Source organism: Paenibacillus nanchangensis, assembly GCF_046543445.1.
Classification (GTDB): Bacteria; Bacillota; Bacilli; order Paenibacillales; family Paenibacillaceae; genus Paenibacillus_AQ; species Paenibacillus_AQ nanchangensis.
On sequence record NZ_JBHOFD010000016.1, the window covers coordinates 1 to 57,671 of the forward strand.

The 57,671-nt window shown below is 51.2% G+C and carries 46 protein-coding genes; 27 read left to right on the forward strand and 19 right to left on the reverse strand.

Annotated features, from left to right (window positions below; genetic code table 11):
- The coding region (locus ACE6ED_RS14280; protein WP_410827853.1) for an exosporium glycoprotein BclB-related protein at positions 1–757 on the forward strand (757 nt) is incomplete at its 5' end.
- Positions 758–925: 168 nt separating this feature from the next.
- The gene (locus ACE6ED_RS14285; RefSeq protein WP_410827854.1) at positions 926–2,038 is read left to right on the forward strand and encodes a glycosyltransferase; all 1,113 of its coding nucleotides are present in this window, start codon (positions 926–928) and stop codon (positions 2,036–2,038) included.
- A gap of 273 nt (positions 2,039–2,311) precedes the next feature.
- Here the strand turns inward: ACE6ED_RS14285 and ACE6ED_RS14290 are convergent, their stop codons facing one another.
- Positions 2,312–3,478, reverse strand: a complete 1,167-nt coding sequence (locus tag ACE6ED_RS14290; RefSeq protein ID WP_410827855.1) for a trans-sulfuration enzyme family protein — start codon at positions 3,476–3,478, stop codon at positions 2,312–2,314.
- Between the two features lie 142 nt (positions 3,479–3,620).
- Here ACE6ED_RS14290 and ACE6ED_RS14295 point away from each other — a divergent pair, with 142 nt between their 5' ends.
- Positions 3,621–3,998 carry a hypothetical protein gene (locus ACE6ED_RS14295; RefSeq protein ID WP_410827856.1) on the forward strand — a complete coding sequence of 126 codons (378 nt, stop codon included), beginning with the start codon at positions 3,621–3,623 and terminating at the stop codon, positions 3,996–3,998.
- A 171-nt stretch (positions 3,999–4,169) separates the two neighbouring features.
- Positions 4,170–5,336 carry an MGDG synthase family glycosyltransferase gene (locus ACE6ED_RS14300; protein WP_410827857.1) on the forward strand — a complete coding sequence of 389 codons (1,167 nt, stop codon included), beginning with the start codon at positions 4,170–4,172 and terminating at the stop codon, positions 5,334–5,336.
- A 179-nt stretch (positions 5,337–5,515) separates the two neighbouring features.
- Here ACE6ED_RS14300 and ACE6ED_RS14305 read toward each other — a convergent pair whose 3' ends face one another.
- The 4 genes from ACE6ED_RS14305 to ACE6ED_RS14320 form a co-directional block, all read right to left on the reverse strand.
- Positions 5,516–9,550, reverse strand: coding sequence for an RCC1 domain-containing protein (locus ACE6ED_RS14305; protein WP_410827858.1), 4,035 nt, complete (start codon positions 9,548–9,550; stop codon positions 5,516–5,518).
- A gap of 196 nt (positions 9,551–9,746) precedes the next feature.
- Positions 9,747–10,424, reverse strand: coding sequence for a PspA/IM30 family protein (locus ACE6ED_RS14310; protein WP_410827859.1), 678 nt, complete (start codon positions 10,422–10,424; stop codon positions 9,747–9,749).
- A gap of 197 nt (positions 10,425–10,621) precedes the next feature.
- Positions 10,622–10,840 (reverse strand): PspC domain-containing protein, encoded by a 219-nt coding sequence (locus ACE6ED_RS14315; RefSeq protein WP_410827860.1) that lies wholly within the window; start codon positions 10,838–10,840, stop codon positions 10,622–10,624.
- A gap of 337 nt (positions 10,841–11,177) precedes the next feature.
- Positions 11,178–12,080 (reverse strand): copper amine oxidase N-terminal domain-containing protein, encoded by a 903-nt coding sequence (locus ACE6ED_RS14320; RefSeq protein ID WP_410827861.1) that lies wholly within the window; start codon positions 12,078–12,080, stop codon positions 11,178–11,180.
- A gap of 248 nt (positions 12,081–12,328) precedes the next feature.
- Here ACE6ED_RS14320 and ACE6ED_RS14325 point away from each other — a divergent pair, with 248 nt between their 5' ends.
- The gene (locus tag ACE6ED_RS14325; RefSeq protein ID WP_410827862.1) at positions 12,329–13,303 is read left to right on the forward strand and encodes a bile acid:sodium symporter family protein; all 975 of its coding nucleotides are present in this window, start codon (positions 12,329–12,331) and stop codon (positions 13,301–13,303) included.
- Positions 13,304–13,686: 383 nt separating this feature from the next.
- On the opposite strand, the gene ACE6ED_RS14330 is transcribed toward ACE6ED_RS14325, so the two are convergent.
- Both ACE6ED_RS14330 and ACE6ED_RS14335 read right to left on the reverse strand, forming a co-directional pair.
- Positions 13,687–13,989, reverse strand: a complete 303-nt coding sequence (locus ACE6ED_RS14330) for a putative quinol monooxygenase (RefSeq protein WP_410827863.1) — start codon at positions 13,987–13,989, stop codon at positions 13,687–13,689.
- Positions 13,990–14,428: 439 nt separating this feature from the next.
- Positions 14,429–16,720: a serine hydrolase gene (locus ACE6ED_RS14335; protein ID WP_410827864.1), complete on the reverse strand. Its 2,292-nt coding sequence runs from the start codon at positions 16,718–16,720 to the stop codon at positions 14,429–14,431.
- A gap of 321 nt (positions 16,721–17,041) precedes the next feature.
- Here ACE6ED_RS14335 and ACE6ED_RS14340 point away from each other — a divergent pair, with 321 nt between their 5' ends.
- The 7 genes from ACE6ED_RS14340 (at position 17,042) to ACE6ED_RS14370 (ending at position 24,954) form a co-directional block, all read left to right on the forward strand.
- On the forward strand, positions 17,042–18,262 hold the full coding sequence (locus ACE6ED_RS14340) for a copper amine oxidase N-terminal domain-containing protein (RefSeq protein ID WP_410827865.1): 1,221 nt from the start codon (positions 17,042–17,044) through the stop codon (positions 18,260–18,262).
- 114 nt (positions 18,263–18,376) lie between these two features.
- Positions 18,377–19,108, forward strand: coding sequence for an ATP-grasp domain-containing protein (locus tag ACE6ED_RS14345; protein ID WP_410827866.1), 732 nt, complete (start codon positions 18,377–18,379; stop codon positions 19,106–19,108).
- A gap of 401 nt (positions 19,109–19,509) precedes the next feature.
- Positions 19,510–20,649, forward strand: a complete 1,140-nt coding sequence (locus tag ACE6ED_RS14350) for a glycoside hydrolase family 88 protein (RefSeq protein WP_410827867.1) — start codon at positions 19,510–19,512, stop codon at positions 20,647–20,649.
- A gap of 68 nt (positions 20,650–20,717) precedes the next feature.
- Positions 20,718–22,001: a BNR-4 repeat-containing protein gene (locus tag ACE6ED_RS14355; RefSeq protein ID WP_410827868.1), complete on the forward strand. Its 1,284-nt coding sequence runs from the start codon at positions 20,718–20,720 to the stop codon at positions 21,999–22,001.
- A gap of 290 nt (positions 22,002–22,291) precedes the next feature.
- Positions 22,292–22,765: a hypothetical protein gene (locus ACE6ED_RS14360; RefSeq protein WP_410827869.1), complete on the forward strand. Its 474-nt coding sequence runs from the start codon at positions 22,292–22,294 to the stop codon at positions 22,763–22,765.
- A gap of 141 nt (positions 22,766–22,906) precedes the next feature.
- Positions 22,907–23,719: a hypothetical protein gene (locus ACE6ED_RS14365; protein ID WP_410827870.1), complete on the forward strand. Its 813-nt coding sequence runs from the start codon at positions 22,907–22,909 to the stop codon at positions 23,717–23,719.
- A gap of 569 nt (positions 23,720–24,288) precedes the next feature.
- Positions 24,289–24,954: a transcriptional regulator gene (locus ACE6ED_RS14370; RefSeq protein ID WP_410827871.1), complete on the forward strand. Its 666-nt coding sequence runs from the start codon at positions 24,289–24,291 to the stop codon at positions 24,952–24,954.
- A 726-nt stretch (positions 24,955–25,680) separates the two neighbouring features.
- Here ACE6ED_RS14370 and ACE6ED_RS14375 read toward each other — a convergent pair.
- Both ACE6ED_RS14375 and ACE6ED_RS14380 read right to left on the reverse strand, forming a co-directional pair.
- Positions 25,681–26,751, reverse strand: a complete 1,071-nt coding sequence (locus ACE6ED_RS14375) for a hypothetical protein (protein WP_410827872.1) — start codon at positions 26,749–26,751, stop codon at positions 25,681–25,683.
- A 216-nt stretch (positions 26,752–26,967) separates the two neighbouring features.
- A complete protein-coding gene (locus tag ACE6ED_RS14380) occupies positions 26,968–27,783 on the reverse strand; it encodes an AAA family ATPase (protein ID WP_410827873.1) in 816 nt (271 codons plus the stop codon).
- Between the two features lie 250 nt (positions 27,784–28,033).
- Here ACE6ED_RS14380 and sigK point away from each other — a divergent pair, with 250 nt between their 5' ends.
- On the forward strand, positions 28,034–28,735 hold the full coding sequence (gene sigK / locus ACE6ED_RS14385; RefSeq protein ID WP_410827874.1) for an RNA polymerase sporulation sigma factor SigK: 702 nt from the start codon (positions 28,034–28,036) through the stop codon (positions 28,733–28,735).
- A 132-nt stretch (positions 28,736–28,867) separates the two neighbouring features.
- On the opposite strand, the gene ACE6ED_RS14390 is transcribed toward sigK, so the two are convergent.
- The 6 genes from ACE6ED_RS14390 to ACE6ED_RS14415 form a co-directional block, all read right to left on the reverse strand.
- Positions 28,868–31,981, reverse strand: coding sequence for an amidase family protein (locus tag ACE6ED_RS14390; protein WP_410827875.1), 3,114 nt, complete (start codon positions 31,979–31,981; stop codon positions 28,868–28,870).
- Between the two features lie 389 nt (positions 31,982–32,370).
- On the reverse strand, positions 32,371–33,381 hold the full coding sequence (locus tag ACE6ED_RS14395; RefSeq protein WP_410827876.1) for a glycoside hydrolase family 130 protein: 1,011 nt from the start codon (positions 33,379–33,381) through the stop codon (positions 32,371–32,373).
- 33 nt (positions 33,382–33,414) lie between these two features.
- On the reverse strand, positions 33,415–34,365 hold the full coding sequence (locus ACE6ED_RS14400; protein ID WP_410827877.1) for an MTP-1 family protein: 951 nt from the start codon (positions 34,363–34,365) through the stop codon (positions 33,415–33,417).
- Positions 34,366–34,398: 33 nt separating this feature from the next.
- Positions 34,399–35,964, reverse strand: a complete 1,566-nt coding sequence (locus tag ACE6ED_RS14405; protein ID WP_410827878.1) for an extracellular solute-binding protein — start codon at positions 35,962–35,964, stop codon at positions 34,399–34,401.
- A gap of 53 nt (positions 35,965–36,017) precedes the next feature.
- Positions 36,018–36,890 carry a carbohydrate ABC transporter permease gene (locus ACE6ED_RS14410; RefSeq protein ID WP_410827879.1) on the reverse strand — a complete coding sequence of 291 codons (873 nt, stop codon included), beginning with the start codon at positions 36,888–36,890 and terminating at the stop codon, positions 36,018–36,020.
- 42 nt (positions 36,891–36,932) lie between these two features.
- Positions 36,933–37,784 (reverse strand): ABC transporter permease, encoded by an 852-nt coding sequence (locus ACE6ED_RS14415; protein ID WP_410827880.1) that lies wholly within the window; start codon positions 37,782–37,784, stop codon positions 36,933–36,935.
- Positions 37,785–38,111: 327 nt separating this feature from the next.
- Here ACE6ED_RS14415 and ACE6ED_RS14420 point away from each other — a divergent pair, with 327 nt between their 5' ends.
- From ACE6ED_RS14420 to ACE6ED_RS14435, 4 genes are all read left to right on the forward strand, one after another.
- Complete coding sequence (locus ACE6ED_RS14420; RefSeq protein ID WP_410827881.1) at positions 38,112–40,439, forward strand: helix-turn-helix domain-containing protein; 2,328 nt, start codon at positions 38,112–38,114, stop codon at positions 40,437–40,439.
- Between the two features lie 4 nt (positions 40,440–40,443).
- Positions 40,444–40,812 carry a DUF3221 domain-containing protein gene (locus tag ACE6ED_RS14425; RefSeq protein ID WP_410827882.1) on the forward strand — a complete coding sequence of 123 codons (369 nt, stop codon included), beginning with the start codon at positions 40,444–40,446 and terminating at the stop codon, positions 40,810–40,812.
- A gap of 310 nt (positions 40,813–41,122) precedes the next feature.
- Complete coding sequence (locus ACE6ED_RS14430; RefSeq protein WP_410827883.1) at positions 41,123–41,746, forward strand: nitrite reductase; 624 nt, start codon at positions 41,123–41,125, stop codon at positions 41,744–41,746.
- 35 nt (positions 41,747–41,781) lie between these two features.
- Complete coding sequence (locus tag ACE6ED_RS14435) at positions 41,782–42,123, forward strand: thioredoxin family protein (RefSeq protein WP_410827884.1); 342 nt, start codon at positions 41,782–41,784, stop codon at positions 42,121–42,123.
- A gap of 194 nt (positions 42,124–42,317) precedes the next feature.
- Here ACE6ED_RS14435 and ACE6ED_RS14440 read toward each other — a convergent pair whose 3' ends face one another.
- Positions 42,318–43,169 carry an aldo/keto reductase gene (locus ACE6ED_RS14440; protein ID WP_410827885.1) on the reverse strand — a complete coding sequence of 284 codons (852 nt, stop codon included), beginning with the start codon at positions 43,167–43,169 and terminating at the stop codon, positions 42,318–42,320.
- 170 nt (positions 43,170–43,339) lie between these two features.
- Between ACE6ED_RS14440 and ACE6ED_RS14445 the strand changes: the two genes are divergently transcribed.
- From ACE6ED_RS14445 to ACE6ED_RS14475, 7 genes are all read left to right on the forward strand, one after another.
- Complete coding sequence (locus tag ACE6ED_RS14445; protein WP_410827886.1) at positions 43,340–43,789, forward strand: MerR family transcriptional regulator; 450 nt, start codon at positions 43,340–43,342, stop codon at positions 43,787–43,789.
- A 25-nt stretch (positions 43,790–43,814) separates the two neighbouring features.
- Positions 43,815–44,510: an AraC family transcriptional regulator gene (locus tag ACE6ED_RS14450; RefSeq protein ID WP_410827887.1), complete on the forward strand. Its 696-nt coding sequence runs from the start codon at positions 43,815–43,817 to the stop codon at positions 44,508–44,510.
- A gap of 141 nt (positions 44,511–44,651) precedes the next feature.
- Positions 44,652–44,984, forward strand: coding sequence for a chaperone CsaA (csaA, locus tag ACE6ED_RS14455; RefSeq protein ID WP_410827888.1), 333 nt, complete (start codon positions 44,652–44,654; stop codon positions 44,982–44,984).
- A gap of 339 nt (positions 44,985–45,323) precedes the next feature.
- Entirely contained in the window at positions 45,324–45,986 is a 663-nt protein-coding gene (locus tag ACE6ED_RS14460) for a response regulator transcription factor (protein ID WP_410827889.1), read from the forward strand.
- Positions 45,983–46,993, forward strand: coding sequence for a sensor histidine kinase (locus ACE6ED_RS14465; RefSeq protein ID WP_410827890.1), 1,011 nt, complete (start codon positions 45,983–45,985; stop codon positions 46,991–46,993). Before ACE6ED_RS14460 ends, ACE6ED_RS14465 begins: the two co-directional genes overlap by 4 nt.
- Positions 46,994–47,093: 100 nt before the next feature.
- Entirely contained in the window at positions 47,094–47,861 is a 768-nt protein-coding gene (locus ACE6ED_RS14470; protein ID WP_410827891.1) for an ABC transporter ATP-binding protein, read from the forward strand.
- Positions 47,851–50,058 (forward strand): FtsX-like permease family protein, encoded by a 2,208-nt coding sequence (locus tag ACE6ED_RS14475; RefSeq protein ID WP_410827892.1) that lies wholly within the window; start codon positions 47,851–47,853, stop codon positions 50,056–50,058. Before ACE6ED_RS14470 ends, ACE6ED_RS14475 begins: the two co-directional genes overlap by 11 nt.
- Positions 50,059–50,174: 116 nt before the next feature.
- On the opposite strand, the gene ACE6ED_RS14480 is transcribed toward ACE6ED_RS14475, so the two are convergent.
- Positions 50,175–50,612, reverse strand: a complete 438-nt coding sequence (locus tag ACE6ED_RS14480; protein ID WP_410827893.1) for a MerR family transcriptional regulator — start codon at positions 50,610–50,612, stop codon at positions 50,175–50,177.
- A 191-nt stretch (positions 50,613–50,803) separates the two neighbouring features.
- Here ACE6ED_RS14480 and ACE6ED_RS14485 point away from each other — a divergent pair, with 191 nt between their 5' ends.
- On the forward strand, positions 50,804–51,667 hold the full coding sequence (locus ACE6ED_RS14485; RefSeq protein ID WP_410827894.1) for an SDR family NAD(P)-dependent oxidoreductase: 864 nt from the start codon (positions 50,804–50,806) through the stop codon (positions 51,665–51,667).
- A 61-nt stretch (positions 51,668–51,728) separates the two neighbouring features.
- Here ACE6ED_RS14485 and ACE6ED_RS14490 read toward each other — a convergent pair whose 3' ends face one another.
- On the reverse strand, positions 51,729–53,963 hold the full coding sequence (locus ACE6ED_RS14490) for an alpha-galactosidase (protein ID WP_410827967.1): 2,235 nt from the start codon (positions 53,961–53,963) through the stop codon (positions 51,729–51,731).
- Positions 53,964–54,005: 42 nt separating this feature from the next.
- Positions 54,006–55,436, reverse strand: a complete 1,431-nt coding sequence (locus ACE6ED_RS14495) for an MFS transporter (RefSeq protein WP_410827895.1) — start codon at positions 55,434–55,436, stop codon at positions 54,006–54,008.
- A 232-nt stretch (positions 55,437–55,668) separates the two neighbouring features.
- Between ACE6ED_RS14495 and ACE6ED_RS14500 the strand changes: the two genes are divergently transcribed.
- Positions 55,669–56,505 carry an AraC family transcriptional regulator gene (locus ACE6ED_RS14500; protein ID WP_410827896.1) on the forward strand — a complete coding sequence of 279 codons (837 nt, stop codon included), beginning with the start codon at positions 55,669–55,671 and terminating at the stop codon, positions 56,503–56,505.
- 135 nt (positions 56,506–56,640) lie between these two features.
- Positions 56,641–57,498, forward strand: a complete 858-nt coding sequence (locus tag ACE6ED_RS14505) for a GRP family sugar transporter (RefSeq protein ID WP_410827897.1) — start codon at positions 56,641–56,643, stop codon at positions 57,496–57,498.
- Positions 57,499–57,671 lie beyond the last annotated feature (173 nt).

Consider the following 57,671-nt stretch of genomic DNA (forward strand, 5'->3'; position numbering starts at 1 on the left):
AGCGACAGGAGCGACAGGCCCGACAGGAGCGACGGGACCAACCGGAGCAACGGGAGACCCTGGCCCAGCAGGCGCGACAGGAGCGACAGGACCGACTGGGGCTACGGGAGACCCCGGCCCGGCAGGCCCGACAGGAGCGACGGGACCAACCGGTGCTAACGGACTCGAAGGCGAGACAGGGGCAACCGGTCCAACGGGACCAACCGGTGCAACAGGTGCCCCAGGTGCCGGAGCCATCATTCCATATGCTTCCGGAGGTCCGGTTGCTCTATCGACTGTACTTGCCGGAGGACTTGGTACTTCGAGCGTGGTAGGCTTTGGTGCCGGAGCCGACAGTATTCAGATCGTCAGCAACACAATTGATTTGACCGGCGGACCTGGTACGCTGATCAATATGGCCTTTTCGGTTCCGCGTACAGGAACGATCACGTCCCTGGCAGCCTACTTCAGTGTTACTTCAGATGTGAATCTGCTGGCTTCAACCTTCACAATTACAGCTGCGCTGTTCCGTTCGGCAGGTTCGACTGGACCAAATAATACGTTCACAGCGATCCCCGGAGCGGTTGTGAATCTGGATCCTCCATTTACGGGCTCAATCACAGCCGGTACAATTGCCAGCGGTATAACCGATGGATTGAGCATCCCTGTTGGTCCAGAGGATCGTCTGCTGCTCGTGTTCTCAGCGGATCTCACTGGAGGTCCCGGTCTGGCGGGAGTCATCGCCGGTTACGCTAGTGCGGGGCTGGGCATCAGCTAAGCTTGTTCTTCCAGGGATAGATTTGCCGCAGGGGGAATCATAGCGAATCCAGTAGAGAGGCAAAAAAGAAACAGGGCGGCGGCAGCCAGCATCGGCCGCCGCCCGTTTTTCGCTGACGCAACCATTCTGCCAAACGTACAAATGCAGTATGGAAGGGGGAAACCGGGGATGATCACCATCAGCTTATGCATGATTGTCCGAAACGAAGAAGAGGCGCTGCCCGGCTGTTTGTCTTCAATCGAAGGGATCGCCGACGAAATCGTCATTGTAGACACCGGCTCGACGGACCGGACAAAAGAAGTGGCCCGTTCTTTTGGAGCAAAGGTGTTCGACTTTGAATGGATAAACGACTTTGCGGCTGCCCGAAATCACTCATTTCGTCAGGCGACGCAGGAGTATATTCTGTGGCTGGATGCGGATGACCGCATAGCGGAACGCGACCGCTGTATACTGCTTGAACTGAAAGAGAACCTCTCGCAGGATACTGACAGCGTAACGATGCCATATAACCTGGCTTTTGACTCAGATGGGAATGTAACGGCCAGTCTACGGCGCAACCGTCTTGTCCGCAGAGACCGGGGATTTCGATGGATCGGCGCGGTGCACGAATATTTGGAGGTCAGAGGACGGGTGATAAACAGCGAAGCCGCCGTCACACATAGCAAAAACAAAGCGCATACCGACCGGAACCTGCAAATTTACCGGACCATGCTGCAAAAAGGAAAGCCGTTCACCCCCCGCGATATGTATTATTACGCAAATGAGCTGCGGGATCATGGTATTTACGAGGAGGCCGCTGCGCAGTATGAGCGGTTTTTGGCTACAAAACAAGGGTGGATCGAAGACAATCTTCAGGCTTGCCTAAAACTGGCCGAGTGCCGCAAACGAATGGGAGACAGGGCAGGGGAGATCCAGGTGTTAAGCCGCTACATTGCCTATAGCCCTCCACGCCCGGAGCTGTGCTGCCGGATGGGCGACTATTGGAGAGAACTGGAGAATTATAAAGCAGCAATCGTATGGTATGAACTGGCACTGAAGGTTCCCGAGCCGGCTGATTCCATGGGTTTGCGCAACCAGGCGTACTCCACTTGGCTCCCGCATCTGCAGTTATGTGTATGTTGGGACCGGCTTGGGGAACACCAAAAGGCCTTCGAGCACAACGAAACAGCGCTTGCTTTTGCCCCTTCTCACTCCAGCATGCTGTATAATCGAACCTATTTCCGCCGTCTGTTATCCATAGATGAAGAAGAAACTTCGGCGAACACGGCTAACCTTTCTTAGGCGGACCGGGAAGAGCAGCCTTTTTATACAAGTAAGAATTAACATAAGCTGGTTAGGATACAGGTTTCATATAAAAAAAGTGTTTTACGTATCGCGTGCAAGCTCCCTGCACAGTGTAATGAGGGGTTGGGCAGGCATTGCGGTGACCAGGAGTGCGAGCCATCCAAGAGCGTGCCATCCAAGAGCGGGCCATCCAAAAGCGGGTCATCCAAGAGCGGGCTATCCAAAGAGCGGGCCGTCCAAAGAGCCCCGCGCCCTGGCTTCATCTCCGGCTTATTGCCGCAGTGCCTGTTCAAGGTCGGCAATGAGCAGCTCGGCTGGTTCTACTCCAGCCGCCAGCCTGATCAGCGACACGGGCACGCCCTGGGATTTCAGCTGTACTTCGTTATCCCCATAATTGGGCGACACAATCTGGCTTTCATATGAACCCCAGGAAACGCCAATCCGAAAATGCTTCAGGCGGTTTATGAATGCGGTGATGCCTTCATAACCGCCTGTTTTAAGCTCGAATCCAAACAGCCCGGAGCAGCCGGTCATCTGCTTTTTTCCCAACTCGTAGTCCGGGTGACTGGACAGGCCAGGGTGATGCACAGCCGAAACCGCCGGATGGTTATTCAGGTAGGAAGCCAGCTTCAAGCCGTTTTCCTCGTGAGCTTTCATCCGGAGCGGCAGGGTACGCAAACTGCGGATAAGAAGCCAGGCTTCAAACGGGCCCAGACAGGCGCCAGCCAGCTCGTATTCTTGGTAAAACAGCCGCTCAATCCGTTTCTTGGAGCCAATCACTGCTCCGGCAACGAGGTCGTTGTGTCCGCCCAAATATTTGGAACCGGCATGGACGACGAGATCGATCCCGTAGCGCAGCGGTTTTTGATACAGCGGGGTTGCCCAGGTGTTGTCGATAATCGTAGTGATTCCCCGGCTTTTGGCAAGCTCCGCGGCGGCTTCTAGATCGACGAGCCGAAACAGCAGGGAGGACGGGCTTTCAAGATACAGCACGCGTGTGTTGGAACGGATAGCCGCCTTGATTTCGGTGATAGTAGTGGACTGGACCAGCGTATGGGAAACGCCAAATTTGCTCAGGTAAGCGGTCAAATCCACCGTGGATTCATACACATGCCCAACCAAAACCGCATGGTCGCCCGCAGAAAGACAGCTCATCAGCGCAGCGGCGATAGCGGCCATACCGGAGGCAAAGCATTTGCAGTTCTCCCCTTCTTCCAGCTCGGCCAACATCCGTTCGGCAATGGCCAAGGTTGGATTGGTCCCCCGCCAATAAAAGTTGAAATCCCGTTCGTGGCGGGCGGCTTCGGCAAAACTGCCGTAATCCTTGAAATAAAAAGGAGCGGTCTCATAGATCGGAGGGGCGGACGAACCCAAGTAATGCTCAAGCGATTCGGGAAAACCCAGACAGGTCATCCAATCCTTATCGGAAAAATTCAAAACAGTGTGTCCTCCAGTGCAGTCATCTTTTGCTTAGTATGACCCGTGCCGATTCAGTGTTATTCCAGCATCGGCCTCTTCTGCCATTACTGTTTTTCGCATACATATAGGAGTATTACCGGATACGGGAGGAGAGAAGGAATTGGACGAGCTGGAATGGCGGGCGGCCGTGGAACGGTTTGCGCTGCTGAAGCAGACTAAAAGCGAGCTGGAGGAAGAATTGGAGTCACTGCGGGGCCGGATAATCAGACATTGTGAGGACCGGGGGCTCCGGGAGTGCGACACCGGGGAATTCCGCGTGAAGTTGACTTATCAGGAACGAAAAGAATACGACGACGACAAGCTGTACCACGCACTTCCCGATGCGGAAGTTTGGCGGATGATCTCCAAGTCCGATCCCGGGAAAATTGCGGGAATGGTGAAGCTGCGCGTACTGAACGAAGAGGCGCTGAAACATACGTACACCGTGAAGCCGGTGTGCCTTGTACAGGTTAAGCGAAAACAAACAGGGAATAATTGAGAGGGAAAGTTTTACCTTTGGTTGATCTTCGCCTGCATTGTTCTTGCTACAATTGGGGTAAATAATCTTGAAACCAGACAGGGCGTTCCCCAGCGGTGCCGCGAGCGGGCCGGGAGGACAGCCGATGAATGGCGGATACGCACTTTTACTCTGACCGCAAGAGGTGAAACCGTGCAGCCGATAACCAAAGTCGTCATTCTTACCGCCGGGTACGGCGAAGGCCATAATCAGGTCTCACAGGCGCTTCAGGAATGCCTGGAACGACACGAACCCCTGCAGGTCCGCGTTGTTGATTTGTTTCAGGAGACTTATCCCGGACTAAACGCTTTTGTGAAATTTTTGTACCGGAACAGCCGGTCTTCCTCTTTTATGGGAATTGATTATTACGGATGGTCTTATCACTTGACGAATGCCCTTCCGGAAAACAGCCGGCTGGTACAGTGGATATATTCCTTCGGCAGCGGCGGATTAAAAAAACTGCTGGACCGCGAACGCCCGGATCTGGTCATTTATACCTTTCCGTATGCAGCAGCTTACCCGGCGGGTACAACGGAGAGGCCCCGCACCGCTATGGTGGTTACGGATTTTGTTGTGCATAAGCGTTGGTTGTACGCGAAACCGGATTGGTTTTTTGTCGCCACACCTACGGTAAAAGAGACGCTGATGCAGCATGCGGTCTCCGAGAACCGGATTCGTGTAACGGGCATTCCGCTGCGCCGCCGCTTCACTGAGACCAGTGCATCCGTGGAGGAGAAGCAGTCAGTGCTGTTGATGGCCGGAGGATGCGGTACCCCGCGTATGATCCGCCGGATGATCCGGGAGCTGCTGCTTCGTCTGCCAGATGTGCGGCTCGATGTGGTTTGCGGCAGGGATCATGTGTTGGAAAGACGGTTGGCAGGCGAGTGGAGAAATGAATTGCGGGTGAACGTGCACGGCTTTACGGAAGAAATGCCCCGCTTGATGCGGGAAGCAGGCTGTATCGTCACCAAAGCGGGTGGCGTCACGCTGTCCGAAGCGATTCATGCGAAGGTTCCGATTTTTATTCTGAATCCGTCTCCAGGCCAGGAAAAAGAAAACGCACGTTACCTAAAATCGGCTGGTGCGGCTGTTGTCGCCTTTAACGAAATGGAATTGGCGGATGAAATAGAGCGGTTGTTCACTTCACCGGATAGAATGCGGTTTGTCAATGAGCAAATAGCGGAACTCCGCCGTGAAGCGCCTGCCGATGAAATCGTCAGACATCTGCTTACGCACACGGGATGGAGGACGACGGGGGAACCGGAGGGTGCGGCGGCCCCGCGATTGCTGCGAATGGAAACAAACAACGGCAACCCCTGATCAGGGATTGCCGTTTCGTTTTGTATCGCTAGCGTGAAGGTTAACTTGGCCGGTGGCGTCCAAACATCTGACTGAGGACAGACAAGCCTGGATGGCCCACGCGGCTAAGCGGCCGCAGGGCTGGATATCGTAATGCCCCTGCCAAACCCTCGTTACACCGTGTGCGTGGAAATTGGGCTTTATTGGCTCTGCAGCTGCTTGCGCTCCCACACGCGTACGAGCATGGTTACGGCTTCCGCCCGGGTGGCATGCGCTGTGGGACGAAGCTTGTGCCGTTCGTCGCCCAGAATCAAGCCCGCTTCATGCAGCGCGGAATAGGCGGAGCGGGACCACAGCGGAGTTTGCTGCCAATCCGCAAATGCGGATGACGGCGCAGCTGCTCCCGGTAAGGTGTAGCGATTGTCTGCCCCGACAATCCGGTGAAAAATCGCCGCCATTTCAGCCCGGTTAATAGGCTGATTGGGTCGGTATGTTCCGTCCGGGTAGCCTTCAATTACACCAGCCGCACTAGCCTGCTTCAAGGCTTCGGAAGCGTATGCCGGCCAAGCTTCGGATAGGTTGCCTCCGGTGGCTGCCGGTAACACTCCGGCGGAGCTGAAGCCGAGGCTGCGGAACAGGAGCGTAATCAGCTCCGCGCGGGTAATGGTTTCATTCGGCCGGAAGGAACCGTCCGGGTAGCCCGTTACCCATCCGCTGCGGACGGCAGCTGTAATATCGGCTGCGGCCCAATGCCCGGCTGTATCGCCGAACGCAGCTGCCGGGCTGGCCGGTGCCGGGTCCGGGCTGGAAGTAGGCTCCGCAGCACGGACAATGGTTCCCGGCACCGATGTGGCGGGGCCGGCGGAAGGGCTGCTTCCTTGAACCGTAAGCTGTGCTGCCGGACCCGGTGTTGGCGACGGCTCCGGCGCAGCGCTCGGACTCGGTGTTGGCGACAGAGTCGGCGCAGCGCTCGGGCTCGGTGTCGGCGACGGCTCCGGCGCAGCACTTGGGCTCGGCGTCGGCGACGGAGACGGAGCAGTGCTCGGGCTCGGCGTCGGCGACGGCTCCGGCGCAGCGCTTGGGCTCGGCGTCGGCGACAGAGTCGGCGCAGCACTCGGGCTCGGTGTCGGCGACGGCTCTGGCGCAGCGCTTGGGCTCGGTGTCGGCGACGGCTCTGGCGCAGCGCTTGGGCTCGGTGTCGGCGACGGCTCTGGCGCAGCGCTTGGGCTCGGCGACGGCTCCGGCGCAGCGCTTGGGCTCGGCGTCGGCGACAGAGTCGGCGCAGCACTCGGGCTCGGTGTCGGCGACGGCTCCGGCGCAGCGCTTGGGCTCGGTGTCGGCGACGGCTCCGGCGCAGCGCTTGGACTCGGAGTTGGCGACGGCTCCGGCGCAGCGCTTGGGCTCGGTGTCGGCGACGGCTCTGGCGCAGCACTCGGGCTCGGCGTCGGTGACGGAGACGGTACAGCACTCGGGCTCGGTGTCGGCGACGGAGACGGAGCAGTGCTCGGGCTCGGTGTCGGCGACGGCTCTGGCGCAGCGCTTGGGCTCGGTGTCGGCGACGGCTCTGGAGCAGTGCTCGGACTCAGTGTTGGCGACAGAGATGGTACAGCGCTCGGACTCGGTGTTGGCGACGGAGACGGCGCAGCGCTTGGGCTCGGTGTCGGCGACGGCTCTGGCGCAGCGCTTGGGCTCGGCGTCGGCGACAGAGTCGGCGCAGCACTCGGTGTCGGCGACGGCGACGGCTCCGGCGCAGCACTCGGACTCGGCGTCGGCGACGGGTCCGGCGCAGCACTCGGGCTCGGCGTTGGCGACGGAGTTGGCACAGGTAGAACTGCCACGATCGCGTCGGCTTGCTGACCGCCATAGACGGCCTTCAGCACGGTTTCGCCTGGAGTTCGGCCGGTAACCGTTCCGTCGCTGCCGACACGGGCAACCTCTGGGTCTTCCACCTCATACAGTGCTTCCGATTTCAAGCTTTTTGTGCTCCCATCAGAATAATATGCTGTTAACACAGGCGTCAAATCTTCCCCAACATTCACTTCATAACGTGGAGCGTCAAAGGAAATCCTTGTCAGCACCGGAATCATCGGTACCGTGAGGAGCGTCGGCACAACTTTGCCGTTCAAATAAGCACTGATGATGACGTCGCCTGGAAAAGAATTTGCGGTCAGTGTGGTCCGGTATTCTCCGTATACCGACTCCGTTATTGAACTTAATTTACCCTTGTAAACGGCCAATACCACGGTTCCGCCGCTCTGAGTCAAATCGTTCCCCCATTGATCCTTCACTTTGAGCACTATCTCCGCGGTTGATGTGCCATCGGCGGGAAGCTCCGCCGGATCGGCTGTGAAGACTGCGGAAGACAGGTCGGCAGGTCCGGACAGCAGACGCAGAGTTAAGGGCTCGCCCAATGGTTTAAACTTCACTATAGGCTGAATGGAGGCAGTACCGGTTTTTGTCGGAACAAAGGTCGCCCGGTAGGAAATGACCCCTCCATCGCTATAGGAAGTTACTGGCCCCACATTGCCGATCGTGGAGGAAAACCCGACTAAGTCAGCAGGGAGATTAATGTGGTTTCCGTACTGGTCCATCAGCTGTAAAGTCAGCACGGTCTGTTCCTGCCCGTTAACGACAAGCGTATCTCGTTCTGAGGTAAAGCTCGATCGTTCCGGATCGGGATCTCCCGGGACGACGGCTTGCGACTGTTTGGCAGCGACAGGAAGTCCGTTAATGCTTGCCTTAATGACATAACTCCCCGACCGCTCGCTGTGGAAGGACGCCTGGTAAATGCCTCCCCCTATATATTCCGTAGGACCAAAAGATGCTCCGTCAGACTGAAATTCAATCTTGTCGGCGGAGGTGGCAACCGGCCGCCCACTCCCGTCAACTAACTGCAGTTGGATTGATGTATGATCGCCCGCTTTTACATCCCGCATTAAGCCGGTAAAATAGGTCTGCGCCGGGTCGGCCAGTGTAGTACGGGCTAAACGCGGCAGGGAGGGGTCAGATCGTCCACCACCCAACTGGGAGTAGGCATTGTTCCCGGTCATCCACAGCGTACCGTCCTTGCCCAGCACCGCGGTGTAAAATGCACCCGCTTCCATCATGGCGGTTTCCTGCGGAATCAGCGGGCCCTCGGCGTTCTCGGTAACCTGGGCCGGAGAGGCGTAATGCGCTCCGGTTTCCCCTCGTCCAAGCTGCCCCTCGTTGTTTGCACCCCATGTCCATAATGTTCCATCGCTCCTTAATGCGAGATAGTGATGAAAACCGGCAGAAACGGAGAGGACAGGGTTGCCGTCCGCGCCGAGGTAACCTCCCGAGCCGTCTCCGACTTGAACGGCCGTCTTCCGGCTAGCCGCGGAGCCGTCCCCGGACGCGCCGGCACTGTTCCCTGCCACCCATACGGTGCCATCCTCCATAACCGCAAACATACTGTATGGACCGGCGGAAATTTGTTTTACACCGGTTAACGGTTCGCCTGAAGGCTTAAGCACTTTTACCGGGTAGCTGCGGTTAATAGAGGTGCCGTCCCCAAGCTGCATGTTCCGGTTATAGCCCCAGCCGAGCACTTCTCCTTCGGAAGTTAGCGCATAGGACGTCAGCTGTCCGGCTTCCACCTGCACAATATCCGTTAATGGTTCGCCGGCGGAACGGTACACCTGCTGCGGGGAGTAGTAATATTGCACTGATCCACCGTTGCCGATGGAACCCATCAGATTATCGCCCCAAGCCCAGACAGTTCCGTCTTCGGCAAGGGCAAGTGAATGCGTGGAGCCTGCCGACACCTGCTTAATCGGGGGCATGCCTTGAATCTGCTCCGCATACGGCCCGTAATAAAAGCCTTCTCCCCTTCCCAGTTCTCCGCTTGCGTTAAAACCCCAAGAGTAGACCTGCCCGTTCGGTTTGAGTGCTAATGAGAACTGGTCGCCTGCCGAAATTTGCACCGCTGTCAGCGGAGACACGGTGTCTATGTTTTTTTCCGGAACGGATAGCGACACATTGCTGCTGTTAACGCCTACCGGTCCCAGCTGCCCGGCCATATTGCTGCCCCATATCCGTACGGATCCGTCGCTCAGCAGAACGACGGTATGCGAACTGGCGGCGCTGACGGATACGATATCAACGCCTGCGGGAGGGGGAGCCGCGGCCTGTACGCGGGGGCTGGCAGCAGGAAGGAACAGGTTGGCGGCCAGGATGGCTGCGATCAACCCGCTTATCCTCTTTTTGAGACGCATTGCAGTACTCCTTTCTGTATGTTAGAGAAACAATGTCAGTTCGCAGACTGAACAATCTTCCCTATTATAGGAGAACGGGGAACGCAGGGAATCTAACTAAAGTTAGCATTTGGAAGCTCCGGCGGAAAAAAATAAAAAAAGCTTCCCGACTAACAGGGAAGCTTCTGAGGGGGACAAGCGGGGAAGGGATAACGAATTAGCTGTTTGGTTTCGTCTGACGGAGACGTTCCAGTTCGGCATCTACCGCACTGCTTACGGCCGGATCCGCCGGATGGCCCGCTGCGGAGTAAGAGCCGTATGGACGGTGCTGGGCTTGCACCTCCCAGTCGGCGATTTTTTCTTCCATCCGCTCGAACCCGCGGACTGCGCGGCCGGTATGGATGACCGGACCGCGGCTGGCTCCGCAACCGTGCGGCGCATGAGCTGTGTGCTGCGCAGCCTGTCTGGCGCGGGCGGCCAGTTCTTCGCGTTTTGCTTTCAGCCGGGCGCGTTCTTCTTTAGCCCGGACGAGGTTGGCCGCCAATTCTTCCAGCGTCAGGCGTGTGTCCTCCAGACTGGCTTCGCATTGCTGCGCACTCTCGAGCTGTTGAAGTTTGGCTTGTACCGCTACACGTGCCGCCGTTTCGTTGCCTTCTTTCATCGCCTGCATGGCGGCATTTTCGCTGGTCTCGGCCTGCAGCTCGTACTCCCGTTTGCGGCGCTCCAGCACCGCGGCGGCCACCTGCAGTTCCCGTTCGCTGCGTTCAGCTTCCGCGATTTCGTCTTCGAGTTCCCGCAGATATTGCCCTGTCAGCAGGACCGGATCTTCCAGTTTGTTGAGCCCTTCATGCAGCGCCGCTTTGGTCAATGTAACAATACGATTGAATATACTCATTGGTTATCTCTCCTAATTTGTTGTATTTGTAATCCACAGTGGGATTTACTATTGAAAAATAGTATTGGAACTGAGCATTGGAACTGAGCATTGGAACTGAGCATCGGAACTTAGTATTGGAACTTAGTATTGGAACTTAGTATTGGAACTTAACATTGGGAAGTTTCAGCTGCTTTCGATTGGATTACTCGATTGGATTAATAGAAGCTGTGATTATCGTGAAACCCGCCGTACGGCTCTTTCGGAACAAACAGACAGCCGATGATGTAGAACAGGAAAGCTGTTCCGAAGCTGCAGAACAGGGCGACCAGGGCCAACAGCCGGATGATCGTGGCGTCAACGCCCAGATAAGCGGCCAGACCGCCGCACAAACCGCCTACTTTTGCATCGTGTCTCGAACGGAACAATTTTCTCATGATTTATTTTCCTCCTTGGGTTACCGGAATCGCTTCCGGCGATGTCCGTGGTTTATGCTTTTATTCTACCGGGGAAAACGGACAGCCAAAACGGGCCGCAGACGGTTTTTGACTTCCGCCCCAAATCGGATGGCGTCCCCGCCAAAGGTCGGGCATCCCGCCGTCCCAAAGCCGGGCGTCCGGATTCTGTGCAGGCAAACACAGGGCCAAAACCGGGCTAAAGGCGGGCAGGGCTGCGAAGACAGTGAACCAAAACCAATAGAAAAAGCCGTCTTCCCGGCGGCTGGAAACCACGCCGGGAAGACGGCTATTCTTTATGATGATTTATTGTGTTGACTTACGGTTGTTCTTCGGGAAGAGTGAACACCTCATCTCCCCCGCGGAGCTTCCGTGTCCCTTCGGTTGTCCGTGTCCCATCAGAATGAACATAACCATAATCAGCTGCGGCGATATGCGGCATGATGCGGAAAAAGACGTTTCGCCTGGTGATCCCGGGCCGCTCTCCGGCCTCCTCCACAATTGGATAAGGGAGAAGCGGCAAAAAATCAAAGTTTTGTCCTGCCCCGTAATCGACCCTTGCGCTCCATAATCTCTCGCTGTGGTCTTCTGCTGGCTCGTAGTAGCTGATGACATCTCCGGTTTCCACGAAAAAGAAGTCATGTGAGCCTTCCGGAAAATAGTACGTTACCGCTTGATCTCCCATAGAATTGGGGTCGGGCGGGAATTCCTGTAATCCGCTCACCCGGGGCAGGGCCAGCGCCGCCTGCCGTGCCGTTGTCAGATCGGAGGAGGACAACTTCTCCCGCAGTTCCCGGCCGGACTTGGTTACATAGACGGTTCGGGTCGAGGCGTTCCAAGTCACAGAGGCGCTGGAGGCCTCCGCGATGAACCGGAGCGGAACCATCATTTGCCCCTGTTTGACCTTGGAGGGGAAAGGCAGCTTCAACGGTTTGTCGCCGACCATAGCGGTATTGCTGCCCGCTACCAGGCGGATTGGCGCTTCGCCGCCCTGAATGACCGCGGTCTGGGTGGGTGCATCCCACGATACGGAAAGGCCGGGGATTTGCCCGACCAGCTTAAGCGGAACAACTGCCGCTCCTTTTTGTAAAACTGCCTCCGCATCGCCTTCCAGAGGACGATTGTTGATCACGATGTCAACCGGGACGGAAGCAGCCGCAGTCCAGGGCATCAGGGTTAAAAACAGGGCGGAGATCCACCCGATTAGGGCATGACGTTTCACGGGAATCCTCCTATGTATACCGGATCAAATGTTTAGATACTGTGTTAACGCTAACTAGGGGCAAAAGTTACAGGGTTTCGGAAAATTATAACATATCGGATGTTCAGCGCTCTGATTTTTCTTGTATTGGCGATGTTTTTCACTTTGGACACACGGATGGCCGTTTGCTTACGCGCATGTCCTCGGGAATGAGGTATACTTAAGGGATGAATAAGCCATACCGGTATATGCCGAGAGGAGTGCCTTGTATGCTGTCCGGAATTAACCGTCTTTTGGATAAAATGATGCCTTTTATTACGCCCGGAAGTCTGATTCTCGGCATGGTGTTTGCCGAATGGCTGATGCCTTACCGGTTTCTGTCGATCGGGCTGTTCGCTTTTATGACCTGGGTTGGCGCGCTGGGAGCGGGAACCCGGGATTTTGTCCGGGTGATGAAGCAGCCGGTGCCTGTCGTGCTTGTCATTGTGGTGATGCATGTGATTATGCCGCTGGTGGCGCTGGCGGCTGGTACGCTGTTGTTCGGCGGGGATCGGGACACGATTACCGGCCTTGTGCTTGGTATGTCAATACCGACTGGCGTCACCAGCCTGTTCTGGGCGACGACCAGCGGAGGGAATGCGGCGTTTGCGCTATCTGTGATTTTGCTGGATACGCTGCTGGCGCCGTTTATCGTTCCCGGGACAGTCGTGGCGGTAATCGGTACGGGCGTTCATATGGATACAACCGATATGATGACCAGCCTGCTTTATATGATCGTGCTCCCTTCGCTGGCCGGCATCCTGGCGAACAAATGGAGCCGCGGGGCTTCGGAACGCGTCTGGAAGCCATGGCTGAACCCGTGGGCCAAAGTGGCGATGGGGACGGTCGTTGCGCTGAACGGCGCGTATGTCGCGCCTTATTTTGCCGACTTCGATTTGAAGCTGGCCGGGATTCTCGGAACGGTGATCGTCTTCACGATTACTGCATACGCGTTGGCATGGTGGAGCGGGAAATGGATTGGATGCAGCGATGACATCGCCATCGCGATGACCTATACGATCGGGATGCGGAACATCAGTGCCGGGGCGGTGCTGGCGGTTACCTTTTTTCCGGCGGCCACGGCGGTGCCTGTCATTGTGGGGATGCTTATCCAGCAGGTGATGGCTTCGCAGGTAAATCAGCTGCTGAAGCGGCGCAAGCGGATGATGCCGGAGCTCAGTCCGGATAAGAAGGCGGCGGTCTAAAAGTCCGGTTTACGGACAGAGGTACATTGTGCGTTTAGTGGCCGCAAGCCGCAGGCTGCCGCTATAAGGCTTTATCCCGCCCCAAGACAGGAACAGGAATAGGGATAGGGATAGGGATAGGGATAGGGATAGGAATAGGCACAGGGACAGCTGCAAGAGCAGGAGCTGGGACAGGAATAGTACAGCGGCAGCGGCAGAAGCAGGAGCAGGAGCAGGACAACAAAAAGGGAGCGCCGTCCGGTGCCCCCTTTTTGTATATCGGAATGGTAATCTGCTGCATACTGCATGAAATGGCTTCCTATAACCTGGGACAAACGATTGCTTCAGCAGTCCTTTCCAACGAAACGATTCCCTATTGCTTGCGATAGGACGGAAACTTAAGGTTACCCTTCGCGTTTCAGCGATTCAGCGCTGTAGACTTTGATGTCCATCGGAGCTGCCAGAAATTCCGGAGCTTTGGCTGCGAAGCCGGTAAAATGCGGGCTTGCGCTGTGAGCGGCCATCGCCTCGGCGTCGCGCCAGGTCTCGACCATGATAAATTCGTTTTCCCGCTCAGCATGCTCATACAAATCGTAAGACAAGTTGCCAGCTTCCTGCAGGGTAGCGGCAATCAGCGGTTTGGCTTCTTCCAAAAAATCGGTTTTGCGGTCCGGACGGACCTGGAGCACGGCATGAATAATGAACATTGTAATATCCCCCGGATGCGCAAGAAAGACTCCGGATAATGATTGTGAACAATCATTTTGCATAATATATAATACTGCGGGAGATGCGGTCCGTCAACTTGTTCCATCACCCAGGGATTCGCTATGTTAGCGGATGCCGGGGATATGTTGCGTGACACTGCGATGGAGATTTAACTAACTTCCGCGTATCGATTTTGAGATGGGGCAATCCGGACGGCCTTCCGCTCGATGATATTATAGGAGCAGGACAGCAGGACAGCAGGACAGCAGCTGCCAAGAGCATGGCTTTCGTATCTATTGCGTGTTCGGAAAAAAAACAAACAACAACACCTGGTTGATCAAGGGTGTTGTTGTTTGTCGTTGCAGCCAGGTCCGGCTGTCCATAATTCACCTGCTGTTATGTCCGTGCAACCTCCGGTTCACCTGCCCGTCACTCGTGTTACTTTTGCAGCGCCGCGGCAAAGTTAAAGGCGAGAGTGGCGGCTTCCGCTCTGGTTACCGGCGAGGCGGCCCGGAAGCTGCCGTCGCTGTATCCGCGGACCAGCCCGATCTGGCGGGCTTTGAGGAGAGCAGTCCTGGCGTCAGAAGGCAGTCCGGCAAGATCGGGAGAAGCGGATGCCGGAGCCGGGAACGGAACCGAAGCTGGAGCATTTTCGAATACCTGGCCCCGCATCGCCTCGTACAGCGCAACAAGGCTGCCGATGGCTTCAGACCGGGTGGCGGCTTGAGCCGGGGGCGAAGACTTAGACGCCGGAATGGAGGACGCAGCAAACGGGACGCCTTCCGGGAGCAAAACCGACAGGCGTTCCAGCAGCGTCTCCAGTTCCGCAGCGGTGAGCGGAGCGTCAGGCTTGAAGCTGCCGTCCGGCGCGGCGGCGAACAGCCAGGCGGCAGACGCGTCGCTTATGCTCTTCGCGGCCCAATGCTCCGGCCGAACATCCGGATAAGCGGGTTCATAAGCGATGAAGTCATACACGGCCTTGGCGACAGTCTGGACGACCGGGTTGCCCGCGGCCTGCGCAGTGTCAAAATCGCCGGTCGTCGTTACTTCCGTCAAAACAGCGAGGGCGATTTCTTTTCCCGGCACAAGGAAATAGCCGGTGTCATGGGTCACGTTAGCGTTTTCTCCGGTTTTGTGGGCAATTGGACGGCCGTCAAGGACGGCACCGAATTTGGTCTTCACTTCTTGTGCTTTCATCCAGTCAATCAGCTGATTGCGGGAGGCATCCGACAGGAAGCTGCCTTGATAAATTTCATCCAACAGGGTGACGAGATCGCCTGCGCTGATGTAATTATCCTGTGCCGGTGTGGAAGCGGACGCGAACATTTTGCGGCCCAGATGCATGACCTGGAGATTCAGCTCGCGCATCAGGGCATCCACCTGATCCAGTCCTACGGCATCAATGAGCACGTTGGTAGCGGTGTTGTCCGACTGGGTAATCATCAGCCGGGCCAGCCGTTCCACGGTAACCTCCTGCGGGAAGGTTTCCTTTTGGAGTGAACCAGTTCCTCCTACGACATCTTCGGGTTTGACGGTGACGGTGTCGCTGAGCGCGATGCGGCCGGCATCAACCTGCTTCATTAGGGCTGCCGCCAGCGCAAGCTTGATTGTGCTGGCCGGCGCGTAAGGCTGTGCCGATCCCAGCAGCAGCGTGCCGCTCGTCTCGGGATCGCTGACCTTCCGTGCGGCAAACGAGACGCGGATGCCCTGCGCTTCGGCCTGATCGATCAGCGGGTCAACGCGAACTGCAAGCAGCGGCCAGGCTTCAGGCGATGCGGAGGAAGGAGTATCCATAGCAAAGTTATAAATCGCTTTGGCTATCCGCTGTACAAGCGGGTTGCCAATCGCTTGGGCTTCATCAAAGTCGGAGGTGGTCGTTACCTCGGTCAATACGACAACGGCAAGCTCTTTGCCCGGAATCAGGAAATAGCCGGCATCATGGGTGACATTGGCGTTTTCCCCGGTTTTGTGGGCAATCGGTTTGCCGGCTAAGGCGGCGCCGAATTTGGTCTTCACCTCCTGAGCCTTCATCCAGCCAATCAGGCGGTCACGCGATGCGGCGGAAAGCAAATCGGTCGAATAAATCCGGTCCAGCAGTGAAAGCAGATCCGGAGCATTAATGTAATTATCCTGCTCGGGCGTAGGTGCCTTGGCGAACATTTTACGTCCGAGATGCATCACGCTGAGGTTCAGCTCATCCATCAGCGCATCGACCCGTTCCAAACCTACTGCATCTATCAGCACGTTGGTGGCTGTATTATCGGATTGCGTGATCATGAGCCGGGCCAGGCGCTCAACTGTCACTTTTTGAGGGAAACTCTCCTTCTGAAGGGAGCCGGTGCCGCCCACAACATCCCCTTGTTCGACGGTGATGCTGTCGGAAAGCGCGATCTGTCCTGCGTCCACCTGTTTTAGCAGTGCGGCGGCCAGCGCAAGCTTGATTGTGCTGGCCGGCATGTAGGACGCGTCCGAGCCGAGCAGCAGGCGTCCGTCTCCAAACGAGCCGCTGAGATCCTGGACAGCTACGGCTGTTCGGATTCCGTCTTTTTCAGCGGAGGAAAGGATGGGATTCAGAATTCCAGCAAGCCGGGACAAGCCGGATGGCTGGCTGCCTGTCGGGGGCGGGGGCGGTGCACTGGCGGCCCAGGCAGAGGAAGCGGAGGTGAACAGGAGCGGAAAAATCAATACAGCACGTAATGACAATGAGAGCTTAGACCACATCTTTTGCATACAAAACCTCCTAATGTTATGTTTATGTAAATTAATATTACACATTGCTTATAATTGTTACAGGAATTATACCAGTATGTAATGTTATGTGACAATAGTTTTGTTGTCGGTTTTTGTCATGTGTGTTTCCCGGGTGTATTTAAAAGAAGGAGTGTGGTTGGAGGAACCTATCGCCGAAGCGGCTTTCAACGCTGTTTTTAGCGGAATAGGAGGTATCGACAAAAGAACAAGGAAATCGACAATTTTCCCCCATACTCCTATGGAAAAAACAGGGTTATGATTGAATTTGCGGCTATTATTCCAATCATGGAGGTAGAAGAAATGAAGCAATGTAAGCGGCACTCCTACAAATCCTGGATTGTACTGGCGGCAGGCGCGCTGTTGTTCGGCTCGCTGTCCCTGCCGGTGAACGCGGCCAAAGCGGATTCTGTCAAAGCGGACAATGCCCAGACGGACACGGCCAAAACGGATACGGCTAAAGCGGATACGGCCAAAGCAGACAATGCCCAGACGGACAATGCCAAAGCGGATTCTGCCAAAGCTGATACCGGCAAAACGAACACGACTAAAGCAGACACCAAAACGATCACCGCCATCCGGATTCAAAACCAGCCGACTGGCGAAATGTTTGAGCCCACCGGCGGCGTCGAGCCTTTTATCGACAGTGCGGGCAGAGTGCAGGTGCCGATGAGCATGATGGCCAAAGCAACCGGGTCGCAGGTAAAATGGGATGCGAAGGCGAAGTCGGCTGTGTTTACAACACCGGAGGGCAAGCAGGCGGTGTTTACGGTCGGCAGCAACAGCTATACCTCTGACGGGGTGTCTTATCCGATGGATACCGCACCCGTAAATAAAAACGGATCGATTTATGCTCCGGCAAAATACGTAGCCGATGGGGTAGGCATGTCCGTTATCTGGGTCAAGGAATGGAAACGGCTGGATTTGTATTACGGCAATGGAAGAGAAGTGCTGCTGCGTAACGGCCCGGCAATGACGGTCAAGCCGCTGCGCCTGAACGGCGAAACTAAAGACGAAGACCAATACGGCGACGTGCAAAATCTGGCGCTCCAGCTGTACCGGTTAAACGCGGAATATCACCTGGAGGATAAACGTCAGGAAGCCATCGCCAAGTTCGAAGCCTTTGTCGACAAATATGCCGGAGCGAAGCGGGCGGATGAAATTAAACGCCACTTTAAGGAGCGGACATCCGATCCGGAGTGGGATGCGCTGACGGATGCCGAGGTGAAGCAGTGGGTTGGCAAGTTTTCGCCGCTTAGCGGCGAGGATCTTCCGGCTCTCCTCAGTCATTATTGGACCGCGGACGGGAAAAACGGTATCCGCATGGTTTATAGATACAATCAAGACGATGTCATTGGGGACGGCGACCCGATCGGCAAACGCTGGCTGGGGAAATTCATTATGACGTTTGACTGGATGCCTACGGACAAACCAGGTGAATACGAACTGGATTATATCTGGTTCTACGGGTACAACGATGAGCTGCTTAAGATTAAGGACGGCATCCAGACTGAGCCGTTCTAAGGGGAAACCGCCTTTCCTGGTACGAGACCTTCGCTCCGGCAATCGGAGGGAGGTCTTTTGACGGGCGGCGGTTTGAGCCAAACCATAGTTGAATGCAGAAATGAGTTGGAAACGATGAAAGTTTATGTGCGCAAAGGCGAGGATGGACAAATTGCCAATCCGAATTTTTATGCCGCTTATGATGGATTCCGGCAGATGGGATTTGAAGTCCGGTTTTTTCAGCCCCGGCATGAAGGACTGGAAGATCACGCAAAAGAGGATGTTGTGGTAGGTTATGTGGCGGAGGTTAGAGCGGCGCTGCAAAAACACGGAATTACCGCTCCCGAAATGGATTACCCGGAGGAACTGGCAGCGTTTCTGGGACGGAAAATCTGGAGATTGAAGCTCAGCGCGATTGCCAATCATCCCGAGCGCTGGAATGTCTTCATCAAGCCGGTTGAAGACAAAAAGTTTACGGGAGTGGTTGTCCGGAGCCCCAAGGATTTGATCGGATGCGGTACCTATGGAGAGGACCCTGATATTTTGTGCTCTGAAGTGGTGAAATTTAAGACGGAATGGCGATGTTTTGTCCGCTATGGCACCATTCTGGATGTGCGCAGATACCGGGGCGATTGGAGGGCGCAGTTTGATTACCGGGTGGTGGAGGAGATGGTGCAGAAGTTTAATACAGCCCCGAAGGGTTACGCGCTGGACGTCGGTCTCACCGAAACGGGGCAAACGCTTCTGATTGAAGTAAATGACGGGTATGCGCTCGGGCATTACGGACTGCAGGCGCTGGACTATGCGAAGCTGCTTTCGGCCAGATGGGCCGAGCTGACAGCGTCGGTGGATGAGTGTGATTTTTAACGTTAGCAGCATGCCATTTGTGGGCGCACAGATCTCATTGCGCATACAGATCTCACACAGTTCGCATACAGATCTCATATAGATCGCATATAGATCGCATATCGATCGCATATCGATCACGTAAATAGATAACATGGCTAAGCTCCGCCTAGGCAGGCGGGGTTTTTTTGGCGTTCGCCCGCAGCGGGTACAGCAAAGCGGAATCAATACAGCCCGCCTGTACAGCAATCCTGAAATAGTACAGTAACATTCCGCTGCGCCGCGCGTTATGCTTGAGACTGCGAAGCCGGGGAGCCAGCTGGCCGGGTAAGGAGAGGGGGGGAGAACAACGGCGGGCAGTGGCTTGTTATGAATGCGGTTTCATTATCGCTTGGAGAATACTACCGAACCAGGAGGAACTTATGAATTGGAGCGAGGTTATCGACCGGACGCTTGAAATCACTAAACAAAATATCGCTCGCTTTGGCGGCCGTTTTCCTCATGTCAGCCATGGGGACGGCAAATACCAGCTGATGAATCATACGGATTGGACAGAAGGCTTTTGGCCGGGCATTCTGTGGCTCAGCTACGAATACAGCGGGGACAAAGCATTCCGTGAGGCGGCCGTGGCGGGAGTGGAAACCTTCAAAAAACGGCTGGAGCAGGAAAGCAACCTGCAGCACCATGATCTGGGCTTCCTGTATTCCTTGTCCACGGGAGCGCAGTGGATGCTGGAACGCGACGAAGCGGCTCGGGCGGCGACGCTGCAGGCAGCGGATGTGCTGATGAAGCGGTGGCGTCCGTCGGCGCGGATTTTTCAGGCGTGGGGACCCGAAGGCGACGAGGAGAACGGCGGCCGGATCATTATCGACTGTCTGATGAACCTGCCCTTATTGTATTGGGCGTCCGAGCAGACGGGTGACCCCAAATACGCTGATGCCGCGCGCGTTCATGCCGACCGGAGCAGACGATTCCTCGTCCGGGGGGACGATTCATCTTACCACACCTTTTATTTTGATCCGGCGACAGGCAATGCTGTACGCGGCGGGACCCATCAAGGCTACGAGGACGGGTCAACTTGGACCCGGGGACAGGCGTGGGGAGTATACGGGTTCGCGCTGGCGTACCGCTATTTCGGGGACGACCGTTATCTGGACACGGCCAAACGGCTTGCGCGTTATTTCATGGCAAATGTCCCTGAGGATCTCGTAGCATACTGGGACTTTGATGTACCGGTGGAGGCGGATACGCCAAGGGACAGCTCTGCCTCCGCGATTACGGCTTGCGGCCTGATGGAGCTTGCGGCACAGCTTCCGGACTCCGATCCGGAGCGGGCGGTTTTTTTGTCCTTCGCCGAACGGTCCATGGAGGCGATGGTGCAGAGCTGCTTCGACGGAAGCAAGCCTGAGGAGGAAGGGTTTCTGCGGCATGGCTCCTATTTTGTGCGAGGCGGGGTTGCGGCGGACGATTTTGTAATCTGGGGCGACTATTTTTTTCTGGAAGCGCTGATGCGTCTGGAGAAACAAACCCCCGGATACTGGTATGAACGGGAGAGCCGCTGACTCTTAAGGTTAGTTCCTGAACGCGGATTTCATTTCGGCAAGATCCTATCATGCGGGAGGCGGTCTGGTTGAAACGGAAAAAAGGATGGAAGTTCGGTATAGCTGTGCTTGCTCTGCTGACGATGCTGCCTGCGGGAATAGGCAGTGCGGCCCCTGTGCTGGAAGAAGTGCCCTTCCCGATGGATTCAAGCAACCAAGCGGGATGGTGGTCGCCGCTCGATACTTACGGCCTTGGTTATGAGTATGCGTATCTGGCTTACAACAGCCCGGGGAAAATCGCGGGCAAACACACGGTTTCCATCGCCCGGCGCGATCATGCGGGAGCATGGACCCGCCTCCCGCTGATGGACGGCGCTGTCCCCGCGGAGTATGACGACGACTTGGGGCACAATCAGCCGTCGATCGCCAGAGACGGAAGCGGCCGGTTTCATGTGTTCGCCTCGATGCATAGCAACTCTTGGCGGTATTTCCGTTCTGATACGGTGGGCGGGATTCCCCAAAATCATTCCGATGAGCTGCCTGCGGGAATGAAGCTGACCTACCCGATCGTTAAAACCGCGCCGAACGGTGACGTGTATTTATTTGTTCGCGCCGATAAAGACCCCGCCGGCAAAAGAGAAGGCCTGCTCTTCCGCTGGGACAACGCCGGGTCATCCTGGAGCCAGATCGGGGTTATCGTCTCGGGGCTGAACCGGTCCGTGTACCCGGATGATCTGGTGTTCGACTCAAACGGCGATCTGCATCTTGTGTTCGAATGGGCGCATTTTGCCGCCAGCGCTTTGCGCCATGAGTTGTCCTATCTGAAGTACAGCCCTTCTACGGGCAAGTTCTATAAAGCTGACGGAAGCGAAGTCTCCACGCCGGTTACACTCGCAGCGGCGGATGTAGTTCAGCCTCTGGCGCCCAGCGAAGTTTATGTATGGAGCGGCAGCGATCCGGGCGGGCCCGGCGTCCAAAGCGCCAAGCTGACGCTTGATTCCCAGAACCGGCCGGTCATCGCTTACCGTTACCGCGAGGAAGGCGGCACGGATTTTACGGTGAAGCAGGCAACTTACGGTGCAGGCGGCTGGGAGCTGCAAACCGTTTTTGACGCCGCGCCGACTCGCGCTGCGATCGACGTGACCTGGGCGGGAACGGGAGCCCGGATCTATTATGTGAAGACCAGCGGAACGGATCGGGCGTTTGTGGCGGTTAACACGGGCGGAGGCGGAGGTGGAGGCTGGACCGAAACCTCCATCGCCCCGGGCCTTCCGATCGAACGGCTGGCGGTGGAGCGCAGCCCAAAGGGCATCGACATTTTGTATCTGGTCGATGTTCCGAACGTGAAGCTGTATTATGGGCGGAACGAATAATGGGAGGAACGAATAGCAGTTCAGGATGATAATTACGCGTGTGGCCTCTGCCGGTTGGCGGGGGCTTTTTTTGCGATGGTGAAACGGACAGGTCTTGGCAATAAACTGAGACATTAAATATAGGGATGAGGGGGATGCGGGGCAGCCCGGGAACGGCGGGAGTGATGCGCGACGGGGGAGCGTCTGCTTTGATTTCAATAAATAGATGTCATAGGAAACGGGGAGAGATCAAGGTATGATGTAGCCAATTGAATGAAATGAAGGTTAGAACGTAGGGGGCGGGAAGTCGAATGATTTTTTATTTAAACGTGTGGATTCCTTTAGCCGTGCTGCTTCCCAGCCTGGTGATGATCGGCTTGCCTCCCCAAAATACGCCCGGTCTTTCGGGTTCGCGGAGCGTCCGCGGTCTGGCCATCGCTGAAGGAATAGGAAGAATCGGGGTGTTTGCGGCTCCGCTTGTGTCCCCCGTGCATCATGAAACGATAGGCGAATGGGCAGGATGGCTGGGGATGGCGGTGTTTTTGCTGCTGTATTATGCCGGGTGGCTGCGTTATTTCGTGCAGGGCCGGGAGTTTGAGCTGCTGTACCGCCCCCTGCTGGGGATTCCGGTGCCTTTGGCGGTGCTGCCGGTACTGTATTTTGCGGCTGCGTCCGTTGTTCTGCATTCGGTGTGGATGCTGCTTGCCGCTGTCTTACTGGGCGCCGGGCATATTCCGGCGAGTATGCTGATGTACAGGGAGATTGCAGACGGCGGCGCGGATTAATCCGAGGTGCGGAGCGGCGGAGGGAAGGCGGCAGGAGGATTTTTTTGCGGGTGGCTGCGCGTTTAAGGTTGACTAAAGGTTTGTCCTCTATTCTACTGCCAAGGGATACAATCCCCACACCCAACAAGGAGGACATCAACAATGAAAAAAAATACGATAGCAGCAAGCGTATTGGCACTCGCAATTACGGTGGGCGGAGGCAGTCTGATTACAGGACAGGCTTTTGCGGCCACCAGTACAGGGACAGCATCCACAGCTCAATCGGCGGCAGCTAAGGCTGACGGAACGGCAAAAGGACGCGGCGGAGACCGCGGGCTTCATGCCAAAATTGACCAGGCAGCGCTTGCATCCTTATTTAAGATGACGGAGCCGGAATTGCGCACAGCCCAGAAAGCAGGAAAAACACTTGCAACCATCGCAGGCGAACAAGGTGTCACCGTTCAGTCCGTTATTGATGTGATTGCCAAGCAGCTGACAGCCAATCTGGATACGAAGCTGGCGGACGGCAAGCTGACGCAGGCCCAATATGACACGGCCAAAGCGGAAGTGACGACCCGGGCGACGGAGTTGGCGAACCGGGCGTTAACTGGCAAAAGCGGAATGGGCGGACACGGCGGGGCTAAAATTGATGAAGCCGCCATCGCCGCGCTGCTTGGGATGACGGAAACGGAATTTGATGCCGCGGAGGATGCCGGCAAGTCGATCGCAAGCATGGCTACAGAAAAAGGCGTCGATCAGCAGAAGGTAATTGACCTCGTTACCAAGCAGCTGACCACAGCGCTTGACGAGCGGTTGACGGACGGCAAAATCACGCAAACGGAATATGATGCGCAAAAAGCCAAGCTGGCGTCCAAAGCGCAGGAGATTGTAAATAACACGCATACTGGTAAAGGCAAAGGCGGCCACCGGGACCGCGACGACGAAGCAGCTGGTACAGCAGCGTCTGCTGACTGAACGATTGGGTGACAGGAACGTAGAGTGTCTGATAGGCAATAGGTAAGGGATCCCCGCTTCAGATGAGGAAGTTCCCTGCTTCGGATGAAGAAGTCCCTGCATCGGATGAGAAAGTTCTCTGCTTCGGATGAGGAAGTCCCCGCTTCGGATGAGGAAGTTCCCTGCATCAGATGAGGAAGTTCTCTGCTGCGGATGAGGCGGGGGCGTATATTAGAGGTATCCTAATTTGCGGTCGGGATGGTCGTGATGATATATAGGGTGAGAATGGCGCTCCCTCCGCTGCGCAGTATCGTACGTTTGTCGTATCGGTCGATAGTCAGCGACACAAAAACGATGATAATCATGGCCAGCGTAATCAGATGCCACTTGGAGAAAAGTAGATGTGATTTACCAAATCCCGTACTACATTTTTATCACTATGCCAGCGACGGATACCTGCTATAATATCAGCATATGAGGTCGTGAAGAACACGCCGCTTGAATACAGGGACATCCTCCTTTTTTAAGGTAGGGATGACTGCATTCAAGCGGCGTTTGTTTTACAAATTTGCTTATGGGGGAGAACACCAATGTCACGGTTCAATCAACAGTATGAGGAATGGATGCACAGTAACTTGGCTGCAGAGAGGAATCCAAGAAGAACAGAGTTGCTGCAAAAAGGGTTGGGACACGGGACTGTAGAGTTCTTACGCTCTGTCTGGTTCCCGGCGGTCGGCAATTTCAATCACTTGTTTCCCGAATGGGAAGTGCGGGATTTCGGCAACGGGTACCGCTATTTGGATCTGGCCTATATGCCTGCTGGAGCTAAAGGAGGAATAGAAATTCAGGGATTTGGACCTCATGCCAGAGATCTGGATGTCCGGCGGTTCAAGGATTTATGCCGGCGGCATTGCCTGTTGTCTTTGGATGGTTGGACTTTTCTGCCCATTGCTTATCCTTCAATTGTTGATGAGCCCAAGCAATGCCAGCAATTGGTGCTGGCGTTTATAGGCAAGTTTATCGCGTCGGACGTTCCCTCCACTTTGTCCTGGCTGGAAGCCGAAACGGTACGATTTTCGCGCCGTCTGTTGCGGCCTTTCACTCCTTTGGAGCTTGCAGGCCACCTTAGAATATGTGACCGGCAAGCCAGACGCATACTGCATAATCTGGTTGATCTGCAAATGCTGTACATCGCCAGCGGCCAAGAGCGAGTCCGAACCTACAAGCTGCGATCATTAGCTAAAAGCGATCATTAGCTGAATTGGTAACAGGTAACAGGTAACAGGTAACAGGTAACAGGTGACGGGTGATGGGTAACAGGTGACAGGTAACAAGTGGCAGGTGACAGGTGACGGGTAATAGGTGACAGGTACAGGTAACAGGTAATAGGTACGGGCCCATGCGGACCCATGCAAACCCATGAGGACCCATACGGACCCATACAACTTGCCCATGAGCGGACTCAGATTCCGCTATTCTCTATATTTAGCGCCGTAACATGAGGATGCCGGACTCAGATTCCGCTATTTGAGCAGCAGCACCTTATTAATGTGCTGTTCATGGCTATTAGCGGAACTACAGTCCGCGAACTTACGAATAATCGCCAAACTAAGCGAATAGCGGAATTACAGTCCACCTTGAGAAGCATAAGCGAATGATGACGGAAGCTGCATGAGACACGCCTGGCTGGCGCGCGGCTGAACATCGCGACGCCTACCCAACCCGCATCAGACGCGGCTGAACATCGCGCGGTTGGACGGCGTGCGCCCTGACAATGGCGCAGCCGGACATCGCGTGTCTGGACATCGCCACGCCTACCGCATTACATCGCGTGCAGGCGGGGATTTGCCTTCCCATTTGCATTAAACCGCATGTAGGCGGGGATTTGCCTTCTCATTTGCATAACACCGCGTGTAGGTGGGAATTTGCCTTCCCATTTGCATTAAACCGCGTGCAAGGAGATTGCACGCGGTACCCATGGTTTACAAAATATAAGCCAGCTTGTTGTGGCGGAAATACAGATAGTGGCTTCCATAAACGACCATTCCCGCGGATTCGTAAACCTCGTCCGGCTTGCCCCAAGACAGATAGACTTCATTTATCGTCATCCCGGTAACCACTCGTTCTTCTTGAATGGCCTTCCACATTTTGTCGCTGATTTTCAACTCCGTACGGGGATTCTTGAAATAAAAAAAATCATTAATTTCATCTTGAAGTTCATCGGATGAACTCGTGATCAACTTGATTTCCTCTCCGCTCGCCCGGCGCACCTGAACCAGGAGCGTACTGTCTGCGGGATCGGGCACCAGATTCAGGAGGGTGACTTTTTCCATGTTCTTGAATGGGCTGTTTTTGATCCTGGAGTTGTCGATCCAAGCCGGAGCGCCGTTATACACGGATTTCAAGTCTTGAAGATAGTCCGCGGTATAAAAAGAATCCTCTCCGCTTACAGGGTCGCTCAACGTCCAAATTGTGCCGTCTTCCTGCTGCATGGTGAATTCCATCGTGGACCCGCCGTCATAACTTACATCCGTAATCCAATGGGCGCCCGGGTAGCCGAATACGTATACTTTTCTGCCGACAGCCTTGCCCATCGTACCTGGCAGCTGGCTGATGCTGGAGAGCATCGCGTTGCTTTTTGTTTTGCCTTCCGCCGTTGTCCATATGAACAGGGCGTTTGCGCTTGACGCATATTTGCCGTCCAGGTTTCCAATCTTCAGCAGCGTTTTGAAGGCGACATAGTTGGCGTTCTGATGTTGTATGGAGTTATACGGTCCCAGCTTGGTGGTTCCTTTGCTGCCTGTCAGCACGATGCCGGAAGAGGTATTGACCGAAATGCCGGGAATTTGCGCCGCCAGCTTCACTGGCACATAGGTTGATCCTTCAGCTGCAAGGGATTTGGCGGGCGAGATGAGCAGCTTGCCATTGACAAAGGTGGCGAGCTCTTTGGGTTCAGGCGATTTGGCCGCCGCGGCCGTCTGCGTCCCAAACGGCGAAACGATGCCGAGGAGCAGCAGTACTGCTGTTAGCAGCAGCGTAATTGATTTTTTCATGAACAAAATTCCCCCAGTGTGTATGTATTGTTGTAACATGCAGCCGTGGATGCGAGCCGCTTCTATCATTTTGACAAAGTTCGGGGGAATCCTTTAATTTGCGATGAATTTCTTGTTTTATCTGTTCTACTCTAATCTAATCTAATCTAATCTACTCTACTCTACTCTACTCTACTCTACTCTACTCTACTCTACTCTACTCTGTTCTTCTCTGCTCTACACCCCATCAAACAAATGCTTGTGCTTGCCGAAAAATTGATAAAAAAATCGAACATTGTCCAGCTCAAACCATTCTGCTGTTTGTAAGGGCCTGGCGTCCAAATTGTAAATTTTGGCGTGTAATGTACCTAACATAAAGGGGGAATGAGTGGCGATTATAAACTGGCTGTCCAAATATCGTGCAAGCTCATTGATTTGTTCCGCCAGCCGGATCTGATTCGCAGGAGACAGTGACGTTTCCGGCTCATCCAATAAGTACAATTGCCCAGGAAGCAGATATTCCTCAAAAAACTGCATCGAGGTTTCTCCATTGGAGTATTTTTCTTGTGCGAATTGAATGTTCTCCAGCTTCTTCTTTAACGCATACGAAGCCTCATATTCGGCCGCCTGTTCCTTGCTCATCCCTATGCCGGCTTCTTCATACAGCAGTGCTTCACGCAGAACGGAGGATTGCTGGATCTTTTTGATTTCATATAAAATATCCTCCGATTTCATATAACGGCATCCTTCCGGGAGCCGCCTGATCTCACGTTCCTGCTCGTTTTGCCCCAGCTGGTAACTGCACAAATCCAGGAATTGCTGTGTAAAAATGCTTTGCCCGCCGCTTGCCATTTGTTCAGCTCCCCGAATGCCCAGCTTGTTGGCGATCATATTAAGCAAAGTGGATTTGCCGCTGCCGTTATTGCCATACAGCACGGTGATCCGGTCGAATAAAAGCACCTCTCCAGCCATGTGTTTAAGTACATAATCAGGGTAGATATTGGGATTGCGGGACGTATGGCCGGAGAGCTTAAAGCTTCTTAAATAAATCATAAGCGGACTCCTTTTGCTTGTCTTATTGTTGAGTTCCATTTTACCAGAAGTGGAAAAACGAATCTTAAAGGGGAGCGTATACCTCCAATCTCATGTGGGGTCCATACTGCCCTGCTGTAGGATTTTTGTGTTTCTGTATTTTCGTTGTACAGGCACTTCCGGGCGTTCGCCTACATACAATGAAATGACCATGAACCCGTAAAGCGAAACGGATGGGATTCATTGTACATACACGGGAGGTGTCGCGAAGGTGCCCGGAATCATTAGCACGATTGCTCTGCTGATTAAGGAATTGACGCTGCTTGTATCCTATGTCCGGAACAATGCGTTTCCGCAGCCGCTGACAGAGGAGGAAGAAAGCCGGTACCTGGGAAGAATGGCGGAAGGAGACGCCCAAGCCCGGAATCTGCTGATTGAACATAACCTGCGTCTCGTTGCCCACATCGTAAAAAAATTCGACAACACCGGAGAAGACATGGAGGATCTCATCTCCATCGGCACCATCGGCTTAATCAAAGCGATAGAAAGCTACCGCCCGAACAAAGGGACCAAGCTGGCCACCTTCGCGGCCCGGTGCATCGAAAACGAAATTCTCATGCATCTCCGCTCGCTGAAAAAAACCAAAAAGGACGTGTCGCTGCACGATCCGATTGGTACAGATAAGGAAGGCAACGAAATCACGCTGATCGATATCCTCGGCTCGGAAGCCGATGACGTGGTAAAGGAAGTTGACCTCAAGATCGAGAAAAGCAAGATCTACCGCAACCTCGACATCCTGGATGACCGGGAAAAAGAGGTCGTGGTCGGCCGCTTCGGCCTCGACACGGGCGGGGAAGAGCGGACCCAGCGGGAGATCGCGAAGGAGCTGGGGATTTCGCGGAGTTATGTGTCGCGGATAGAGAAAAGGGCGCTCATGAAGCTGTATCATGAGTTTTATAAGGCGAAAAGGTAACTTTTTAGAGCGGCTTGTCTGCGGAGGAGTCGTTCTTTTGTGCAGAAATGATCAACGTGCTTTTTTGTTACAGCAAGTTAAAGGCCATCCTTTCCGGGATGGCCTTTTCTTTACAGATGGTTGCAGCTTCTCTTACTTCACAGTCTCCAGTAATCTCGATACCATGGTAGCGAACTCTGCTCGGGTAATGTCTTTTGCAGGCTTAAATGTACTGTCTTCATATCCTTTAACGATGTTATTGGATGCCAGGGCATCGATAGAATTATAATACCAGGCATTTTTGTTAACATCTTTGAATGAGGTGTTTCCAGTACCTGTTAGCTTGAAGGCTCTAGTGATTAGTGCGGCTAATTCACTACGGCTAATCTTCGCATTTGGACGGAAGGTTCCATCGCTATATCCGTTGATCAAGCCTGATCCGGCAGCTGCACCAATGAACTTGTTCGCCCAATGCGCTGCAGATACATCTGTGAAGTTGCTTGCTTGTCCTTCAAGTCCCATGTACGTTGCAATGACCTTAATGGCCTCGGCACGGGTCAAGCCTGAATCGGGACGGAAGGTGCCATCGGAATAACCTGTCAGTAATCCCTTCGCAATCAGTGTATCAATACTTGCTCGAGCCCAATGGTTCATTGTATCGGCAAAACTGGCCACTTCGGGTTTAGGTGTTGGTGTTACTACTGGTGCTGGTGTTGCTGTAGGAGCCGGTGTAGCTGTAGGTGTAGGCGTTGGTGTTGCCGGGGGAGTTACAGCACCTCCTCCAGAACCTGGATTGCTTGAGCCGTTATCTGTTGGATCAGGATTAGCAGGGTTTGGAACATAGGGGAGTGCTGGAGCAAAGGCGGTCAGCAGTCTGGCTTGACTTTGTTGCTCAAGCGCATAGCCCATACCTAGAACTTTGGCATCGTCCCATGCTCTGCCCACAAGCTGCATCGAGATCGAATATTCGCTGTCGTTCGTTCCTACAGGAACCACTACCGTAGGCAGACCGACATTAGACGTTAATACACCCGTGTTGCGGTCCGAACTTAACTGAGAGGCTGCGGCGTCATTGTTATATACGTCACTAATGAAACCTGCATAAACAACAGCATCCACGCCATTCTCGTCCATCCAGCCTTTGATAACTTCCTTGTAGTCCGTTCTATACTTGATGTAATCTTGTACAGCCTGTTCAGTCATCCGCGTAGGCGGAGTATACCCTCTTTGATTATAGATAAGCACCTTATCTGAAGCGAGTACACTCGCTCCATCCGCGTAAGGGAACGCCTTATGAAGCTCGATATAGCGCGCCCAGCCTTCCGTAGAACCGTTAATGCCCGAAGGACGGGTAGGGGCTGATGGCATTTTTGACATCTCAACCATTGTCGCGCCTGCTGCCTGAAGCTCTGAGAACTTATTCATTACCGCTTGTCCGGTATCATCATCAGCGTAGCTGGAGATAAAGGATGCGGGGATATATCCGATTCTCTTTCCTTTTAATGCACCAGCATCCAAGGCTTCCTTCCAGTTCTCCGGACGTTTATGATCTGCATCAGCAGTCACGGTGAAAATATCCTGCGGGTCCGTACCCGTTGTAGCATTCAGCATAATGGCCAGGTCTGTTACGGTTTTGGCAATCGGCCCTGCATAATCCTGTCCCCAAGTGAGCGGCAGCACACCTGTAGTACTCGCCATGCCGTCTGTGCCGCGGAAGCTTTTTAGGCTGGCGCCTGTCGTGGGTGCATAGAGAGATACCCCTGTCTGCGATCCCATGGCTGCTGCTGCAAAATCAGCCGCAACAGATACTGCAGATCCGCCGCTTGAGCCAAAAGAGGTTTTGGATGGGTAGAGCGCATTCCATGTCTGCATCCAGCCGCTTTCACTGAAGCTTCCGCTATTTGCAAACTCCGAAGTATTAACTTTACCAATAATGACAGCACCGGCTTCGCGCAGCTTATTCACCTGGAAGGCATCCGTTTCTGGCCGCCAGCCTTCAAGCGCTTTGCTGCCGCCTGTTGTAGGCATATCCTTGGTGTCATAGATATCTTTGATCGCAATCGGAATTCCCAGCAGATCGCCTTTGGCGCCTTGTGCGCGGGCAGCGTCAGCAGCTTTGGCTTGGGCCAGCGCGGTTTCAGATACATGCAGGAAGGCATGGAAGCCGAGTTGCCCCTCATCGTACGCCTTGATCCGGTCCAGATACGCTTGAGTAATTTGTACAGAAGTTGTTTTGCCGCTAATCATATCCTGCTGCATCTCTGCAATGGATTTATTCACAACATCGTAAGGGGACGAAGTGACGAAGGTTTGGGCTGCAGGAGCCTCTGGAATGAACAGGGTATCTCCGGTATCCAGCCCCTCTATAGCAGAGATATCCCAGTTGCTGATGGAACGGATTTGGGCAGGGGTTAATCCGGATACATCCAGCTGCTGATTAAGTCCATTAAGCGTGGCAACCAGATTGTTCAGCCCTGCTTCGCCAGCTTCTCCAACTTGTACAAAATGCACCAGGGATTTCGACTGACCCGGTTCAAGATTTAAGGTATTAATGAAGCCATAGAAATTCGCCTCATTTCCGGACTTAGCTAGAGGTGTGGTGAATGGATTCTGCTGCTGATTCCCTAGAGCGGTTAATCCATTATTAAAAGGATGTGGAGACCCGACTGCAACACCTAGAGGTTTATTGTTTTTGTCACTGCTATCGACAACAATCCATGAATCGTCTGTCGTCACTTCCAGATCATTGGAGTAGGTAGCCTTGACGACTGAAGCATTTGCCGCTGTGCCATATCCTAAGGAGCCGCCGAAGGAGACATCAACCTTTACAGCTATAGCATTCTTATTAGTAAAAGTATCAAAGAATCTAGTTCTATTATTTATTGTATCCACATACACATCACGGGTGACTGTGACATTTCCCAGATTGACAGATTGAGTTGAAGTGAATCGATTAACACCATCGTATTTCAGGTCAAACCCGCGCATCATTTGTCCATTCATCAGGGAGGCAGAAGGCGATGACACTTTAACAAAGATATTACCGAAGCCCTGTACTTGTGTAGTTCCAACAGTACGTAAACTTCCTGTGTCTAAGCTTGGAGCAAAAGCATCGTGAATCTCCCATACTGTGCCACTTTGTGAAGTCACCCTGGTTAATGCATCAGCCGTTTGAACCGGAATCAATCCCGAAGCAAGGACAGATAACGCAATGGACGTAGCTATAACTTGCCTTTTTGTTTTACGCAGACGTTTTAACTTACTCATTTAGGCAATCTTCCTTTCAAGTATGTATATTTTTAGTTGTGTAAGGGAATATAACACTGTAAATCTATTCAGTCAATGAATAATATGAAATTGAACTATTATTAGAGTTTTCAACAAAGAGAAATTACTATATTTATTATTAAGTGCAATAAAATAGAAGTATAGGCGTCTCACCTATAACAAGTAGTGTTACATTGATGATACTTATGCGAAGATGAAGCAAATCGAGTCAGAAACGATCACAGCTAGTTTTTTCATAACTCTGCTTTTCTGCCTGAACTGAACAATAGGGCTGGATTTCACCTGAAAATGCACAAAAAACGGGTATCATCCTCATTCAAGGATAATACCCGCTTATGTTAGTCAGGAGGCCGGTGTGGCCGCCTGTCTTACTGTTCCAAACAAAGTCTGATCAGATCATCGACATGGGCGGTAGCCAGACATTCTACGGTGTCGGCGGCGCCGTAATAGATTTTCACTTCGCCATCGTCCTCCAGAATCATGCCGCCGGGAAAAATGACATCATTGCGGAAGCCTCCGTCTATTTCGTATGGCGCTTCAGGTGCAAGCAGCGGAGAAGCGCTCATCCCAAGAATTTTCTTCGGATTGTTTAGGTCAAGCAGCATAATACCTGCAGTATACCGCTTCTTCCAAGACGGCTCCCAGCCGTTTTTCCCTCTGGCGGGATCGATATCCACCGCATGAAATGTGGTGAGCCAGCCCTTGTCTGTCTTCACGGGAGGTGCTGCCGGACCGATCTTGTCATTGGCGAACGGAACCTGCTCCACCGCCAGCAATAGATCTGACCGTCCCCAATAGATCAGATCCGGCGACTCCGAAATCCATGTGTCGAACCGGTCCCTGCCACCGCGGCTGTACACGGTGAACGGCCGTTCTAGCCGCACATAATTGCCGTTGATCCGCTCTGGGAACAGTACCATATTCCGCAGGTCCGGCGTAGACAAGCTCAGTATTTCAAAGGATTCAAAGTCATCCGTTACTGCGATCCCTCCCCGGATACCATGCCGCGTATCTACAGCGAAGCACATGTAACAGCGGCCCCCGATCACCGTCAGCCGCGGATCGTATGCGCGTACAACCTCTTCGTCGTTCAGTTTAAACACCGGCTTGGGCCCGGCCGTCCAATGAATCCCGTCTTCACTGAAAGCGATACCCAGATCCGTTGTGTTGGACGGTTCAAGGGTCTGCTTCTCGAGTGAGCCATAGTCATTGCGGAATACCATCACATACCGGCCGCCAAACTTAACCACTCCCGCGTTGAACACAAGTGCGGTGGAATAAGGGACCCGGGCCGCATCCAGCACAGGGTTGGCCGGATGACGGCGGATGAGCGGGCTGGACGCCAAAGCTCCTATGATGGGCGTATTTGTATGATTCATCTTTAAATATCCTCCTTGGAGTAGGAATAGGTTCTAGACAATCCGTCCATATTTTGTGAACGGATAGTCGATCGTAATCCGCCCGGCCTGGCAATCGCCAATGCCGCTGTACAGATCGGCCTTGCCGTCCCCCCGCATCACGATCCCTGAAGAAAAGACGCAGTCCGTCAAATACGGTGCCTTGGCGGGTCCGGGCGGGTAGCAGGAGCGGCTTCCAATCAAACGAAGGTCATAGGATTCCCGGGTTACGGGATCGAAGATGAAGGCCATATTCAAATATACCTTTATCTCCTGTTCATTTTCATCCTTATCCTGATAACAAATATGGCCGATAATTCCGATTTTGCCGCTGTCGAGCAGGTAAGCCTGATTAACGCCTCCCCATTCGCCTGCCCCAAAAATACCATGAATGTAAGGGGCGTTCTCAATGACGTCTGCAGTCAACTCTTCCAGCTTGTCAATAACCGTAAAACCGATCATGGATTCGCTGCCATATTGGCCTTTCATCTCGTTGCTGCGCGGGCGCGAGAAGACGCCAATCTTGCCGTCCGCTAAAGAAACGAGACGTATATCTTTCATTTTATTAGGACCGGTGGTGAAGTAGTATAAATTATGGAGGTCGGTCCCCCGGTAAAAATAACCGAAAAACGTGCTGTATTTGCCGCTTTGATATTGCACATGTGTTCCGCCCATCATCAGCTCTTTACCGATTTCACTGATAAACGGGTCCTCCAGCGTATAGATCATGCTATTCTCCACCAAGCTCCACTCATCCTGGCCTGTTTCCTCGAACAGACGGACCCAGGAGCGGGCCCACTCTTCGCGGCGTTCTACCCGTCCGAACAAGTAACGTTTTCCATCCCGTTCAAAAGGAACCGAAATATTATAGACATCAAATCCGTCCACGTTTTTAAATACTAAGGTTGCGCTTTCATAAACGGTTTTAGTTGCTTCAAATTCTTTTTTTTGCTCTTTCAGGCTCAAAACTTGTTCACTCCTTTTTTGTTTCAGCTCTTTTTATTGGAGAGAAGACTGGTATTCCTGAAACTGCTTTTGGTATTCAGCAACCACCTTGTCCAGACCTGCTTTCTTCATTTTGTCCAGCGCTTCCGGGAAGGCTTTGTCGTAGTCCAGCACCCCCATATAGATTGGAGTGATGCTGGCTGAAGCTTCGGAGAGAATATTGGTATATTCGGTTCTTACATTCGTCGGGTCAAAAATAAAGTTGGCGGCAATACTATTGACCGCATTAGGATTTGGCTCAAATAAGACCTTGTTATTGTCAGGAATACTGCTCTCTGGGTCAAAGCGCATAAAGTTCACATTGCCGTTCTGCGAATCAGAGCCTCTGTACCGCGGATTATTATTGTTGTTCGGGTCTTTGATCGGCTTTAAGCCTTTGTCGCCATCTTTAGTGTAGTGCTCACCCTCTATTCCATATTGTACCAGATCATAATTCTCTTGGCTTGCCAGCATCCAATCCATAAATTTAACGGCTGCTTCTGGATGTTTGCTGTTCGCCGGTACGGCATTTCCGTTCTTGAAGGAAAGGGGACGCAAATATTCTTTCTCCGGGTTAAACCATACCACTCCGATATCGTCTACTGTAGCTTCGGGATTGTATTTCTGGAGCCCGTTCAAGCTTCCGCCGGTTCCCAGACGTACGAACCACTCCCCGCTGTCGAGCTGCGCGTCCACTTGCTCCTGCTTCATGACCAGAATATCGGGATTCGTAATTCCCTTTGTGTACAGCTCGCGCATGAAAGCTGCATCTTGCTTGAATTCGTCGGTCTCAATCCAGGATTTGACCTCTCCGTTCTGATTGACATAAAAGAACTTATCCTTAACAGTGAACGGGAAGGTGTCATAGGTCCGGTGCAGGATGGAGGTATGCAGGGAGATCGGGTCAAAATCTGCCCGGGTGCCCAAATAGGGCTTGTTTTTCCCTTTCCAGTTCTTCATAACCGTCTCCCAGGCGCTAATCAGTTCAGCCGGAGTTTTTGGCTCCTGCAAATTGTTCTCGCGGAGAATGTCGCGGCGGATATTGAATTGGCCCTCACTCGCCATTTCCACCCAATAGGAGGGGACGATATAATATTTCCCGCCGATTTTTGCCCCGTTGAAGATATCCTCCGGAATATACTTTTTCAGGTTTGCTCCATACTTTTCAATGGCATCCGAGATATCTGCCAGTGCACCCCGGGTATAGTAGTTGGAGTATGGAGTGCGGTCCTGCATGACATGAAACAGATCGAAATCTTCACCGGTGGACAACATCAGGTTCAGCTTCTGGTCCCACGCATCCCATGGAATGAAGATTTTCTCCACTTCAACGCCGACACCGTCTGCAGCCAGCTTCTCATTAACTTTTTCAAACACCTTCTGGTAGTCTTTGGGTTCGGTGCCGGGAACCACGTATTTGATCCGGACGACCTCAGAAGAATTAGAATTCTCCGCATTCGGGGATGAGGCATTATTTTCCCCGTTTGCAGCAGGGCTGGAATTATCGGACGCCTTGCCGCACCCAATCAGTGTAGAAAGGGCAAGCACCACAGCTAACAGGATTGCGCAGGATTTTTTCATGAATAATACTGACCTCCTCTTGTCTTATTTATGTTAACCCCGAAGGGATGACATCAGCCTTTAACGGAACCTATAACGAGCCCTTTCACGAAGTACTTCTGCAGATACGGATAGAGGAAGACGATCGGCCCGATGGTTACGATGGCTGTCGCCATCTTGACCGACTCTGAAGGAAGCGTAACGTCGCTTGTTCCGGCCAGCATGGCCATATCGTTCAGCATACTGATTTCCGACTGCATCTGCAGAAGCATAAATTGCAGCGGATACAAATCTTTAGTGTCAATCAGCATGATCGCATTCCACCAGTTATTCCAATAGTCCAGTCCGTAGAAGAGGGCAATTGTTGCAAGTACCGGTTTACATAACGGAAGATAAATCCTGAAAGCAATGACAATATCACTTGCCCCGTCTATGGTGGCTGATTCCCGCAGCGAGTCGGGAATTCCGTTCATGAAATTGCGTACAAGAAAGAGGTTGAACGGGCTGAACAGGAGCGACGGAATAATCAGGGCGAAGATGTTATTGGTTAATCCAAGCGACCGGTTCATCAGATACCAGGGCACAACTCCGGCTGAAAAAATCATGGTAATAAAGAAGTAGAGGGCCAGCAGATTGCGGTGTTTCACATTTTTGTTCGCTAGTGTATAGCCCGCCATAGAAGTAATTAGAATGGCCAGCATTGTACCGACAACCGTAACAAAGATAGAAATTCCATAGCTCTTAATGACTTGGGAGCCGCTCGTAAAGATCAGCTTATAGGCATATAGAGAGAATTTCTCTGGAAAGAAGCTGTAGCCGTTTTTCAGAATAGCATCCTCATCCGTGATTGAAATCATCAGCACGAGCAGCATCGGAAGCAGGCAAAACGCCGAATAAGCCGCAGTCAGCGTGTACATGACCGTTTTGCTGATTGATAATTTTGTCATTAATACTCCTCCCCAAGCCTTCCTTAATAACCAGGATCAGATTTAATATAAAGCGCCGTCTTTAAAAAACTTGCGGGTAATGGTATTTGTGCCGAAAACAAGGATAAATCCGATGACCGACTGGAAAAGTCCGACGGCCATGGCTTCGGAGGGATCGCCAATCTGACGCAAGGAACGGAATACATACGTATCAATGATATCCGTGGTCGAATACAAGGTGCCGTTGTCGCCAACCAGCGCATAGATCATCCCGAAATCACCGTACATAATTTTGCCGACCGAGAGCATTGTCAGGATAATAACGGTTGGCATCATGAGCGGAATCGTAATCCGAAGGCACATCTGCCAGCGGTTGGCCCCGTCAATCTCGGCAGCTTCATACAAAGTCTCATCGATGCCAGTAATGGTTGCCAAGTAAATGATGGCGCTCATTCCGGCTCCTTTCCACACATGCATGATGGTTAGAATCGCCGGCCATGACTGTGCTTCGGTATACCAGTTCACTGAGGCCATACCGAGCTGGTTTAGCAATTGGTTAACGATTCCCATATCCATAGAAAAAAGCGCATACAGCATATAGCTAATAACGATCCAGGATATGAAATTCGGGAATAACATCAGGGATTGACTGATCTTCACAAACAGCTTCTTGCGCAGTTCGTTTAGAACCAGTGAAATAGCCAGCGCCATCAGCGTACCGAAAATGATAAAAAGTAAATTCAAGTAAATGGTGTTGAAGGTAATTGTAAGCGCTTTATTTGAGTTGAAGAAAAATTCAAAGTTTTTAAATCCCACCCATTCGCTATGGAAGATTCCTTTTGTATAATTAAAACGCTGGAAAGCAATGACCATATAAGGATACGTCATATATCCGAAAATAAAAGTGTATGCCATTGCCGGCAAAACCAACAAATAGGATGTACCATTCCTGCGAATGTCAGACAGTATGCTCCATCCTGGACGCCGTCTCTTTTTCAATTCCTGTTCCTCCCCCTGTGAATTTCTTCTGCCGCCTGGCTGCCAGCAGTGTGTGCCTTGATTCCAGATTAGCCATGGCACCCCTAAGTGTCCATTTCAAAACCAGGGGAACGCTTTCAAATTAGATTACAAGGCTTTCAAAAAAACGAAATGGCTTTCATTTTCGCCTGATTTGGTACTTTTTCGGCCGGAAATGTACTATAGTTTAGAAATGATAACGAGCAGCATTGGGAGGAGTTCAGCATGCGGACAACCATCAACCGGCTTGTTCGATACAAGGCATTTCAAAAACTCACAATCTCATATTTCCTTCTCGTTCTTCTAACCGTAAGCCTGCTATCCGGTGTACTGTTCTCCCTATTCTCCAGAAGCGCCATAAAGGAGATCGAACGTAATTCCCGGGCGATGTTGTCCCAGATCACTTACGCCTCCGATGTAGTCTATAACCAGGTCATTACAATCGGAAATACACTGCTGATTCAACCGGAAATCCTTTCATTCCTGGATGAGACGGTGGAGTCTAAAGTAAGCAATTATCATATTTTTCAGCAGCTCGAACAAATTAAAAACGTGTACCCTTATATACACAGTATCGGGATCCACCGGCCTTCTACAGGAACTACAATCGATACAGCCGGGCTTCCATTTGACGTTTCGCTCACCACCCTCAGCGCGAAGCAGTATATGGAATTTAATCCGCGCAGCCTGAAGGTTGCGAGCCGCAACAACGGTAAACCATTACAGTTCCTGACCTTCCTGCTGTACCCGAATTACTCATACCAGACCCCCAGCAATCCGCTGATTTATATCAATGTGGAGGAGCAGTCGATCCTGACGACCATTCGCAAGATCAGCAAAGCGGACGCCGCTAATAACGTCTTTGTTATCAATAATGAAGGTAAAGTGCTGTCTCATACCGATTCCAATCTATTTCTGGATGATTTATCCGAAGAAGAGTATGTGCGGACGATATTAATCGAGAACCAAAATGAGAACAGCTTCACCACAACGATCGCAAACCAAAGGAATCTGGTCACTTATGTAAAATCAGAGGAACTGGACTGGTATTTTGTAAGCGTTTCACCGTATTCCGAGCTCATTTCTAACATCGACCAACTCCGGGGGATTACGTTGCTTGTGACAGCCGGGATTGTACTTGCAGGTCTATTGATCTCTATCCTTTTGACCTCAAACATGAATAGACCCTTATCGGCGCTGCTTGAAAAAGTCATGCCAAACACCACCCAGCCCGCATCCGGCTTGGCGCCTATTGATGAATACAAAATGGTGACCGAGGTCCTCCATTCCTTTCATGAACGTGAGAAATCGATGCAGTTTGTAATCACCCACTCTTCGCGAACCGTCCGTGAGCATTATCTGCATGCCTTGCTTTGCGGTCATTCACTGGAACACTCAGTTTCGAATGAGATTCTTAAGGATATCGGCGAGGAGGTAGCTGGGCCGTTTTTTTGCGTTCTAGTGTTCAAAATTAATGAGCTTGAGTCTATGGGGGAGAGGGTCGAGGGGAAACAGCAGTCCTTGCTGCGCTTCGCTTTGGGAAATATCGCAAAAGAGATGCTTGAGCATATCGGCACCTGTGATTATCTCATTATGGGAGGAAGTGAAGCCGTCGCCATCCTTCAATACACGGAAAGTCAGCCTCCGGAGGAACTCAAGCCTGCCTTACGTAATATTCAAAGTTTCCTGAATCGCTACTTCAAGGTGACAGTATCTATAGGTATAGGCGATGTATGCATTGGAAAAAGTAATCTTCCGTCCTCGTATACTTCAGCGCAGCAGTATGTAAAATACCGGCTAATCTATGGGAAGGAAGCGATTCTGGACGCTATAGCGACACGCCGCCATGTTTTGACGGCCTTGAGTTATCCTAGCTCCTACGAGAAGAAGCTGATTGATCTTGTGCAGCACGGCAAGCCTGAACCTATTGTTAGCGCAATAGAAGAATTTATCGATAAAATATCCAGCGGTTCAGTTAATCAGGTCATCACCTATAGCACTCAGCTCATGTTGTCTTTGCTTAAGCATTTTGACTATTTACAGCATGTGCCGGATTCTAATTTTAATGAGTACCTGCAAGCGGTAACCGATATTGAGTGGGCGGAAGATTTGGCGGAGATCAAAAACATTTTCAGCCGCTATTGCTATAAAATCTGTACATTAATTGAAGAAAAAAATCATTGGATGAATGCGCAAAAGCATAATCTTCTCATTGAAAAAGTACAGAATTACATTCATGAACATTATGCCGAGCCTAACATATCCCTCGATCTGGTATCCAACATCGCCGGGCTGTCACCCAGCTATCTGGGGAAACTGTTCAAAGGAGCGACCCGGCAATCATTTAGTGAATACTTGAACAACACCCGGCTGGAAAAAGCAAAAGGTCTGCTTGCTTCTACCCCTGAGACTGCGGCCAAGATCAGTGAATCGGTAGGGATCTACAACATCACTTACTTCTCCACCTTGTTCAAGAAAAAGTACGGGCTGACCCCATCGGCCTTCCGCGAGCAGGAGGCGATGAAAAGTACTGGGAGTGATGAAAAGGAGTGATGTGTTGAACAAAATTTTGATGGGCAAATTTGTTAATGGTGTTGGGAAAGGCTTCTTGATTCTATCTTGCTTGTTCCTGCTAATTGCTTGTAGTAAAAATGATGAAAGGTTTAATGGAGTTGTACACACTATAGATACGGAAAATATGAAGATGTTGGTGATTCATCAGCTGCAGGAAAACGATCTAGATAAAGATTACAAACAGCTCCTTGATTCTGGCGAGTACCCTCAAGCCATCTGGGTAAATAAAATTACACCCTCTCTCTATACAAAGGGGGATGAGATTGAAGTATCCTTTAAAGCAAGCGATGATTCCTTTCCAGCACAAGTTACCGCAAAAGAAGTAACCATAATAAAAAACAAAGAAAATTGAGATCTAAATTAATTCATAGGCGGATTTAAATTTAATGGCCGGATTCTCTTTAGAGAGTCCGGTTATTTTTAGCGCTTGGATTTGACTTAGAAGATCATGCTTGACATACGGTGGGGGGGTATAGTAAATTGGCTGAGAGGCCGCACAACTGCTGAATTAAAGGTGATCGGACTTGCGTAATAAACATCAATAATTTCTTATCCTGTGGCTTACTTTTTTTGTTTGCATTATACCCCGTGGGGGTATGTGGACGCGCAGGATGAAACCGAATAAAGCTGTGATAATACGTAAACTAAAGGAGATCTGCTACATGGGGGAGCACGTGAAGATTGCGGTCAGTCCGCCGGTTCAGTTAGGCGGCAGCCTTTTTAACGCCAAGCAGTTGATTCGTGTCGGTGAGCTAACGGAAGACAAAGCCGCCATCGAAATGACACCGTTCAAACAGTTATATGTTGAGGTGCCGCTTGATAAAAGAGATGAGATCACAGATGAACTAAGGGAGGTTGGACTTGAGGTCAATCAGCCGGGTTTTGTAGTCAAAAGCTTAATCGCTTGCAATTTTTGCAGAGGCGCGGAAGAGTCGGGATTAGAGACAGCCCGAAAAGTAAATGCTGCAATTGCAGGCATTGAAACACCCACTCCACTGAAGGTTGGGTTTGCGGGGTGTGCACTTGGTACAAGTGAACCGCTGCTGAAAGACATCGGTATTGTAAAGATGAGGGATACGTTCGATGTTTATGTTGGCGGAGACCCGAAGGGCCTCAAAGCGTCTGTTGCCAAACGGCTTTTATCTGGAATAACAGAAGACCGGATTGCTTCCGTGGTCACGGCCATCATTGATTACTATACGTCAAACGCAAAAGGCAAAGAAAAGTTCAGCAAATTCGTTGCGCGTATATCCATAGAGAAGTTGCAGCAAATTGCAGGGCACTAATACATGCAGCTTTTGTTTCTGAAGGAGATGGAATAATGAAAGAACCAACAGAACTGACTACAATTAGTGAAATTGAAGCATTTCTCGAAAATCACGGCTTGAGCTTTTTATATGTATCCAGGCCGGACTGCAGTACCTGCCACGCTCTGCTGCCTAAGCTGAAAGAGCTGTTGGCCGAATATCCGCACCTCTCTTTTGGGCATATCGATGCCAGCCAGGTTGAAGCAGTAGCGGAAAAGTTTCTGATCTTTAGCGCGCCGACCATGCTTTTGATCATTGATCAAAAAGAGTATTTAAGAGAGGATCGCTTTGTCCGCTTTGCATTATTAAAGGAAAAGCTGGACCGTATCTATCGGAATTATTGGTCAAACACGTAAATCTCTCAGGAAGGAAGTCCATCCTGAGAGATTTTAAAAAGGGAAACGCTAATTGTCACAGGATTTTAACTGCGGGTCTGCATTGCTGCACCTTACTGTGTTATGCGGAACGGTTGCAGAAAGCGGGCTCCGTCTCAATCCAGCCTCAACCCATCCTCAACCCATCCTCAACCCATCCTCAACCCATCCTCATATTACAGATCAATTTTCCAGCTGCCCATCCGCTTGGCTTGTTCCGGGTCCAGGTACGATAAGAACAGACTTTCTTTTGTATCGAGAGTAGAGATCCGGGCCATGTCGTCCGCACTCAGTTCAAAATCAAAAATATCGAAGTTTTCAACAATCCGCTCTTTACGCACCGATTTTGGAATCACGACGATTCCACGCTGGACAAGCCAGCGCAGCACAACCTGGGCGACAGACTTGTTGTGTTGTTCTGCAATCGAAGCCAGCACTTCATTGCCGAATAGGTTGTTAAGCCCTTCAGCGAACGGAGCCCATGACTGGTGCTGCACGCCTTGCTCTTTCATAAAAGCGGCGTTTTCAGCCTGCTGGTAGAACGGGTGCGTCTCGATCTGGTTGACGGCGGGGACGATTTTGTTATGCATGATAAGGTCCATCAGACGGTCGGGCAGGAAGTTGCTGACCCCAATCGCTTTGATTTTGCCTTCACTGTACAGCTCTTCCATCGCGCGCCATGCGCCGTAGTAATCGCCGAACGGCTGGTGGATCAGGTACAGATCGAGATAATCGAGCTGCAGTTTTTTCAGCGATTTGGCAAACGCCAGCTTGGCACTGTCGTAGCCGGCATCCTGAACCCACAACTTGGTCGTGATGAACAGCTCTTCGCGTGGTATGCCGCTGCGCTTGACCGCGCGTCCGACCGCTTCCTCATTCAGATAGCCGGAGGCGGTGTCGATCAGGCGGTAACCGGCCATCAGCGCTTCGTATACCGCGTTTTCGCATTCTTCCGCATCGGGAATTTGGTAGACACCGAAGCCGAGGATCGGCATTTCCACTCCATTGTTCAATGTGACGGTTTGCATTGTCATTCCTCCCAGTAATCAGATGGTTAAAAGCAAACGGCGCGTAATCCGGAACCGGCGCTGCAGCGGGGATTCCGCTTACGGCTGATTTGCGTTATAGTTAGCTTAATACCTTCGTGTAACACGAAGGCAAGCCCTCTACACAATTTATTTTCCCGGGAGGATTCCATATGCACACAGTGAAAGAAGCTGCTATGATAACGGGGCTCACCGAGCATGCCGTACGTTTTTATACCGATAAAGGACTGATACCAAGCGTACAGCGCAATCAAAACAATATCCGGATGTTCGACGAAGAATCGATCAACTGGCTGCTTGGCGTCAAATGCCTCAAGCAATCCGGGATGCCGATTGATGTCATTAAAAAGTACATTGACCTCTGCCTCGAAGGGGATGCTACCATTCCGCAGCGCTGCGCTCTTATCATGGAGCATAAAGAAGCTGCGCTGATTAAACTCGAAGAAGCCAAACGGCACATTGCCCACTTGGAACAAAAAACCGCTTTGTATCAAGCCATACTGGAGGGCCGCTCTATAGACACCACCAATCCCGCCAACTGGGAAAAAATTCAGTATATGCATGGGGATGTGTTTTATTCGCCTTCTGTCCGGAATGGGTGACTTGGTGTGAGGGGAGAATACATCAATGATGAACCAGGTAATATGTGAAACAAGATCGTATACAAATGAATTCACCTTACACGAGCATGAGTATGCACAATTTCTTTTTCCATTAAAGGGTTCCTTAGATTTGCAGACGGAGTGGCAAGAGGTCCAGCTTAACCCCGATTATTGTTTTTATCTCCCGCCCGGGTCCGTTCATAACTTCCGTTCTGTGGGCAGCAATGAGTTTCTAATCTTAGATATTCCAACACGCTTCTTGCCGGAAAATACAACTGACATGTATATACGGTTAGATCAGCAATGGGCTTCGATCCGCTATTTGCTTGAAGAAGAGGCGACAAATCAGGGAAATCTGCCTTCATTAGAACATTTAACGAGATATGTGGCCAACAAACTTCAAACTTCGCTGCCGCCTTCGGTGGAGTACATTCATCATCATTTTAAAGAGCCAATTAGACTAGAAACTCTAGCCCAAATAGAGCATTACCACCCCATCTATTATTCCGCATGGTTTAAGAGGAAAACGGGGAAAAGTCCAAAAGTGTACATAGCTGAACTTCGATTGAAAGAAGCGAAACATTTATTAAGGTCTACAGAATGGTCCATGTCGGCTATTAGTGAAGAATTAAGATTCGAAAATTCCTCGTCGTTTACAAGATGGTTTGTGAATTGGGAGGGAATATCGCCGCACAAGTATAGAATTCTTAATATGAGATAAAAAGAGGATTAACTTTGGTAAAGAAAAGAGGATAGAAGATGGTTTACTCTATATCTAGCTAATGTGTATTGGGGTCTGCAATTTATTGGTAAGTAAAGTTATTGATGATTTCTCTTGAGGATAGGAGGGTGGTTATATTCTATGACAACCATTGAGGACTTTTATAAATTGGATATTCGTGTGGGCACGGTCATCCAGGCCATGCCTTTTCCTGAAGCAAAAAAACCTGCGATTAAACTGCACATTGATTTTGGGGAAGAGATTGGGATAAAACATTCTTCAGCTCAGATTACAAAAAGATATGCTCCCGATCATCTGATAGGACGTCAGGTGGTGGGAGTGGTGAATCTTCCTCCCCGCCGCATTGCAGGGTTCAAGTCAGAGGTTTTGGTCATAGGCGGAGTCCCCGAAGAGGGAGACGTTGTCCTGTTACAGCCGGATCAGCCGGTTGCAATTGGAACGCGTATTTCATAGTAGCAAAAAACAGTGTTTGTGTTTGCTGGTAATTATGAACGGGGGAAATCCCATCCTTTGGCTGGCTGGGAGTGGGGGGCGCGTAACAATAGAATGTTTTAGGAAGCAACTTGTCTGCGGATGAGTTGCTTTTTGTTTATTAAGCCCAGATTTAATTGTAGGCTTGATTTGCGAATACGGCGAACCTCCAGAAGATATTAAATATGCAATTGATTGTGTGATCCAATTTCAGTCATTATATAAAGAAAAGCTTATGAGTACTGAGGGAGATATTTCCGAATTCTGGTTTGATAATTTTCCGGAGACATCTGGGAGAACTGCTGAAAGAGGTGGTTAACGATGAAAATTATGATCGTGGAAGATGATGAAACCATCCGTGAGGAATTATCGATACTGGTTTCGTTTAACGGCTACTCGGTATGCGCGCCGGTGAATTTCTCCGATATCCTTGAGGTAGTCGCCTTGGAGAATCCGAATCTGATTCTGATGGATATCAACTTGCCGGGAACTGACGGTTTTAAGCTTTGCTCACTAATCCGTGAGGAATCCGGCGTTCCGATTATTTTTGTAACAAGTCGGAGTACAGATATGGATGAATTAAACGGCATTATGAGAGGCGGAGATGATTTTATCACCAAGCCTTATAATGCTTCTATTTTGCTTGCGCGGATTACAGCATTACTTAGACGTGCGTACCCGATCGAGAATAAAGATTATTTGACCTGCAGGGATGTCTACTTTTATTCGGACACAAGTAAAGTCCACTATCATGGTGAGAGTGTGGAATTGACGAAAAGTGAAAGCAAGATTCTGGCGTACTTGTTCAAGCATCAGGGACAAATGGTCCCCAGGGCAGATCTTGTGGAATATTTATGGGACAATCAAATGTATATTGACGATAATGCTTTAAGTGTTCATGTCACAAGGCTCCGCGGCAAGCTCAGCCAAATCGGCATCGATAACTTGATACAGACTAAATATGGGCAAGGATACAAGGTATGAAGAAAAGCCAATATCTTAAGGATCAGCTGTTAGTTGGCGCACTACATGTCTTTGCTATGCTGGCTTTAACCTCGTTTCTGCTGTCGCTCAATATTCAGTTTGAAGAGGTATTATTAATTATTTTGGTGTGGCTTACAGGAACAGTGCTGTACAGCTTCCTCGATTACCGGAGCAAGAACAAAAGGATTAGCCGGATGTGTGCTTTACTGGAGGAGCTCGAACATAAATATTTGTTGTCAGAAGTGATGGATGTTCCGGATACCGGTGAAGGATTGGCGTATTTCAAAGTATTAAAAGCATGCAACAAATCCATGCTGGAAAAAGTATCGGCAACAAAGCGGGAACGAAAAGAATACAAAGATTACATAGAGCAATGGATTCATGAGGTAAAAACACCAATCGCTGCAATTCAGATTATGTGTGCCAATAATAGGTCCGAGCTTTCATCAAAGGTGCTTTCCGAACTTCAAAAAATTGATTTGTATGCGGAGCAGGCCCTGTACTATGCCCGCAGCGACGAGGCTGAACGCGATTTTCTGGTCAAAGAAGTTTCGGTAACCGATTTGGTTCATCAGGCAATAGCCGATAATAAACAGATTTTGCTCAGAAATGATGTCCGTGTTTACGTTGAGTATTCCGCTCATACTGTTTACACAGACCGCAAATGGGTGGAGTTTATTTTAAAGCAGCTGATTATAAATGCAGTGAAATACCGGAACGAACACTCGCCGGAAATTCGATTTCAAGTGAATCCAATTTCCATTGGTTTGGCACTTACGGTAAAAGACAATGGAATAGGGATCAGTGAGAGCGATTTACCCCGGATATTCGACAAAGGTTTTACCGGCGAGAACGGAAGGATGAGGAAGAAATCTACGGGGATGGGTTTGTATATTTGCAAGCGCTTAGGTGATAAGTTGGGAATACATTTGGAGGCGGCCGCTCGTCCGGATGAAGGCACTTCTATTACCTTGAAATTTCCGAAAGGAACCTTCATTAAAGTGTAGCAGACAGGGAGTGAAATCTTTCAAAGATGAAAGATTTTAGAAAGCATTTTAGATACAATGTCATACCTGCCGAAGGTACACTGTAATGGAGGTGAAAGACATGGATGAGTTACTGAGGATTGAGCATGTCGAGAAATATTATGGAAATGGATCTTCCGTCACAAAGGCGATTGATGATCTTAGTTTTACAGTCAAACAGGGAGAGTTTAGTGGGATAATGGGGGCGTCCGGATCGGGAAAAACAACGCTCCTGAATTGCATCTCTACAATTGATACGGTTAGCGCGGGTCACATTTATCTTATGGATACCGATTTGACGGAAATACCGGAGAGCGAGCTCGCCCGTTTTCGCCGAAGAAACCTCGGTTTTATATTTCAGCAATTTAATTTGCTGGATACCTTGACCATTGGTGAGAACATTGCTCTTGCTCTTACGATCAATAAGACTTCTCCCCAGGAAATTGATGTACGCGTCCAGCAGATCGCGGTTCAGCTAGGCATACACGACATTTTGCATAAATTTCCTTACCAGACATCAGGAGGCCAACAGCAGCGGTGTGCCTGTGCGCGGGCTATGGTGAACGATCCCAAGCTTATTCTTGCCGATGAGCCGACCGGGGCGCTGGATAGCAGATCATCACAAATGCTGTTGGATACCTTACAAAGCATGAATGAGCAGTTGAACGTCACAATACTGATGGTAACCCACGACGCTTTCTCTGCGAGTTATACCAAAAGAGTGCTCTTTCTCAAAGATGGCCGGATATTTAATGAAATCTATCGCGGGAGTAAATCCAGGAAGCAGTTTTTTAATGAAATACTGGACGTGATGGCTTTGCTGGGAGGAGGGCTGTTCGATGTACGCTAAAATGATTCTGCGGAATATCAAGCGCTCCAGAAAAGATTATTTGATCTACATGGTTACACTGATTTTCTGTGTCGGACTGTTCTACGCATTTATGGCTTTATCGAGCCGTTATTATAATCCCTCATTGGGAGAGGAATTCACCTTCTCCTCGGTCAGAGGGGATATGACTTTGCCTATACTGGTGATTACAGCCATTCTCTTCTTTTTAGTCAAATATGTGAATGATTACATGATTAAACGGAAGCAAAAGGAGTTTGCAATTCAGACCATCCTGGGCATGGAGCAAAAGACCACTGCAAAGCTTTTTTTTATGGAGACGCTTGCTATGGGGGGGATTGCAGTTAGCCTTGGGATTATTATGGGATGCTTTTTGTCTCAGTTAATCACGGCTATGCTCCTAAGCGCCTATGACGAGCCCTTCCAATTCACCTTTCCTCTATATACCGACACGCTGTTATTCACCCTTTTGTTCTTTGGTTCGGCATTTGGTCTGATCGGGTGCTTGAACATCAGGTCCATTCGAAAAATCAAGATTATAGACATGCTGCAAGCTGATAAAAAAACGGAAACGGATTATAAAAGAAGTGCCTGGATGCCCGTCTGGGTCATTCTGGCTGCGGCCACGGCTGCCTTAATGTTATTCCGAGGATTCTATGTCTTTCGGGAGTTCTATACCGACCGTTTGCCTGAAAGCCTTCAAATATCTCTGTACGGCAGCATTTTATCTCCAGCAATAATGATCCTTTCTGTGATATATTTTGGACTTGAGAGACGATTCCCAAAGCGGCTGGGTTTCAATGGGTTGTTAGGGATCTTGATGATTCTTGGGATTTTTTATACGGTATTTTCTTTTCAGGTATCCCGAAGCTCTCATGTAACCGTAAGCTCGAATGCTGAGATTGCAGCCGCCTTTTTTTTTGTAGCGTTTAATGTTTGCGGCTTCTTCTATTTCCTGAACCGCTGGGTAGCCTATCTGAAAGAGAAATCCCCGCGTCTTACTTATAGCAATGAAAATTTGTTTCTCTTTGGACAGCTCATGGCCAAATTAAAAACGACATCAAAAACCATGTCCATCATTTGTCTGGTGTTGACGCTGGCACTATTTCTGTTTACCTTAGAGCCGGTCATGACAGGGTGGATTAGCGGTCATTTGGAGAAAAAAAGCAAGTATGACATTCAAGTTTTCAGCCATTACAACAATATCCGATACGAGAAGAATCTAGCTCAGACCGACTATAGCCTTGTGATTGAATTTTTGAAGCACCGGAATGTCCAATTTGATGAAGCTTTAGAATTTACGAGCTATTTTGTTAACCGTGGGGATTTCAAAAAGAGAAATAAATATCAGTTTCCCGTCCTGGCGCTCTCGCTATCGGACTATAACTTTCTGCGGAGTATGAATAATCTGAAGCCTATCCGGCTAGGAGAAGAGCAGTTTACGACTCAGTGGAATACGCTGGCTGATCCAAAAATGATCGACGGATTCATTACCAGACATGAACAACTTCGAGCTGATACCGGAGATCTTGTCTTATCCTCCGTGCCATATTATCAGGATGATTTGGGGCCATATTTGTACAACACCTACACAGAGGCTGTATATGTGCTTCCTGATAAAGTCTGTGCGGAACTATTGCCTGCTAATCGATTGCTTTTCATTAATACGGTAAAGCCGCTGCCCTATAAGGATGCAGAACAATTAAGTACACTTTTTGATCAAACTGTTCGTAATGCAGAGGTTACAACAGGAAGTTCAAGTGAAATCAGGCTAAGCACTCTGCAGATCAACGACAGTACGGCAGGGGGATTCACTACAAAGGCAATGCTGAACTATACAGGTGTAGTATTGCTAATTATCTGCTTCACTGTTTTGTCTCTGCAGCAGCTTTCAGACTCTTCAGATTTTAAATACAGGTTCAGCATCTTGAGAAATATGGGCATTTCCGAGGGACAATTAAATCGTATTATTCTGAAGCAAATGGGGATTTGGTTCGGCACACCGGTTCTACTGGCTTTTATTATCAACATCCTCCTAGTATTATTTATGATCGACAGCTTTTACGCGGAATTATCCGCTTACATCGGAATACAGAGTGTAATGACAAGCAGCGTTGCGGCATTGTCTGCAGTTATGGTGCTATTGAGCTGTTATTTTATTAGTACATTGATATTGTTTAAACGCAATATTGCAAAATGATTAGTGGTTGCGATGCTTTCATAGTCGAGTTGTTGTTCATCCGAAGCAGCGGTTTGCTAACAAAATTCGAAAATGAAAAGGGGAAGAGCATTGGTTCCATTATCTCCAGGGTATTTTTATAACTTCTGTAAAGGCATCCGTTTAACGTCCCCCTTTAGCTCGCAATTCCCCTCCGGCTTCGTTCTCCGCATCATTGCAGTGTCGATAAAATCGAGGATCTGCTGCAGCGATTCCATTTGGGCGGCAATTTTGGCCCGGTGCTGCTCGAACAATCCGTACAGCTCCGGTCTCTCCTCCGGATTCAGAGTCGCGTTGTCCAGGTAAGGGCGCATGTCATCGAGTGACATCCCTGTTTTCTTCAGGCAGGTAATCATCTTCATTCGATCGATATCCGCCTGGTCGTAAACCCGGTGGCGGTTATCTTTTCGTTCCGCGCGCTGCAGCAGGCCGATTTTTTCATAATATCGGATCGTATCCCGGGGCAGACCTGTGCGTTCCGACGTTTCTCCGATGGAATAGGTTACCGCTTCGTTTAAGGTTATGGCTTTATTCATTTAAAAATCCTCCTATCGCCGAATGGTGGTATGCTCTTCTTGCCGGTCATTCGTTCATTTCCCTTATTGTATAACCTGGAGTCAGCTCCAAGTCAATCCGTTTTCGCCAGCCGCTTGACCTGGAGTCGGCTCCAAGTTATACAATGGCTGCATTCAGCCGGCGAACGGCCTGTATGAAGGGAGATTGAAGCATGAATTTGACAACAAACACGCGTGGAACAGCGCTCATCACAGGGGCGAGCAACGGTATCGGACTCGAACTCGCCCGCAAAATGCTGACGGAAGGCTGGGAGGTTATCGCCTTAGTCCGATCGCGTATGCCGGAGAGCGATGCGGTGATCGGCACGGCTGTCAAGGAAAACCGGCTGCGTACGTATCATGCGGACTTATCTGATTTTGACAGCCTGCGTGCCGCTCTGGAACAGATTAAGGCAAAGGAGAGCAAAATCGATGTGCTGTTCAACAATGCCGGAGGCAGCTTCGACCGGCTGATGTATTCCAAACAGGGCCGGGAGATGCATTACGAACTGCAGACGGTCGTGCCGTATATTATTTACATGGAGCTGAAGGAGCTTCTGCGGCGCGGATCACAGCGAACCGTCGTTAACACTTCTACGGCCGCCTTCCGGTTCGTGAAGAACTTTAATCCGGAATCTCTGGACCGGCCTTCCTCTTTCCGCAAGCTGATTGGACCTTATGCGGAATCCAAGCTTGCCCTTTCCCTGTGGACACGGGAGCTCGGGCCTGCAGCTTTGGCCGAAGAAGGCATCCGGCTGCGCAGTGCCGACCCGGGAGGCAACAACACCCTGCGTAAGGATAAGCCCTCAGGGCTGCCGCTGATCGTGAAGCTGATGATGAAGATGCTGATGTCTCCGCCAAGCAAAGGCGCTTCCCTCCTGTATGATGCCGCGCTGGGGAATCACCGCGGAGAAACGGGCGTTTATCTCAGCAAAGGGAACATTGCCGCCCTGAAATACACGGAGCACGGGGACCGGGTACTGGAAAAGGTGAAGGAGGTATATGAGCGGGAGTACCTTGCCGTTCCGGTTTCTTGAAGACAGAATGCGGGTGAAAAAGCAGCGGTTTCCGTCTCTCCGGAAATCCGCTGCTTGCTTTTTATTCAGGTATTCGTTTGGTTAATGTAAACAGGCGGGAGGCAAAATCGCGTTTTTCCATGACATTAAAATTCAGGTCTTCCGGAAGCGGCGGCGTCAGCAGCAGTCCGATGTGCATTAACTCACTGCCGGAATAGCAGGAGTCCAGCTCTTCGACGTAATAAATCCCTTCCGGGTCTAAGGCGGTCAACTTCAGGCGCAGGTAAGGCTCATTTGGACGGGAGAGCACCTGATACCAGCCGACCAGCGCATGCTCCGCGTCCGCATCGACCGTCATCCAGGCGGTTTCATTACCTTCAAACGGGCTTTGGAGACGATAAAATGTGCCTTGGGTGATTAAACGCCGGTGCTGTTTGTAAGTCTGGATTTGCTCCTTAATTATTGCGCATTCTTCATCGGTAAGCTTCAACGGATCCAGCTCGTACCCGAATACTCCAAAAAAAGCGACATGCCCCCTCGTCTGCAGCGGTGCGGTTCGTCCGACCTGGTGGTTTGGAATGGACGACACATGCGCTCCCATCGCGCTGAGCGGATAGGCCATGGAGGTGCCGTACTGGATTTTTAGGCGCTCAATCGCCTCGCTGTCATCGCTTGTCCAGGTTTGCGGAGCATAATACAGCATTCCCGGATCAAACCGGCCGCCGCCCGAAGCGCAGGATTCAAACAAAATGCCGGAATGTTTGGCAATCAGCTTGTCATACAAAGCATATACGCCGAGGATGTAGCGGTGAAAAAACTCCCCCTGCCGCTCTCTTCCAAGCTCCAAGGAATAGGCCTCCGAAATACAGCGGTTCATATCCCATTTCACATATTCGATATTGGCGGAAGAAAGCACATCATCCATCAAGCGGAACAAGTACTCCACCACCTCCGGGCGGGAAAAATCCAAAACATATTGATTCCGGCCCTGCTTGCGGGTACGGCCGGGCGTGCCGACGACCCATTCGGGATGTTCCCTCATGATATGGGCGCCGGGGCTGACCATCTCAGGCTCAAACCACAGCCCAAATTTCATCCCCAGCCGGTTGATTTGTTCCGCCAGATATGTCATACCGTGCGGCAGCTTGTCCGGGTTCACAAACCAGTCGCCGAGGGAGGTGGTGTCATCGTTTCTGCGGCCAAACCAGCCGTCGTCCAGCACCATCAGTTCGATGCCGAGCTCGCTTGCTTTCCGGGCGATGCTGAGGATTTTGTCCTCCGTAAAATCGAAATAGGTGCCTTCCCAGTTGTTGATCAATACCGGCCGCTCCCGGTCCGCCCAGCTCCCGCGAATCAGATGCTGATTATACAGGCGGTGGAACGCTTGACTCACACCGTTAAAGCCGCTGCCGGAGTAAACCAGAACCGCTTCAGGCGAATAAAAGCTGCCGCCGGGTTCAAGCGTCCAGCAGAATTTCTCCGGATGGATGCCGGCCATCAGCCGGGTGGTGGAATAAGCGTCGACCTCCGCCAAGGCCAGAAAGTTGCCGCTGTACACCAGATTGACCGCGTAAGCTTCGCCGCTGTGCTCCTGAGTTTCCGGTCTGGCCAGCAGCAGAAACGGATTGTGGACGTGGCTGCTAATTCCGCGCGTGCTGCCGACCGCTTGTACACCCGGTCTAACGGGAGTACGGTGCAGGTGGTTTTCCCTGCCCCAGGCGCCCGATAGATGAAGGAGTTCAAATTTTGAATCCGGGAGATCGAGGCTGGCGCTCATCAGGCGGTTTATTTTTAACGTCTGTCCGCCGGAATTACGGACCGATACGGACCGTGTAATGACCGGCAGATGGCTGAAGATCGTGTAAGTCAGCACTGCCGCTGCACCGGTGAGGTCATCAGTCAGCGTAATCTTGAGGGTTTCGGCATCATGAGGTTCTTTGCAAAATGTAGCCGGCAGGCCGGGGAGGGCAGGTTTTCCGGCAGACACCTCAAAACCCTGATACCGGAATTCCATTACATGCGAACCGTCTTCCTGAAGGATTTCCACGGCTGGCTCCCGGAAGTCCCCGCTCCCTGAGGAAGGAAACTCCTGTTTAATGCTCTCCAGAGAGGTGACCAAATCTCCGCTAAACTCGCCGACCGACACAGGGCGGTAGCTGCGTTCGATCAAACGGCCAAACCCGTTCAGATATTTAATCGTTTTGCCGTAATACAGATGCTCCAGATGGCCATTCCCCATTACGCGGAACAGATAGCTGCAGTGCTCGTTGGTTAAATGAAAAGTCAATTCCTCTTGATTGATCTGAATGCAGGACAATTTGGGTTCAACTGCGGACAACTTCAAGTAAAACACTCCTTTTTAACGATAAAGTTCAGATCCGGTTTGCTGAATGCTTGCATGGGCTGAAGATGAAGAGGACAAAATCTGGGCTTCAGCCGTTTCGTGACGTTCTCTTTTTTGCCGGACCTCCCGGACAATGCGGCTGTTCATCTCTTCGGTCAGCTCATAATTTTTCATCGGGAAAACGGCGAGGAACGTCACAAGTCCCGGAATCAAGGTGAATAAAAGCGTCAGCCAAATCAGGGTGGTGTCGGTCTGCACCATATTCGGTTTATAGCCTGCCATAGCCAGGGCATAACCGCCCACGGCGCTGCCGATAGCGGCCGCCAGTTTGGCGCGGAAGACGTTCGCCGAAAACACCATTCCCTCTGACCGGTTGCCGGTCTTCCATTCCCCGTAATCAACGCAGTCCGCCAGCATGGTGGACATGACCACATAATTCAGGCCTACGCCAAATGAAATGATGCAGCTGAGGATAAACACGGGAACAATAAAGCTGCCGCAAAAAAACAGCGCGATCATCGCCAGCGAGGTAATCAGGACCCCGGCTATGCTGGTGCTTTTTTTGCCAATCCATTTGGCCACAAACGGTACGGCGACGTTCCCCGCGATCTGAAAGCCGACGGTCAGTCCCATAAACAGCGGAATAAGCGCTTCGGCATCCAACGTGTATTTAAAATAATAAATCGTAAACGCATTTCGGATATTCGCGGTCATTTCAATAATGAAAAATGAGACGATCAGCAGCCGCAGCGGGCGGTTTTCTTTGAAGAACAGGCGGAGTACCCCTTTTAACGTTTGTTTTTCATGCCGGGGCACCACGTGTTTTTCCTTAACGCCAAATACCGTAAACATCATGCAGACAAAAAACAGGCCGCAAAGTACGGCAACGGCCCCTGTCCATCCGTTAAAGAAATGGACGAGCGGAAGCGCAAGCACATTGACGGTCCATAAGCCGGCGCTGGCCACCGTACGGGGAACCGTCACCACTTTTGTCCGTTCGGCGGCATCTTTGGTTATGGCAGCGGACAGCGACCAGTAGGGGATGTCCAGCAAGGAGTAGCTGATACTCCAGGCGATGTAAGTTGCATAGGCATATACGAGTTTGCCGGCGGAGGAAAAATCCGGACTCAGGAAAAGGGCGAGAGTGGTCAGTGTGACCAAAAAAGCCCCGATGAACATATAGGGTCTGAATTTTCCCCAGCGGGTATTGGTGTTGTCGACCGCAATGCCGATAAAAATGTCCATGACCGCATCGACCAGCCGCGCCACCATCAGCAGTGTCCCGACTGCAAGCGCATTCAACCCGAAGCTGTCCGTGTAGAAAAACATGAGATACACCGCGGTCAGATTGTAAATGACATTCATGCCATAGCTGCTCAGCGAATAAGAGAACAGCGTTTTCAAACTTACTTTGTCGTTATATTCCGTTGCTTTAACGGTTTGCATGCCCGTAGCCCCTTTCGTCATGTAAGCGTTATATGGGTCTCAGAATACCAAAAGCTCCAGCCCGAATAAATACTATTTCTAAAGGGGATTATGGCAAAAACAAAGATTGAATTGAGAGGAAGCTGTACACGGGGCATTCGCTGCAGGGAGTGAGAGAATTCTTTACTTATGCTATATTTAAGCTTAGATGAACCCGTTGGAAAACGGGTGAACGCTGAAGCGGGGGACAGATATGGGAGAACACATGACGCAGTTTGTCGATACACGGACAAGCTCCAAACACAAAAATATTACGGATCTGATTTTGTTTAACTGCGGCACCGAGCCGTGTGATCCCAAGCAGGATTTTGGCCCGATCGCCAGGGATTTTAACCTGATCCACTTTGTGCTGAAAGGAAAAGGCAGCCTGGTGCTGGGGGAGGAGACGTACAGCATCGGAGAAGGGCAGGCTTTTTTAATTCCCGCCAACCGGGTCGCCTATTATCAGGCGGATGAACAAGACCCGTGGGAGTACAGCTGGGTTGGGTTTATGGGAATCAAATCCGAAATGTACCTGCAGAACATCGCGATTTCCGGGGAAAATCCCTATGTGATCAGGATTGAAGATACAGCCTTTTTTCATTCGACGATCCTGGAAATGCTGCGTATAGGGAGCAACACCCTGGCCTCCTCCCTGGCTATTCAAGGATATTTGTGTCAAATTCTCGCCAGGCTGGTGCATGAATCCGAAGAAACCTCCGGCAGGGAAAAGCTGTCGTATTCTGTCCAGGCGGTCAACTACATGGAGAAAAACTACAATTCGGGCATCCAAATCAACGAAGTGGCGCAGTACCTGGGAGTCCATCCGAATTACTTGACCGCTGTCTTCAAGCAGGAAACCGGCGAGACACCAAAGCAGCACCTCATGCGGGTCCGGATCAAAAAGGCGTGCGAGCTGCTGCAGCAAACCGATTATTCCATCCAGGTGATCTCCAATTCGGTGGGATATGCGGACCAGCTGACCTTTTCGCGGGCGTTTAAACATATGGTCGGGAAGTCGCCAAGTGATTACCGGAAGGAATTTCTTTGATTTTGCTATATAGTTCTTAAAAAATACCGCTGCTCGGCGTCATGGTGTTTTGTTATCGTAAAGCTGCGGCTTTTTTTCGGTATGGCATTTTAATGCAGGCCGGAGAGACCGCACTTTATGAGAGGAGAACTCCGCGTGAATGCAATCATCGCTTTTATTCCGGCTTTAGGCTGGGGGTTCATGCCGATTTTGGCCAATCTGACGAAAGGCACTCCACGCGAGCAGCTGACGGGCACGGCGGCCGGCGCCGTGTTGTTTGCGTTGTGTCTTTATTGGTATTCGCCGGTCCCCCTGCAGACCACAGCTTTTATCGTCAGCTTCATCTCCGGCGTATGCTGGTCCGCCGGCCAGCTGCTTCAGTTCCAAGCGTTTCAGAAAGTAAGCGTGTCAACAGCTATCCCAGTGATTTGCGGACTGCAACTGACGGGAACGACGCTGTTTGCGGCGTTTATTCTGGGCGAGTGGAAGACCGGCTACCAATACGGCGTTGGATTAACGGCGCTTGTCTGTATTTTGTCCGGCATAATATTGACCAATTATAGGGGCAAATCGGGCGGCGGGACCGGGGGTTTGCCCGTCCAAATGGTGGTCATGCTGGCTTGTTCCGGTTTGGCCTTAACGCTGTATGTGATTATCAATCAAATTTTTGATGTTTCCGGATTATCAGTTATTCTTCCGCAGTCCCTTGGCATGTTCGGTACTGCGCTGCTGATTAATCTTAAGGGAGAGCGGCCGCTGCGCCGCGTTCATACAGTGCGCAATTTGTCCACAGGACTGGTATGGAGTGTGGCGAATCTGGCCTTGTTTATCTCGAACGGGCTGATTGGCGTCGCGGCAAGTTTTCCGATTTCCCAGGCGAGCATTGCCATTTCCTGCGTCGGCAGTATTTTGATTTTTCGGGAAAGGAAAAGCCCGCGGGAATGGGGGAGCCTCCTTACCGGGATTGTTGTAATGATGGCGGGAGTGGGGCTGATTGGTCTGCTAAAGATGTGAAGTCAGCTTCCTGAAGCTGGGCGAGTAATAACTGGAAAACTTGAACTATATAGTTTCACCCCTTATAATTCAACTAATCAGTTGAATTGTCGGGCAGTTAATAGATCAAACTTCTGCACTTTTGAGGTTTGGTCTATTTTAATGGCTAGTTTTCACATGGAGGTCTATGTACG

Bases quoted from the DNA above. Each gene is read 5' to 3' on its own strand.
- ACE6ED_RS14470 (WP_410827891.1), top strand. From the start codon at position 47,094: ATGGATGAGTTACTGAGGATTGAGCATGTCGAGAAATATTATGGAAAT.
- ACE6ED_RS14475 (WP_410827892.1), top strand. From the start codon at position 47,851: ATGTACGCTAAAATGATTCTGCGGAATATCAAGCGCTCCAGAAAAGAT.
- ACE6ED_RS14345 (WP_410827866.1), top strand. From the start codon at position 18,377: ATGAAAGTTTATGTGCGCAAAGGCGAGGATGGACAAATTGCCAATCCG.
- ACE6ED_RS14395 (WP_410827876.1), bottom strand. From the start codon at position 33,381: ATGAATCATACAAATACGCCCATCATAGGAGCTTTGGCGTCCAGCCCG.
- ACE6ED_RS14335 (WP_410827864.1), bottom strand. From the start codon at position 16,720: ATGCAAAAGATGTGGTCTAAGCTCTCATTGTCATTACGTGCTGTATTG.
- ACE6ED_RS14350 (WP_410827867.1), top strand. From the start codon at position 19,510: ATGAATTGGAGCGAGGTTATCGACCGGACGCTTGAAATCACTAAACAA.
- ACE6ED_RS14420 (WP_410827881.1), top strand. From the start codon at position 38,112: ATGCGGACAACCATCAACCGGCTTGTTCGATACAAGGCATTTCAAAAA.
- ACE6ED_RS14440 (WP_410827885.1), bottom strand. From the start codon at position 43,169: ATGCAAACCGTCACATTGAACAATGGAGTGGAAATGCCGATCCTCGGC.
- ACE6ED_RS14285 (WP_410827854.1), top strand. From the start codon at position 926: ATGATCACCATCAGCTTATGCATGATTGTCCGAAACGAAGAAGAGGCG.
- ACE6ED_RS14430 (WP_410827883.1), top strand. From the start codon at position 41,123: ATGGGGGAGCACGTGAAGATTGCGGTCAGTCCGCCGGTTCAGTTAGGC.
- ACE6ED_RS14445 (WP_410827886.1), top strand. From the start codon at position 43,340: ATGCACACAGTGAAAGAAGCTGCTATGATAACGGGGCTCACCGAGCAT.
- ACE6ED_RS14360 (WP_410827869.1), top strand. From the start codon at position 22,292: ATGATTTTTTATTTAAACGTGTGGATTCCTTTAGCCGTGCTGCTTCCC.
- ACE6ED_RS14310 (WP_410827859.1), bottom strand. From the start codon at position 10,424: ATGAGTATATTCAATCGTATTGTTACATTGACCAAAGCGGCGCTGCAT.
- ACE6ED_RS14495 (WP_410827895.1), bottom strand. From the start codon at position 55,436: ATGCAAACCGTTAAAGCAACGGAATATAACGACAAAGTAAGTTTGAAA.
- ACE6ED_RS14500 (WP_410827896.1), top strand. From the start codon at position 55,669: ATGGGAGAACACATGACGCAGTTTGTCGATACACGGACAAGCTCCAAA.
- ACE6ED_RS14380 (WP_410827873.1), bottom strand. From the start codon at position 27,783: ATGATTTATTTAAGAAGCTTTAAGCTCTCCGGCCATACGTCCCGCAAT.
- ACE6ED_RS14375 (WP_410827872.1), bottom strand. From the start codon at position 26,751: ATGAAAAAATCAATTACGCTGCTGCTAACAGCAGTACTGCTGCTCCTC.
- ACE6ED_RS14365 (WP_410827870.1), top strand. From the start codon at position 22,907: ATGAAAAAAAATACGATAGCAGCAAGCGTATTGGCACTCGCAATTACG.
- ACE6ED_RS14330 (WP_410827863.1), bottom strand. From the start codon at position 13,989: ATGTTCATTATTCATGCCGTGCTCCAGGTCCGTCCGGACCGCAAAACC.
- csaA (WP_410827888.1), top strand. From the start codon at position 44,652: ATGACAACCATTGAGGACTTTTATAAATTGGATATTCGTGTGGGCACG.
- ACE6ED_RS14450 (WP_410827887.1), top strand. From the start codon at position 43,815: ATGATGAACCAGGTAATATGTGAAACAAGATCGTATACAAATGAATTC.
- ACE6ED_RS14340 (WP_410827865.1), top strand. From the start codon at position 17,042: ATGAAGCAATGTAAGCGGCACTCCTACAAATCCTGGATTGTACTGGCG.
- ACE6ED_RS14305 (WP_410827858.1), bottom strand. From the start codon at position 9,550: ATGCGTCTCAAAAAGAGGATAAGCGGGTTGATCGCAGCCATCCTGGCC.
- ACE6ED_RS14410 (WP_410827879.1), bottom strand. From the start codon at position 36,890: ATGACAAAATTATCAATCAGCAAAACGGTCATGTACACGCTGACTGCG.
- ACE6ED_RS14370 (WP_410827871.1), top strand. From the start codon at position 24,289: ATGTCACGGTTCAATCAACAGTATGAGGAATGGATGCACAGTAACTTG.
- ACE6ED_RS14480 (WP_410827893.1), bottom strand. From the start codon at position 50,612: ATGAATAAAGCCATAACCTTAAACGAAGCGGTAACCTATTCCATCGGA.
- ACE6ED_RS14315 (WP_410827860.1), bottom strand. From the start codon at position 10,840: ATGAGAAAATTGTTCCGTTCGAGACACGATGCAAAAGTAGGCGGTTTG.
- ACE6ED_RS14405 (WP_410827878.1), bottom strand. From the start codon at position 35,964: ATGAAAAAATCCTGCGCAATCCTGTTAGCTGTGGTGCTTGCCCTTTCT.
- ACE6ED_RS14460 (WP_410827889.1), top strand. From the start codon at position 45,324: ATGAAAATTATGATCGTGGAAGATGATGAAACCATCCGTGAGGAATTA.
- ACE6ED_RS14390 (WP_410827875.1), bottom strand. From the start codon at position 31,981: ATGAGTAAGTTAAAACGTCTGCGTAAAACAAAAAGGCAAGTTATAGCT.
- ACE6ED_RS14485 (WP_410827894.1), top strand. From the start codon at position 50,804: ATGAATTTGACAACAAACACGCGTGGAACAGCGCTCATCACAGGGGCG.
- ACE6ED_RS14435 (WP_410827884.1), top strand. From the start codon at position 41,782: ATGAAAGAACCAACAGAACTGACTACAATTAGTGAAATTGAAGCATTT.
- ACE6ED_RS14415 (WP_410827880.1), bottom strand. From the start codon at position 37,784: ATGGCATACACTTTTATTTTCGGATATATGACGTATCCTTATATGGTC.
- ACE6ED_RS14325 (WP_410827862.1), top strand. From the start codon at position 12,329: ATGCTGTCCGGAATTAACCGTCTTTTGGATAAAATGATGCCTTTTATT.
- ACE6ED_RS14465 (WP_410827890.1), top strand. From the start codon at position 45,983: ATGAAGAAAAGCCAATATCTTAAGGATCAGCTGTTAGTTGGCGCACTA.